This window comes from Cupriavidus sp. UME77, from assembly GCF_014170355.1.
In the GTDB taxonomy this organism is placed as follows: Bacteria; Pseudomonadota; Gammaproteobacteria; order Burkholderiales; family Burkholderiaceae; genus Cupriavidus; species Cupriavidus basilensis.
Window position 1 is genome coordinate 229993 of record NZ_LZZU01000006.1, and the last position, 56921, is coordinate 286913.

Below are 56921 nucleotides of genomic sequence, written 5' to 3' on the forward strand. Positions count from 1 at the left end.
GCTCGCGCGCCTTGAGCTGCGGATGGTTCCAGACGTCGCGCATGTCGTTCATGCGGGCATTGGCGATCTGGGCGCGCTCAAGCCGCTCGATCACCGCCTCGATGCTCAAGGCGGAGAACACCGCCGTGATGATGTCGGTGAGCGCCGCGCGGCTCTGGGTGCGCAGGGAGTTGGAGACAAAGCGTTCGTCGGTCGTCAGTTCCGGCCGCTCCAGCACGACGCGGCAAAAGGCATCCCACTCGCGCTCGTTCTGCAGGCCCAGGATGATGGTCTTGCCGTCGCCAGCGGTAAACGGGCCATACGGGAAGATGGTGGCATGCGAGGCGCCGGCCCGCGGCGGTGGCGTGGCGCCATCGAACGCGTAGTAGAGCGGATAGCCCATCCACTCGACCATGCTCTCCAGCATCGACACGTCGATATGCGCGCCCTTTGCGCTCCTGCCGCGCTGCAGCAGCGCCGCCAGGATGTTGGAGTAGGCATACATGCCAGCCGCGATATCGGCAATGGAGCAGCCAGCCTTGGCGGGGTTATCGGGGGTGCCCGTGATCGAGACAAAGCCGGATTCCGCCTGGATCAGCAGGTCATAGGCCTTCTTGTCCCGGTAGGGACCATCGCTGCCATAGCCTGAAATATCGCAGACGACCATGGCGGGATAGCGCTGCGACAACGCCGCATAGGAAAGGCCGAGCCGCTGCGCCGCGCCCGGCGCCAGGTTCTGCACCAGCACATCGGCCTGGCCGAGGAGCTTGCCCAGGATGGCCGGGGCTTCGCTGTGCTTGAGGTCCAGCGCAAGGCTTTCCTTGGAACGGTTGGTCCAGGCGAAATGCGAGGACAGGCCATCCACCCGCTCATCGTAGCCGCGTGCGAAATCGCCCACCTTGGGCCGCTCGACCTTGATGACCCGGGCGCCGAGGTCCGCCAGTTGCCGGGTACAGAACGGCGCGGCAATGGCGTGCTCGAGGGAAACGACGGTGATGCCATCCAGGGGGCGCATGGCAGCCTTGTTCAGTCTGGGCCCGCCTGCCGTGCGCAGCGCAGCGGCAAACGGGAGAAGTGGGTCCACGGCGCCCCGGCCCGGCCGGAAGTCGCCACGCATGGGCAGCACGCCTGGTGCAATGCGCATCGAAGCTAGTCTCCCAGAGTCGAGGGCATCGGACCATCTCGTTTTCTCGAACCAGCCATTCGTTTCAATGGAAACCATCGCTTTGCGGCCGGCCAGCCGCACGAATTGCGGCACCAGCGACCCCTTGGTACAGTGGCGGCGAAGGAGTATCCATGCACTTTGACTTTGCCGACCTCAGGCTCTTTGCCCGCATCGCCGAGGAAGAAAACCTCTCTCGCGGTGCGAAAAAGGCATTTCTATCCCCCGCCGCGGCCAGCGCGCGCCTCAAGTCCCTGGAGGAGCAGTTGGGCACGCGGCTGTTCTATCGGGAGAGCAGAGGGCTGGCGCTGACGCCCGCCGGAGAACGGCTGCTGCGCCATGCGCGGGTCATCGAGCGGCAGTTCGAACACGTGCGCAGCGATTTCGAAGAGTTCTCGAAGGATTCCGTCGGTCACATCCGCATTTTCGCGAACACCACAGCGGTCACGGAATTCATGCCGGAAGTGCTCTCGCGCTTCATGGCCGAGCGCCCCGCCGTGACCGTCGATCTGCAGGAGCGCCTGACGCGCGACATCATCCGGGGCGTACTCGACGGCAGCGCCGACCTCGGCATCATCTCCGGGCCCGTTAACCCGGAAGGGCTTGAAGTGGTGCACTTCAGCACCGACAAGCTCGTGCTTGCCACGCCCGTCGGCCATCCCCTCTCGCAAAAGAGCAAGGTCTCGCTCGCCGACACCCTCGAGTACGAGCACGTCAGCCTGCACGAGGGCAGCACCCTGCATGCTTTTCTCACCGATCTGCTCCACGAGCAACGGCGCAAGCTGCAGATCCGCATCCAGATTCGCAGCTTCGAAGCCATGTGCCGCATGATCGAAGCGGGCGTGGGCATTGGCGTGGTGCCGCTGTCCGCGGCGCTGCGGCACCGCCAGACCATGAAGCTCGCCATCGTCGAACTGGACGACCCGTGGGTGATCCGCGAGCGCGCGGTCATCGTGCGCGAACTGCAGGGGCTGCCCGGCTGCGCGCGCGCCCTCATCGACGAGCTGATCAGCGTGGCGCAAGCTGCCGGCGGGAGCCCGGCAAAGCTGATCGCGTCGTCATAGCGGACACGTGGCCAGGCGCATCGTCATTAGTCCGCTTCCACCTTCATCGTTCTCAACAGCGGTTGCCATTTGTCGCTTTCCGTCTTGGGCCAGCTATGCAGCCCTTCCGGCGTCCGCTTTCCGAAGGTTGCCGGATAAGCCGGCGCGAGAGAATCACGATTATCTGAACGGGCCATACGCCGTGGCCAAACGCGGGCCCGCCGCCCGCTATACTCTAGCCCCCCAAAAGGCTCAAGCCTCAAGTTACCGGAAGCCGTCATGCCCACCATCCCCGCCTGCCCCCAATGCGCCCTGGAGAACACCTACCCCGACGGCGACAACTACGTCTGCGCCGACTGCGGCCACGAGTGGGCCATGGTGGCCGCCGCGCAGGACGATGACAGCGCCCAGGCCGTGGTGAAGGATGCCAACGGCACCGTGCTGAACGATGGCGACGCCGTGGTACTGATCAAGGACCTGAAGGTCAAGGGCTCGTCCATCACGCTGAAGATGGGCACCAAGGTCAAGAGCATCCGGCTGGTGGGCGGCGACCACGAGGTCGATTGCAAGATGGACGCCGGCAGCTTCATGCTCAAGGCCTGCTACCTGCGCAAGGCCTGAGCCTCTTTGAAACGCCGCACGCTGTTGGTTGCGGCCCCGGTGCCGGTCAGCGCGTGGCCACGATGAAGAACCGCGGGAACGGCAGCAGCACCGTGCCGTCCGCCATCGGCGGATAGGCGCGCGCCACTTGCGCGGTGTAGCGCTCCAGGTAAGCCGCGCGCTCGGCTTCATCCAGCGGGTCCAGGAAGGGGCGCAGTCCGGTGCCCTTGAACCACTCGACAATCGCCGCGGGGCCGCCGGCCAGCGCGTGGTGGTAGGTGGTGTGCCAGACATCGACCGCTGCGCAATGCGCGCGCAGCAGTTCGTAGTACCAGCCAGCCCCTTGCAGCCCGGTACGCGCCTGCGAAGCGGCGGCCAGCTTGCCAGCCCACGGGCCGTCGGCGGCGACCTCGCGCATGAGGCGGTGCGCGGGCGTGTCCAGCGTGTCGGGCACCTGGATGGCGAGGCTGCCGCCGGGCGCCAGCTTGGCGGCAAGCGCGGGCAGCAGGCGGCCGTGGTCGGGCAGCCATTGCAGCACGGCATTGGCGAGGATCACGTCGTAAGGGCCCGGGTCGTACCAGGTTTCGATGCGGCTCACCTCGAACTTCAACGCTGGCAGCCGCTTGCGCGCGGCTTCGACCATGTCGGCCGAGCTGTCCAGCCCGGTCACGCTCGCGCCGGGAAAGCAGGCGGCCAGCACTTCGGTCGAATTGCCCGGGCCGCAGCCGATGTCTACCGCGACGCGCGGCTCACGCCCCGGCACTGCGGCCAGCAGGTCGCGCACCGGGCGGGTACGCTCGTTCTCGAATTTCACGTATTGCTTGGCTGACCAAGTCATTGCTGCTCCTTTGCAGGTTCGGTTCTAGTGTCTCGGATGATCGGAAGTATCTGAAGCCTTACGAGCATCTGGCGTCGCGGGCTGCCTGGCCTGCTGCAACGCGGCCCTGCCCTTGGCGGTCAGCGCGACGATGGCCTGCGCGCGCGGCACACCGGGCCGGGACGCCATGTCCACCAGGCCGGCCGTTGTTGCATCCTCCCACGCGGACAGCCGTGGGCAGGACGTCCGCCATGCCTCCATGGTGTCGGCGAAGGTGCGCGGCATGGCGTCCAGCCACGCCAGGAACGCAAGCAGGCTGCCCAGGTGCGACGAGGCGGGAAGATTGGCTTCCTTGTCGCTGTCGTTGTCCTTGCCCAGATCTTGTTCTTGCATGGCCGTGCTCCGTGGATGCCCGATGCATGCCGTCAGGATAGAGCCGAACTGCTATGATTTCCAATGCATATTGAGCACGTTTTCAATACCCTGAGAGTATGGCAATGATTGAGCTACGCCGGCTGCGCGCCTTCGTCGTGCTGGCCGAGGAAGGCCACGTCACCCGCGCCGCCGAGCGCCTGGGCATGCAACAGCCGCCGCTCACGCGCCTGTTGCGCGGGCTGGAGGAGGAACTGGGTGTTTTGCTGATGCGCCGCCTGCCGCGTGGCGTGCGCCCGACAGAGGCCGGCCTGGCATTGCTGGAAGAGGCCCGTGCCGTGCTGGCCCGGGCCGAAGGCGTGGCCGACGTGGTGCGCCGCGCCGCGGCCGGGGAGCAAGGGCGGCTGGCGGTGGGCTTTACCAGCTCCGCCGCCCTGCACCCTTTTGTGCCCGCCGTGCTGCGCCGGTTTCGCGAGAGCGTGCCGGGCGTTGCCGTGACGCTGGAGGAAGCCGGCACCAGCGAGCTGGTCGACGCGATCCTGCACGAGCGGCTGGACGCCGCGTTCGTCCGCTCGCCGGTGGGCAGCACCGCCGGGCTGGTGCTCGATGCCGTGCTGGATGAGCCGATGCTGGCAGCGTTGCCGGCCGGGCATCCGCTGGCGGCGCAGGCCGGCGCGCTGCCGCTGTCGGCGCTGGCGCGCGAGCCTTTCATCCTCTATCGCCGCCCCGCCGGGCCCGGCTTGTATGACGCGATCCTGACCGCTTGCCGCGCCGCGGGCTTCAGCCCGCTGGTGGCGCAGGAAGCGCCGCGCCTGCCGGCCACGCTGAGCCTGGTGGCAGCAGGCCTTGGCGTGTCCGTGGTGCCCGCGTCCATGCACCGCCTGGGTGGCGAAGACATCGTCTATCGCCCGCTGGGCGAGAGCCCGCCGCTGAGCGCGCCCCTGCACCTCGCGATGCGCCAGGGCGCGCTGCCGGCAGCCGTGACGCGCTTTCGCGCGATGGTGCGCGAGATGCGCGAGATGCGCGGTTGAAGATACGTGGTTTCCAGTGCGGGCCTCCCTGAGCTTCGCAGCACATGCTGAGCGAGCCGCCGCGAGGTCTTTATTGTCCTCGCAGCGGGAATCTCTGTTCGGCCAGGTAGACAAGCAGGGCCTAAAGTTTCACCCGCTGGCCTGCTCGCGGGCCACCAACCACGCGCGCGCCCGAGTTTCTCACCGTATTCGTGGTTGTAGCAGACATCCGGCGCGCCGCCGCCTTGCTTCAACTTGAAATGGAATCGCCGTAAACGAGCATTGAGATTTTTCTCAATTCATGGATTGAACAATGCTCCCCAACTTAACCATCAAGGCACGGCTCGCCATTGCGATGCTCGTGCTTTCCGTCTTGCTGCTCGTCGTCGGTGCACTGGGCTTGCTCGGCATGTCGCGCAGCAATGCGGCGAACCACGCCACGTATGCCAACCAGATGCCGAGCGCCATGGCGATCGCGGAAGCCGACATCTGGCTAGGCCGGGTCCGCACGGCGCTGTTCAGCGCTGGCATGGATCCTGAATCTCCCCACGCTGCCGAACTGCTGACCCGCACGGAGAAATTCCTGGCGCAATCTGAGTCCGCCTGGCAGCGTTACCTGTCCTTGCCGCGCGACGCGGAAGAAGAGCAACTGGCCCAGGATGTCATTGCCAAGCGCAAGGCGCTGTACGTCGCGCTCGATGCCTTCGCCGCAGCCGTCAAGTCGGCCGACCACCAGAAGATCATCGAGGCGGGGGTCGCGCAAACGCCTTACTACGCCGCGCTGCAAGCCAGCGGCGAAACGCTCAGCCAGTTCCAGTCGGCCCTGGCCAAGCGCAGCTATCAGGCCGCCGAGGCGTCCTATGCCACCTTCAGGACGATCACCATTGCCGCGTTGCTGGCGGGGCTGGCGCTGGCCATCTATAGCTGGGTAGCCCTGCGCCGCGCCATTGCGCGCCCGCTCGACGCGGCGCTCGCGCACTTCGGGCACATCACCGCGGGCGACCTGAGCCGCCCCGTTGAGATCCTCTCGCAGGATGAAATGGGCCAACTACTGTCGGGCATCGCGAAGATGCAGGACGGCCTGGCGCAAACCGTCTTGTCCGTGCGCACGGGCAGCGAAACCATCGCGGCGGCCACCAGGCAGATTGCCGCCGGCAACGTCGACCTGTCGTCGCGTACCGAACAGCAGGCCGCGTCGCTCGAAGAAACCGCGGCCAGCATGGAAGAGCTCACCACCACCGTCAAGCAGAACGCGGACAACGCGCGCCAGGCTGCGGTGCTGTCGGCCACGGCATCGGAAACCGCCAATCACGGCGGCGAAGTGATCCGCGACGTGGTCGCGACCATGAGCGAGATCAACGAGAGCTCGACCCGCATTGCCGACATCATCAGCATCATCGAAGGCATCGCCTTCCAGACCAACATCCTTGCGCTGAATGCGGCCGTGGAAGCGGCGCGCGCCGGCGAGCAAGGCCGGGGCTTCGCGGTCGTCGCGGGCGAGGTGCGCTCGCTCGCGCAGCGCTCCTCCAGCGCCGCCAAGGAGATCAAGGACCTCATCGACAAATCCTCGGCACGCGTGACGACCGGCACCGCACTGGTGGGCCAGGCGGGCTCGACCATGGCCGAGATCATCCGCGACATCCAGCGCGTCTCCGACATCATGGGCGAGATTTCCGCCGCGTCCGTCGAGCAGACCGCCGGCATCGACCAGGTCGCGCACGCGGTGAGCCAGATGGATGAAGTGACGCAGCAGAACGCGTCGCTGGTGGAGGAAGCGGCGGCGGCAGCGCAATCGCTGGAAGAGCAAGCCGCCAAGCTGAAAGACACGGTGGCCGTGTTCAGGCTGGGTAACCAGGGCGTAGCCAGCGCGGCGAGTGCGCCGGCGCCCCATGCCGTACGCGCCGCAAGCCGGCCCGCGGCACCGTCGGCGCGCCGCGCCGCGCCGGTGGCACAGGTCGCACCGCGTGCTGTTGCGGCCCCGGCTTCCGACTGGTCGTCCTTCTAAGCCGAACGCCGCGCGGCCGCGTAGAGCCGCGCCAGCTGCGCGGCGGCGGCTTCCAGCAGTGGCCCGCCCCGCGCGATCGACCAGGCCAGCGAAGCAGGGCCCTCGGCCATATGCCGGGCCACCGCCGGCGCGTCCAGGCTGCCCTTGAACGAATCGGGCGCGAGCAGCACGCGCAGCGCTCGCTGCCGGCACGTTATTCAACGCCGTCGCGCTGGTCACGGCGCGTCCAGCTCGGAGATCTCGATCAGGTTCAGGTCCGGATCGCGCACATAGACGGAGCGGATCTTCTGCGTGGCGCCGGTCCGCGCGACCGGGCCCGCAACGATGGGCCAGCCGGCGGCGCGCAGCCGCTCGATCACGGCATCGAGCGGGATCGACGCAATGAAGCACAGGTCGAGCGCGCCGGGCACCGGCAGGTGCGCCTTGGGCTCGAACTCCGCGCCGCGCACGTGCAGGTTGATCTTCTGGTTGCCGAAGCGGAACGCCACGCGGTTCTCACCGAAGGTTTCCAGCTGCATGCCGAGCACGCGCGTATAGAAATCGATGGTGGCGCCGGCATCCGTGCTGGTCAGCACCAGGTGGTCGAGGTGGTCAATCATGTCGCGCTTGCTCTCTCCGCGGTTTGGCCGGAAGCCATCATGGCAGTCGCGCAGGCACATGAACATGTCGGATTGCGCCAGCACCCTTTGCGAAAACGCAAGGCTGAAGCGGCCGCCTCAGTGCGGCGCCAGCAGGTGATCGAACAGCTTGCGCGCCTCGGGCTGCAGCGCCGCGGCCGATTTCACGCCAAGCCACAGCGTGCGCGAAGCCCACGGATCAGCAAGGCGGATGGCACGCAACCCGGCGCCAAGGATCTCGGCGCGCACCGCGCCCTCCGGCAAGACCCCGATGCCAAGGCCCGCCTCGATCATGCGGCAGATCGCATCGAAACTGCTGACCTGCACCCGCAGCTTGAGCACGCGCTCCAGCGCGGCCGCGGCGTCGGCCAGCCGTTGCAGCAGCGAGCTGCCCTGGTTGAGGCCGACGAAATCGAATTCGAGCGCGTCGGCAAAGGCCACGTCGGCGCGCGCCGCCAGCGGATGATCCGGCGGCACCAGCACCACCAGGCGGTCACGGCGGTATTCGAACTTTTCCAGCGCGCCGGCGGCGACGTTGTCGGCAAACACGCCGATATCCGCCTGCCCGCCCGCCACCGCCGCGATCACCTCGCTGCTCATGCGCTCCTCCAGGCTGACGCGGATCAGCGGCTGCGCGTGCAGGAACACGCCCAGGTCCCGCGGCATGAACTGGATGACGGCCGAGGTGTTGGCCCACACGCGCACATGCCCCCGCACGCCGATGGCGAAATCGCTCATGTCTCCCGCCAGGCGATTCACGCTATCCAGCACGGCCCGCGCATGGCCGACCAGCCCAACGCCGGCCGGGGTGAGCTCAAGCCCGCGCGGCAGCCGCACGAACAAGGCGCAATCGGTGGTCTTTTCCAGGTCGGCAACGCGGCGGCTGAGCGCCGACAGCGTCATGTGGGTGCGCTCGGCGGCCTTGGTAAAGCTGCCGCTCTGCGCCACCACCAGGAACAGGCGCAGGGACTGCAGGTCGAGATGGGCGGGATTGATCACGCGAAAGCGTCCGGTGGGCGGCGGCATCGATGGCGGCCGGATGGCCAGGGCCGTCAAGCCATGCCCCGAGGTTTGAGAATCGGGAAAGGCTAGTGGACGAGAACGGCATTGTCAATTTGGGCGCCCGGGGCCACCATGGCCGGTCCGCGCGCGCCGGCCGATGGCCAGAGGCATGGCGTACTCACCACCCGGGCTTACCGACAGGCAGACACTACAAACACCACAAACACCACAAACACCACAAACACCATGAACCCCTCCCAGACCACGCCGGAAGTCGTTTTCCTGGACCGCGGCACGCTGGCCCCCGAGACCGTGCTGCGCGCGTTGCCGTTCGCGCACCGGCTGACAGTCTTTGACGCCACCGCGCCGCATGAAGTGGCCGCGCGCATCGCCAACGCGCAGATCGTGATCACCAACAAGGTCAAGCTGCCGGCCGAGGCGCTGCGCCAGGCCGCCAGCCTGCGCCTGGTGGCGATTGCGGCCACCGGCACCGACCACGTCGACCTGCGCGCCTGCGCCGCCCGCGGCATCTGCGTATCGAACGTGCGCAACTACGCCGTGCATACGGTGCCCGAGCACACCTTCGCGCTGATCTTCGCGCTGCGCCGCAGCCTGCATGCCTATTGCGACGCGGTGCGCGCGGGCCGCTGGCAGGCCTCGGGGCAGTTCTGCTTTCACGACTACCCGATCCACGACCTGGCCGGCTCGACCATCGGCATCGTCGGCGGCGGCACCCTGGGCCGCGCGGTGGGCGAGATCGCCCGGCTGCTGGGACTCAAGGTGCTGTACGCCGGGCGCAAGGGCCAGCACAGCGCCGACACGCAACACACGCCCTTCGCGGACATGCTGCGCCTGAGCGACATCATCACGCTGCACTGCCCGCTGACCCCCGCCAACGTGGGGCTGATCGGCCGCGAGGAGTTCGCGCAGATGGCACGCCGGCCACTGCTGATCAACACCGCGCGCGGCGGCCTGGTCGACGAGGCCGCACTGGTCGACGCCCTGCGGGAAGGACAGGTCTCCGGCGCCGGTTTCGACGTAGCCACCCAGGAGCCACCCGGCCCCGGCCACCCGTTCCACGCACTGCGCGACCATCCCGCCTTCCTGCTCACGCCACACGTGGCCTGGGCGAGCCGGGAGGCCATCCAGGCGCTGGCGGACCAGTTGATCGACAATATCGCGGCGTTCGCGGCTGGCTCGCCGCGCAATGTGGTGGCGGGCTGAGCCTGCCCTGGCCGGACAACGACGATGGCGCGCGTGCGACGCCCGGATCCGTGCCGGAAGGCCGCTTCGCGTCTATATTGTTCTTGTTCGGGATCACGACGGAGGGAGCATGCGTGCGCAATGCTGCAGGCTTGTACTGGTGGTGGCGACTGCCTGCGCGCTGGGCCTGGCCCTGAATTGCGCGCCGTGTTTCGCCCAGGCCGGTGCGGGCGCGCCAGTGCCTTTCGTGCGGATCGGGCTTGCCAGGCAGGTTGCCGTTCAGGTTCCCAAGGACTGGACCATCCTGTCCGGGGCCCAGGGCCGGGCCAACGGCACCATCGCGGACGCGGCGGGGGGCGTCTCCATCGTCCCGGCGCCGGCGGGCCAGACGGTCAACCTCCTGCATGCCGTATCCAATGTGCAAAATCCGTACGCGGCCGTGATCGTCAACTCGATGGCGCAAGCGCCGGTCACGCCCGAGCAGGTCCGCCGGTTCGACAGGTCAATGCTTCTGGCTTACGCAGCGAGCTTCGAGCGCAGGATGCGCGACTCCCTGAAGACATCGGGCAGGGAGATGCTCTCCATCGACGAGCCTCGCCTCGAGACAATCGGTGGCTGGCCGGCGATTGCCATCAACTACGTGCGCACCGGCGCGCAAGGCACGATCTACGTGCAGCATTTCGACATCTATACGCCGGACCAGGAGCTGCTGCTCATCCTCTCGTGCCGCGACACGGCGCGCGGCGTATGGCTGCCGCTGCTGGACCAGGTGCGTAGCTCGATCGGGGTTGGCGAATAGCCTGGATGGCGATCGGGCCGGCTCCCATCGGGATGGCGCCCTTAGTGGCTGATCATCCAGGGCCGCGTGCCGGGAAAGGACTTGGCCGCAGCCGGCTTGCCGGCCAGGCCGACGCTGCCGCCCGAACAACCACAACCCGGTCCATGCCGGTGCCCCTGGGAACTCAATGGCGCATGAGCGCTGCGCTCGTTGCCCGCATGCGCGATGCGGCGGGCCGATGGCATCAAGGCCAGCATGGTCGCGGTGACCTGGCGCCGGGCTGCGTGGCCGCAGCCGGGGCATGGCTGCGGCGCGTCGCGCTCGTCGATGCGGCGCACCGCGGTGAAGCTGCCGCACGCCTCGCAGGCGTATTCATACATTGGCATACAGATCTCTCCGCTTGGTGGAAGGTGGCAAGCGCGGGCCCCCTTGGGGAAGGAGGAGGAAGGCGGGAGCCCGCGCCCGCCGGAACTTCACATTTCTGGCTGGCGCTCAGATCGGCATTCAGGCCACATCCTGCGACAACAGGACGTCGGCACCGCCCTTGATATGCACAGTGGGACCATTGGCCTGCGGCCGGATATCGAAGTCGAAGATCTGCGTCGGTATCCAGAGCGTGGCGCAGGAGTTGGGGATGTCCACCACGCCGCTGATATGCCCCTGCACCGGCGCCGTGCCCAGGATGGCGTAGGCCTGCGCACGCGAGTAGCCGAACTTGGTCAGGTACTCGATCGCGTTCAGGCAGGCTTGCCGGTAGGCGACATTGACATCCAGGTAGTGCTGCTTGCCTTGCTCATCGACCGAGATGCCTTCGAAGATCAGGTAGTCGTTGTACGTCGGCGTGATCGGGCTGGGCTTGAAGATGGGGTTCTTGATGCCGTACTTCGCCATGCCGTCCTTGATCACGTTCACCCGCATGTGCACCCACCCCGCCATCTCGATGGCGCCGCAGAAGGTAATCTCGCCATCGCCCTGGCTAAAGTGCAGATCGCCGACCGACAGCCCTGCCCCATCCACATACACCGGGAAGTACACCTTGGAGCCACGCGACAGGTCCTTGATGTCGCAGTTGCCGCCGTGCTCGCGCGGCGGCACCGTACGCGCGCCCTCGGCTGCCGCCCGCCTGCCGGCATCCCCAACGAGCTTGCCCATATGGGCGGTCGCGGCAAAGGGCGGGTTGGCCAGCGGCGGCACGCGATCGGGGTCGGTCTTGATCAGCCCTGTCTCGCGTTCGTTCCAGGTATGGAGCAGCTTGGGGTCGGGCAGGCAACCGATCAGCCCGGGATGGATCAGCCCGGCGAACTCCACGCCGGGCACATGGCGCGACGTGGTGTAGACACCGTGGAAATCCCAGATGGATTTCTGCGCCAGCGGGAAATGATCCGTCAGGAACCCGCCGCCGTTCTTCTTCGAGAAGAAGCCGTTGAAGCCCCACTGGCTTTCGGGCTTGGCACCTACGTCCAGCAGGTCGACCACCAGCAGGTCGCCCGGCTTGACGCCGCGCACGCCCACCGGCCCGGAAAGAAAGTGGACGATGGACAGGTCGATGTCCCGCACGTCATCCGCCGACTCGTTGTTCTTGATGAAGCCTCCGGTCCAGTCATAGGTCTCCAGGATGAACTCGTCGCCGGGATTGACCCAGCAGGCCATGGGAATGTCCGGGTGCCAGCGGTTGTGGACCTGTTCGTTCTCGTACGCCGATTGCGCGAGATCGACCTTGATCAGGGTATCTGCCATGTGCCTGTCTCCTTGGTGTGTGTCCGGTCAATCGCCGGATTGCGGCCGTGAAACGATGCAGCCGCCTTGGCTGCATGCCTGGATCAGCGTTGGTCGCGTGCGGCTGCCCGCAGCCGCGTTGTGGTCGACCTTTGCGCTCGGTCTTTACTGTCGGTCTTTGCGGTCTATCTGAATGATTCGCTCAGCAGCAGATAGCCTGGCAGCCAGCCGGTGGCGATACCTGCCAGGACGGTGGCAACGCCGGTGAACTTCAGGATCGGGCGCTGCATCGCCAGCAACAGGAAGTACAGGAACCACAGCACGCCCCAGCCGACCCAGCACCAGGCGAACCAGGTATCCCAGACGGAGTTGGCATGGCGCAGCGCATCAATGGCAACGGGAATCACCGTGACTGACACGAACAGGCTGAACCAGCCCAGGCCACGCCCATCCGCACCGTTGAAGCGGTTAAGCGCAACCCACAGATAGGTGAAGGTAAACAGCAGCGTCAGCGCACCGGCCTTGATGGATGCGCTGTCCGCCTCGCCGCCGAAGATCAGCCGCAGCGACACCAGCATCGTCACCCCGCCGGCAAAGATATTGACGACCCAGATCTCGCGGTCGCCAATCTTGCCCAGCAGCCACAAACCGTTCAGGCACAGCACGGCTCCTACGTAAAGCAACGTCAGGCCTAGCATGGCGTATCTCCTCCGTGACGGGTTCTGGTTGTTCTTTTTCTGTTGGCGCCGGCGGCCGCGTGGCGACGGGTCAACTATAAGCAGGCCCGCGAAGATGCGAATCCTTCACGGCGAGGATTCTGCGCATCACGTGGCTGGGTGAGGTGGCCTCACCCAATTGAATGAGGCAACGGATAAGGCGGCGGCGCGATGGCCAGGTGAGGGACGTTCAGGCCGGCGGGCAATGCTGCGCGTGCAGGCGCACCAATTCCATCTGGCCATGGGTGTTGGTCTTCTGGAAGATCTGCTTGAGGTGGCTGCGCACCGTGTTCTCGGACACGTGCAGTACCTGCGCCAGGCTGGCAATGGAGTGGCCGGCAAAGACCAGCGCGTTGACCCGCGCCTGGGCCTCGCTCAGCTTGAACTGGCGCGCGAACAGGCAATCGTGGTGCGCATGCTCCGCACCCTGCCGGCGCGCGCTGACCACCACCAGCGCGCGCTCCTCGCCCAACCCGTTGCGCATGGATGCACCGGCGGGCTGCAACGTGAGCGTCGTGGGCAAGGCAAAGCCGGGCGCGCAAACCGATAGCACCTGCGTGGGCACCAGCGTGGCCTGGCCCGGGTGGGGGTCGCGCGTGTCACCGGCCTTGGAGGGAAGTCCTTGGGAAGCCCCGGCGAGCGTGGCCAGCATCTCGTGCAAGGTGCGGTGATCGGTCGGCATCACCGCGGCAAGATACTCGCCATCCCGGTACAGGCCGCTGCCGTGCCCGCACAGCGCCTGCGCGCTGCGGTTGCAGTAGACGATGCGCCCATCCTGCTCCACCAGGAAGGTCGCGTTAGGATGGCCGTCGATGACGCACATCAGCGCCTGGCTCAGGTCCGCGGCGCTGTGGCGGTGCCAGCGGTTTTCCAGCGACAGCGCCATATGCGCCAGCAGGCCGCGGAACTCCGCCTTCTCCTTGCTGGCAAAGCGCCGCTGGTCTTCGCGCCGGTACAACTCAAGGTAGTAGACGACATCCGCCTCGCGCGCCACCACCCCGCACAAGCGATGCAGATAGCGATGGGGCCGCAGCAACGCCTGGTAGTAGTCCGTGCGGACCAGGTCGCCGCTGCCCAGCATGTCTTCGCCGCTGATCACCTGCAGGGGCTGGTAGGCCGTGCTGGAGAGAAACCACGGGTTGCGCGCGGAGTACTGCGCAAAGGTGCGAAAAAACGCCGGGTCGTCCGGGGCGCCGTGCAGCACCGCGCCCTGGCCGCCGGCCAGGTGCCGCCGCGCCAGCACGGCCGTGCCCGCGGCGAACTGATCGCGCACCAGCGCAACCACGCCGCGCCAGCCATCATCATCGCGCGCGGCGTGGATACGGTAGATCAGCTCCCCGGCCTGGGGATCGGCGCTATCGGCGCTATCGGCCTTATAGGCGCTATCGGCATTCTGGGCGGGCAACCGCGCATTCTCCATGGCATCGGGCACAGCGGATCCGGGCAGCGGCGAGCGCTATGCGGCGCTGCCCCCGGCCTCTTCGATATGAGGACTGCCGGCCAGTGTTTGCGCTGACACCCTAATTGTCAAGGCGCCGCGCCATGCTGCCGCGCAGCATCCGCACGGCATGCCGCAGCGCGTTCCGCACCCCTTCCCGCGCGGCGCGCATGTCATTGCGCGAGGGGCGGATTCAGACAATAATCGGAGCGCCCGCTGCCAGCCATCCGTCCCGACCCGGATCGCACCCGACGCCACAACGCCATGCGCATCAAACGAGAATACCAATCCTGGGTCGCGAACGAAACGCTGGAGGATTACGCGCTGCGCTATGCGGCGCGCTCTTACCGGCGCTGGTCGCCATTCACGCTGGCCAACACGGCCATCGGCGGCGTGTCCTTCCTGGCGCTGGAAGCCATCGGCGCCAGCGTCACGCTCAGCTTTGGCTTCCAGAACGCGTTCCCGGCCATCCTGCTGGTCTGCGCGCTGATCTTCCTGATCGGGCTGCCGGTGGCATACCACGCCAGCGTGGCCAACGTGGACATCGACCTGCTCACGCGCGGCGCGGGCTTCGGCTATGCCGGGTCCACCATCACCTCGCTGATCTACGCATCCTTCACCTTTATCTTCTTCGCGCTGGAATCGGCCATCCTGGCCCAGGCGCTCGCCATTGCCACCGGCCTGAACCTGACTGTGGGCTACCTGGTCTGCTCGCTGGTGATCGTGCCAATGGTGTTCTTCGGTGTCACGCTGATCAACAAGCTGCAGATGTGGACACAGCCGCTGTGGGCGGTGCTGCTGGTGCTGCCCTTCGCCTACATCCTGCGCCACGATCCCGGCGTGCTGGCGCAATGGGTGGCGTTCACCGGGCGCGATGCGGCCTCGCCGGCCTTCAATGTGCTCGCGTTTGGCGCCGCCACTGGCGTGCTGTTCTCGCTGATGGGCCAGATTGGCGAGCAGGTGGACTACCTGCGCTTCCTGCCCGACCGCACGCCGCAGAACCGCTGGAGCTGGTGGAGCGCACTGCTGCTGGCTGGCCCCGGCTGGATCTTGATCGGCGGCCTCAAGGTGCTGGCGGGCAGCCTGCTGGCAGTACTCGCGCTGCAAGCCGGCGTGGCCGCCAATCACGCGATGGAACCGATCCACATGTACGTGTGGGCATACGGGCAGGTATTCGATCGGCCCGAGGTGGTGCTAGCGGTGGCGATGCTGTTCGTGCTCGTGTCGCAGATCAAGATCAACGTGACCAATGCCTACGCGGGCTCACTGGCCTGGTCCAATGTGTTCGTGCGGCTGGCGCACTACCATCCGGGCCGCGTGGTCTGGCTGGTGTTCAACGTGCTGATCGCGCTGTTGCTCACCCTGCTGGGCATCTTCAGCACGCTGGAGGCCGTGCTGAGCGTGTATTCCAACCTGGTGATCGCCTGGCTCGGCGCCCTGGCGGCTGACCTTGTCGTGCTCAAGCCGCTGGGCATCAGCCCGCGGCACATCGAGTTCCGCCGGGCCTACCTGTATGCGTTCAACCCGGTGGGCTGCGGCGCCATGCTGATCGCCTCGCTCGCCGGCATCGGCGCTTACTCCGGCTTGCTTGGCGCGCTGGCGCAAGCCTATTGCGCCTTTATCGCGCTGGGCGCTTCGTTCGCCAGCGCCATCCTGATCGCCTATGCGACCCGCGGCCGGTACTACATCGCGCGGGAGGACCCGAACCCCCTGGACAAGCACGCCGACGAGCCGATCCGCTGCTGCATCTGCGAGCGCGACTACGAAGCACCGGACATGGCGCACTGCCCCTTTTATGCGGGGCCGATCTGCTCGCTGTGCTGCGGCCTGGACAACCATTGCCACGATGCCTGCAAGGCGCCCGGCACCGCCGCGCAAACGCAGGCGGCGCCGTGGCAAGGCAGCTTCCTGCGGATACTGCCGCCGCATTTCCTGCGGCGGCTGGCGCGTTTCCTCGGCCTGTTCGTGATTGCCGCGGCGGCCATGGGCGCCGTGTTCCTGCTCGCCTACCGGCTGATCGGCGAAGGCCATGCCTCCCACGCCGAGGGGATCGGCGGCCTGCTGCTGCGCGTGTACTCGGCCACCCTGCCGCTGCTGGCTTTCGGCGCGTGGTGGATCGTGCTGTCACACGAAAGCCGCGAGCTGGCGCAGGCGGAACTGATGGAGTCGCTGCGCCATCTCGAGTCCGCGCGCAAGCACCTGGTGGATGCGGAAAAGATGGCCTCTCTCGGCGGACTGGTCGCGGGCGTGGCGCACGAGATCAACACGCCGGTGGGCATCGCCGTCAGCGCCGCCTCCTACCTGCAGGACCGCACCAGCGCCACGCAGGCGCTGGTGGCGAGCAACGAGCTGGCACCAGAGGCGCTGCAACGCTACCTGTCGGACGCCGCGCAATCCGCCCGCTTGCTGCTGTCCAACGCCAACCGCGCGGCGGAGCTGGTGCAGAGCTTCAAGCAGATGGCGGTCGACCAGACCAGCGAGAAACGGCGCAGCTTCGACCTGGGCGACTATATCCGCGAGACCGTGGTCAGCCTCGACCCGCGCCTGCGCGGCACGCACGTGCAATTGCTGATCGACTGCCCGGCCGGCATCGCCATGAACGGCTACCCCGGCGCGATCGCGCAGATCCTCACCAACCTGGTCATGAACTCGCTGGTGCACGCATTCGGCAGCGGCGACACAGGCCCTGTGCGCGGCACCATCCGGATCGCCGCCCGGCTCGCCGCCGGTGACGAAGTCGTGATCCGCTACGCCGACGACGGCAGCGGCATTCCCGATGCCCTGCATGAGAAGATCTTCGAGCCCTTCTTTACCTCGCGCCGCGGCAAGGGTGGCAGCGGCCTGGGCCTGCACCTGGTCTACAACCTGGTGACACAGCGCCTGGGCGGCACCATCGCCGTGGGCCATGCGGGCAGTACCGATGGCGACGGTACCGTCTTCACCCTGCGCATGCCCCGCATCACGCCCTCGGCGAAGGCCACCATCCCGATCGTATCCGCCAGGACTCTGCCATGAACTCCTCTTTGTCGATGCCCGCGTGGCAGGTCCTGCTGGTCGATGACGACCCCGACGTGCACGAGATCACGCGCCTGGTGCTGACGGACCTGACCTTCTCCGGGCGCCAGATCCAGTTCCACAGCGTGTATTCCGGCGAAGCCTGCAGGGCCCACCTCGCCGCTCACCCCGATACCGCGCTCGTGCTGCTCGATGTCGTGATGGAGACCGACGATGCAGGCCTGGCCACGGTGCGCTACATCCGCGAGCAACTGCGCAACCCCGACCTCCAGATCGTGCTGCGCACCGGGCATCCCGGCATGGCGCCGGAGCGCGAGGTGGTGACCGGCTACGAGATCAATGGCTACTTCCTCAAGACGGAGATGACCGCGCAAAAGCTGACCTCCGTCGTGATCGGCGGCCTGCGCGCGTACCAGTACGTAAAGGCCTTGCAGCAAGCCCACGCCCTGCCCCAGCCGGCCCCGCACGCGCAAGGCGTGCCGCGCGCGCCCGAGCACCCGGCCTCCGAGGCAGGCAGCGCGCAGATCGAAGCCGCCATCGAACAAGCGCTGCACAGCGGCCAGTACCGGCTGCAGGCCGTTTCCCAGTTCGACCTGGGCTGCGCCGCCGTCGCGGCCATCGCACTGCTGCCGTCGTGGCCGGGCCCCACCGGCTGGATGCCGCATGCCGAGATCGCCAGCCATGTGCGCAGCCCGGGCCTCATTGGCGCGATCAACGCCGCGCTGCTGCGCCGCGCCTGCGAACTCGCGCTAGCCTGGCACACGGATCCGCAAGCCGCCCTATCCGGCGCGGCCCGCGTCAGCGTCCCCATCCTGCTGCCGCTCATGGCCGGCGCCGAGGAGTCCGAACTGCTGGCGTTGCCGGAGCTGCTCCGCCAATACCTGCGCGAGACCGCCCAGGCCGGCAGCGTGCTCGACCTGCAATTGCCGGGCCTGCTGCTGGGCACCGCCACGGAAGCCGCCCGCCTGGCCTGCGCCCGCATCCAGGAGCAAGGCGCGTCCGTCACGCTGGCCGACGTTGGCAACACGCCCATCTCGCTGGCCAACCTGCAACGCTTGCTGCCCGACCGGCTGCAGATTCCCCAGGACTACGTGCGTAACGTGGCAACCGATGCCAAACGCGCCGCCATCGCGCGTGCCGTGATCGCGCTGGCGCACACGCTCGGCATGCAGGTACTGGCCAATGGCCTGGCCAGCTCGGAAGAACTGCAGTTCTTCAAATGGGAGGGTTGCGACATTGGGCAGGGGGACGTGCTGGGCAGCGTTTGGGAGGCCACGGGTCACGGCTCGCCAGGCGCTTAGCGTGCCGCGGCCCCCGGCTCGGTGATGGCGCTGTAGACCAGCGTGCGCAGCTGGCGGCGCACCGGGTAGGCGGACGAGGGCAGGAGCTGGGTCAGGAACAGTCCGATCAGGTCCTCCTGCGGATCGACCCAGAAGAAGGTGCTGGCCGCGCCGCCCCAGAAGAAGTCGCCGGCGCTGCCGGGAATCAACGTGGTCGCCGGCGTCACCGTGGTGGCGAAGCCGAGCCCGAAGCCAACGCCCTCGTAGGTGGCTTCGCTGAACATGGAGCGCGACATGCGCGGCAGGTCCACCCCGCCCGGCAGATGGTTGGCGGTCATCAGCGCCAGGGTCTTCGGCCCCAGCAGGCGCACCCCATCCAGCTCGCCGCCCTGCAACAACATGCGTGCGAAGCGCATGTAGTCAGCCGCGGTGGACACCAGGCCGCCACCGCCGGAGAAAAAGCTTGGCGGCTTCAGGTAGGGGCTGGTGAGGGGATCGTCCTGCAGGACCGGCGCGCGCGCGGATACCACCTTCGAACCGAGCGAGCCGACGGCGTAGCAGGCGCAAAAGCGCGAGGCCTTGTCTTGCGGCACGTGAAAGGCAGTGTCAACCATGCCCAGCGGATCGAATATGCGTTCCTTCAGGAAGGTCTCGAAAGGGATTCCGCTGATCTTGCCGACAAGGTAGCCCAACACGTCGGTGGCGACCGAGTAGTTCCAGGCCTCGCCCGGCGAGAACTCGAGCGGCAGCTTGGCCAGCTTCTCGATCATGTCGTCCAGCGTGCCGCCGGTGGCGAGTTCGCCCAGCATCTGCTTGCGGTAAGCCGCGTCGACGTTGGTGTTCTGCTGGAAACCATAGGTCAGGCCGGACGTGTGGCGCAGCAGGTCGACCACCAGCATCGGGCGGGCAGCCGGGCGCGTCTGGAAGCTCTCCATGAAGCCCCCGGCGTAGACGCCCAGGTTTTCCCATGCCGGGATGTACTTGCTGACCGGATCGTCCAGGGCGATCTTGCACTCCTCGACCAGCATCATGACCGCCACCGAGGTGACGGGCTTGCTCATCGAATAGATGCGGAAGATCGAATCCTCGGCCAACGGGACCTGCCGCTCGCGGTCGGCCAGGCCCAACACCGAGTTCAGCACCAACTCGCCGCGCCGCCACACCTGGACGAGCGTGCCGGGCAACTTGCCGGTCGCGATATAGGCGTCGTCGATGAAACGTTCGACCCGCCCAAGCCGCTCGCGCGACATCCCCTGCGTTTGCCTGCCTTGCATATCCGTGTCTCCTCATTGATACCGTAGGTGAAATGCCGGCGCGCTGGCTGGAAATGCCGCTCGCTCGCACCCCGCCATCATGACATCGGCGCCTGCCCACGCCAAGCGGGCCGCGCGGGCAGTGGCAACACTCAATGAAACCGGAGAAGCGGTGAACGCCGCGGCGTGGGCCGGCGTCTGCCGCCCGGATCGCATCGACTCACCGCACGATGCGACGCGCTATGCGGCCCCTGCCCTTACTCCAGGGTCACATTGGCCTTCTTGACCAGGGCCGCATAGCGCGCCGCTTCGCTCTGGAAGAACCTGGCGGCTGCCTCCGGCGTGCCGGGACTGATCGTATTGCCCTGCTTCTTCATCGCTTCCAGCACGTCCGGGCTGGTGAATGCCCTGGCGAACAACATGTTGAGGCGCTTGACCTCGGCCGGCGGCAGCCCCGCCGGGCCTACCACGGCAAACCAGCCCTCGACCGCGTAGTTGGGCAAGCCTTGTTCTGCGATGGTGGGGATATCCGGCGCGGCCGGCGAGCGCGTCGCGCCGCACAGGCCGATCGCGCGCAGGGATCCGCTCTTCAGGTGCGGCGCCACGGCATTCAAGGCCACGACACCCATCTCCACCTGGCCCGCGATCAGGTCGGTCATCATCGGTCCGGTGCCTTTGTAGGGCACATGGCGAGCCTTGACATGTGCCTCATCGAGGAACATCTCGGCGGCGAGCTGGATGATGGTGCCGTTGCCCGACGACGCGTAGTTGAGCGAATCAGGCTTGGCCTTGAGCAAGGCAACGAGTTCCTGCACATTCTTCGCGGGGACCTTGGGGTTGACCACCAGGACCAGCGGCGTCGAGCCGATCACGCTGATGGGCGTGAAGTCCTTGATCGCGTCGAACGGCATCTTCTTGTACACGCTCGGGTTGATCACGTGGTTGTTGGAGAACAGGCCCAGCGTGGTGCCGTCGGGTGGCGCCTTGGCCACCGCCGCCGCGCCGGTAATGCCGCCGGCGCCAGGAAGATTCTCGATCACCACCGGCTGGCCCAGGCTCTTGCCCAGCGCAGGCCCGGCAGCGCGTGCGATCGCGTCCACGCCCGAGCCAGCGCTGATCGGCAGGATCAGGCGCACCGGCCGGCCCGAGCCCTGGGCCAGCACGGTGCCCGCCGGCAATGCAAGCGTAAATGCGATGGCCGATGCGGCCAAGCCGAGTGCTGCCCGGCGCCAAAGGGGGAATGCCATGTCTGTCTCCGTATGTTTATCGTTCTGGTCCGCGTGGCCGTCCGAAGCCACGTGGCAATGCGGAAAGATTCAGTCCGGGCTATGCGCGCCCAGGCCGGACAGGATTTCGTCGTTGTGCTCGCCAATGCCGGGCAGCGGCATGCGCACGCCGGGCCTGCGTCCGCCCATCAACAGCGGCAGCAGCACAACGTCCGTGGTGCCGCCGTCCTCGGTCTGCATCGGCACCAGGCCACCGCTTGCTCTCAGGTGCGGGTCATCGAGCAGTTGCTCCGGGCGCATGATGGGCGCGTAGGGAATGCCCGCGGCTTCAAGCTTCGGCGCAAGCGTTTCCACGCGGTGGTCCTTGAGAATCTCGCCAAACCGCTCCAGCAATGCCGGGCGCACCGCCACCCGCATCGCGTTATTGGCCAGCGTCGGGTCGGCAGCCAGGTCGGGACGTTGCAGCACGTCGCACAGGGTGTTGAACTGCTTGTCGCTGACGGCCCCGATGAAGAGCTGCTCGCCTTCGGCCAGCGTGAACACGTCATAGACGCTCCAGGCGGACACGCGCGACGGCATCGGCGGCGGCGGCTCGGCGGTCATCGAGAACTGCTGCATATGCTGGGACGACAGGAACACGCAATTCTCGAACAGCGCGCTCTGCACTTCCTGCCCCTTGCCGGTGTGGTCGCGCTCCCGCAAGGCGGCCATCACGCCGATGGCGCCGAACATGCCGCCCATGATGTCGTTCACCGAGGTGCCCGCGCGCAGCGGGCGGCCCTTGGGCCCGGTCATGTAGGACAGCCCCCCCATCATCTGCACGACTTCGTCGAGCGCCAGGCGGTTTTCATAGGGCCCGGGCAGGAAGCCCTTGTGCGAGACGTAGATCAGCTTGGGAAACCTGGCGGACAGCGTGGCGTAATCCAGCCCGCATTTCGCCATCAGCCCCGGGCGGAAGTTCTCCAGCAACACGTCGCACTGGCCAACCAGCTCCGCTGCCGTGGCCTGCCCTTGCGGGGTGGTGATGTCGATCACGACGCTCTTCTTGTTGCGGTTGAACGAACGGAAAAAGCCGATGCCAAGGCCGGGCAGGTTGCGGGTCTTGTCGCCGCCGGGCGGCTCGACCTTGATGACTTCGGCGCCCAGGTCCGCGAGAATCATGCCGCAGGTCGGGCCCATCACCATATGCGTGAACTCAACCACGCGGACGCCGGCGAGCGGCAAGGAGGCATGTTCAGCGTGCATGGTTCTCTCTCAGGCGGAAAGCCGCATCGGCAACCGACGCGGGAAATGTCTTGGGCAGGCCGGCGCGCCACAGCGTGCCGTGCAGGGTTTCAGTGCTCAGCCAGCCGGCCACGCGCTCGCGCAGCGCCAGCAGACGGCGGATATCGATGCCGGTATCGAAGCCCATGCTGCCCAGCAGGTAGGCCAGGTCTTCGGTGGCGACATTGCCGCTGGCGCCGGGCGCGTGCGGGCAGCCGCCGATGCCGGCGAGGCAGGCATCGAAGCGGGTCACCCCGGCTTCCAGGGCGGCATAGACGTTGGCCAGCCCGAGTCCGCGCGTGTCGTGGAAGTGCCCGCACCAGAAGCGGTCGCCGGCAATTGCCGTGGCGCGTTCGAACAGGCGGCGGACCATGCCGGGATCGGCGTAGCCCACCGTGTCGGCCAGGCTCACGCGATCGGCGCCCGCGTCCAGCAGGGCCTGCATCAGCCGCAGCACCTCGTCCGGATCCACATGGCCCTGGATCGTGCAGCCAAAGGCCGTGCCCACGCCACCTTCGATCAGCGTGCGGGAGCCGGCCGCGTCGCGCGCGGCGCGGATCCTGCCGACCTCGGCCACGACTTCGTCAGGGGTCTTGCGCAGGTTGGCCAGGCTATGCGCATGGCTGGCGGACAGCGGCACCAGCATCAGGTCCGCTCCACTGGCGATGGCGTTCTCCGCGCCCCGCAGGTTCGGCACCAGAACCGAGACGAACAACCCCGGCAGCGACCTGGCAAAGTCCACGAGTTCCGCGGTATCGGCAAGTTGCGGCAATCGCTTGGCCGGGACGAACGAGCCGACTTCGATCTCCCGCTGGCCCGCCGCATAGGCCGCCTGGATCCACTCGCGCTTGGCGCAAGTTGGCAGGATGGTGGCGATGCTTTGCAGCCCGTCACGCAGCCCGACCTCGCGGATCACGGCCTGGCGCGGTGCCGATTGAGTGTGCCTTGTCATTGAATCAGTGTCCCCTCGGAGGTTGGTGCTTTGGTCTGGCCTATGCACTCTATGTTGTTCCGGCACAGGCCAGAAGCGGTAATCAAGAAGCGCTATCGTTCCGGATTGGAACATCTAAAGGAATCACTCCGATGCGTCCCCAAGCCAGCGGTCCGCCGATTGCCGCCCCCCCCTGTGCCACCGCTTACGTTCAGCCCGAGGAATTTCCGGTTATGACAAGAAACGCTAAGATGGCCGCACTTAATTTCCAGATTGGAAATCCACCGTGGAAGGCTTTCGATGCGTGATCTAGACCTCACCTCCCTGCGCCTGTTTGTTGCGGTTTGCGAGACCCGCAACATGGCCCGCGCCGGCGAACAGCAACACATCGTGGCTTCGGCCATCAGCAAGCGGCTGGCGCAGCTGGAGGACACGGTGGGCGTGACGCTGTTCGAGCGGCGCCGGCGCGGCGTGATCCCGACCGCGGCGGGTGAGATCCTGCTTGAGCACGCTCGCGCCATGCTGGCCGCGGCTGATCGCGTGGAGCGCGACATGGCCGACTACGGGACCGGCATCAAGGGGCAAGTCCGCTTGCTGGCCACCGTATCGTGCATGGCCGAGTCGCTGCCCGACGATATCGCGAGCTTCCTGCAGGTGCCCGAGCACCGGGACATCCGCGTCACCGTTGAGGAAAGCCTCAGCCGCGACCTCGTCCGCGCATTGCGTGAAGGATCCGCACCGTTGGGTATCTGCTGGGATGCCGCGGATCTGGAAGGATGCCAGACCCGGCCCTATCGCAGCGATGCCCTGGCGGCCATTGTGCATGCCGAGCATCCGCTCGCTGGCCAGCCGGATTGCACGTTTGAGCAAACGCTGGCATTCGACCACATCGGGCTGCCCGGGCAGACGGCAGTGCACACCATGCTCGCGCGCGCCGCGGCCATCATCGGCAAGCCGATGGCGTACCGGGTGGTGGTTTCCTCGTTCGATGCGTCCCTGCGCTGCGTGCGCGCGAATCTGGGTCTTGCCATCATGCCCCGCGAGGTGGTCGAGCCCACTTACGCCAGCTTTGGCGTACGGGTGATCCCGCTGACCGATAGCTGGGCGCAGCGCCGCTTCGCGATCTGCATGCGCGACGAGGCAAGCCTTTCGCCGGCGGCAAGGCTGCTGGTGGACTACCTGGAACAAAAGGCGGCAGGCTGACAGCGCGCCCGCGCGCGTCGCCTTGCGCAGTCGGCGCAGACTGGTTTCACGATGACATGGCGTACAGCAAACCGAGGGCCAGCAGGCATCCGGTCAGTTTCAGGTAGTACCCGCCACCGTGATGAGGTTGGCCTGTGCGTAGTGCTGCATTGCGGCTGTGCGGCATGATGTTGCTCACCGAATTGGACAGCCCACAGGTTAAGAACTCGCCCATGCAATTGGCGTAGAAAGCTATCAGCCAGGCATAAACAGCCCGTAAATGTCCATCTGCTGCCGGATGATTCCCCACCTACAATGAATTGTCGGGCCGGGCCAGCTTGGACCTTTGCCTTGTTGCGGGCAGCCGCAGGCCACGGATGACAGTCCGGCAAAGGAGCATGATCGATGCGCTCGGCAGCGATATCCGGCCTGCGCCTGAGGCACATTGCCGCCAGGGTTGCGGTTGGCATCATCGGCTTGATCGTCATCGGCCGCCTCACCGGCATGCTGGTCGACTGGCTGTGGTTTTCCTCCATCGGCTATGTCAACGTCTTCTGGACGGTCCTTGTCACCAAGGTGCTTCTGTTCGCCGCTGTCTTCGCTGCATCGGCGGGCGCGATCTGGGTATCGGGAGCGCTGGCGCACCGCTATGCGAGCCCGCCTGGCTCCTGGAAGGCTGAGGTCTTGAGCGAGCTGGTCGGCGAAGTCGCGCCGCACCTGCCCTGGCATGCCGCCATCGCCGGTGCCGCCGTCCTGCTGGGCCTGCTGCTCGCCGCCAGCGAAATCCCGGACTGGGACCTCGTGCTTCGCTACCTCCACCAGGTGCCCTTTGGCAAGGCCGATCCGATCTTTGGCAAGGACATCGGCTTCTATCTCTTCTCGCTGCCCGCCTATCTTGCGCTGAGGAACTGGCTGCTACTGCTGCTGTGCGGCAGTGCGGCGGCGGCGGCCGCGGTGTACGGAATGCGCGGCGACATCGCCTGCATGCGCTCGCCACGCGGGCTTTCGCCCGCGGCCGCCACCCACGGCTCGGCCCTGCTGGGCTTGTTCTTCCTGCTGCAGGCCTGGTCCTACTGGCTCGACCGCTTTCTGCTGCTCTATGGGGACAACGGCGTGGTGGTGGGCGCCAGCTATACGGATATCCACGTAGGGCTGCCAGTCCTGTGGCCGCTGATCGGCCTGGCCACCGCGGCCGCAGCCGCTTCATGGGCCAATATGCGCTGGCGGGGCTATCGCATTCCTGCCGCCTCGGCGCTGGCCGTGTTCGGCAGCGCCTTGGTATTGGTGTTGATCTATCCGGCGCTATTCCAGCGTTTCTATGTGAAGCCGAACGAACTGCAACTGGAAACGCCCTATATCGCCCACAATATTGCGCTGACGCGCGACGCCTATGGCCTGGCGCAAATAGCGGTAAAGCCGTTTCCCGCCGAGCAGAACCTCGATCTCGCCGCGCTGCAGGCCAATCGCCCGACCATCGACAACATCCGCCTGTGGGATCTGCAGCCGTTGCGCGATACCTACGCGCAGTTGCAGGAGATCAGGACCTATTACAAATTCCTGGCGACGGACATCGACCGCTACCGCTTCGACGCCCGTTACCAGCAGGTGATGCTCTCGGCGCGGGAGCTGGAACCGTCGCTGCTTCCCGCCAACGCCCAGACCTGGGTCAACCTGCATCTCCTGTTCACCCACGGCAATGGCGTGGTGATGTCGCCGGTCACGGAGAAATCCGCGGAGGGCCTGCCTACCCTCTACCTGAAGGATATTCCGCCCGTCTCCAGCGGCGGCCCGCCCATCGGTGAACCGCGCCTGTACTTTGGTGAAGGCGGCCAGGGCTTTGTGATCGTCAACGGCAATGCGCCCGAATTCGATTACCCCAAAGGCGATGAGAACGTTTATACGACCTACCACGGGCGTGACGGCGTCGCGATCGGCAGCATGGCGCTGCAGGCCCTCTTCGCCTGGCAATTCGACGATCCCAACATCCTGGTGACCAGCTACATCACGCCCGCGAGCCGGATCCTGCTCCATCGCAATATCCAGGACAGGGTACGTACGATCGCCCCGTTCCTCAGCCTAGACCATGACCCCTACATCGTCGTAAGTGGCGGGCGACTCTTCTGGATCCAGGATGCCTATACCACCAGCCGCTGGTTCCCCTATTCCCAGCCGGGCACCGGTGACGGCGACAATTACATCCGCAACGCGGTCAAGGTGGTGATCGATGCGTACAACGGGACTGCCGATTTCTACATCAGCGATCCCGCCGATCCCGTGGTGCGGACGTACCAGCGCATTTTCCCGGGGCTGTTCAAGCCGCTGGGCGCGATGCCGCAAGACCTGCAGCAGCATATCCGCTACCCCGAAGACCTGTTCCTGATCCAGGCGCAGGTCTACCGCGCCTATCACATGGAAACACCGGAAGTCTTCTACAACCGCGAGGATCTCTGGCAGTTCCCGCGCAAGCAGGCCGACATCGATGCGGGCACGGGCCCCGGCACGCCCATGACGCCTTACTACATGATCGTGCGGCTGCCCGCGCAGCCGCGCGCCGAATTCGTGCTGATGCTGCCGATGGTGCCTAGCCAGCGGGAGAACATGATTGCGTGGCTGGCGGCGCGTTGCGATCCGCCTGACTACGGCAAGCTCGTCGTCTATGCCTTTCCCAAGGACAAGCTGGTCTATGGGCCATTCCAGATCGAGGCGCGCATCCAGCAAAACACCGAGATCTCGCAACAGATTTCGCTGTGGAACCAGATGGGCTCGCGCGTCATCCGCGGCCACCTCCAGGTCGTGCCCATCGACAACTCGATTCTCTACGTCTCGCCGCTGTACTTGCGCGCGGAGTCCGGTCAGTTGCCAGAGCTCAAACGCGTGATCGCCGCCTATGGCGACCATGTGGTGATGGAGGAAACCTTGGGCGCGGCGCTGGCGGCGCTCTTCAAGGAAGCGGCCCCGGTAGCGGCCGCGCCCGGAGGCCCACCAGACGGCCGCGCCCGCGAGGCACTCGCCCACTATGACCGGGCCATGGAGCGATTGAAGGCAGGCGACTGGGGCGGCTTTGGCGCGGAACTCGATGCGCTGAAGCCACTGCTCGAAGCGCTCGGCGCCGGGCGCGCCGATGCGCAGAAATGACGAATGGTCATGCAAATGACCGCGCCGGTCGCCGAGCCGGCGATAAAGCCGACGCTCGCCTGCAACGGCTAGAATGATCGCCAACGACCACCGCACATTGTTCGCTCGCTCTGGAGGAAGACCCATGAAAGCCTGGATCGCAATGGCCATTGGCGCGCTTGGCTGCGCCATGGCGTTCCTGGCGGGTCCGGCTTGCGCCGCGGACACGGCGAATTTGACCATTGCCGCCGGTGCGCAACAGCGCAACTGGACGCGGGATGCGCTGCTGAAAGACCGCCGCCTGACCGACGTGACGGTGGACGACGACAACCTGAAACGCCGCCTGACCTTCAAGGCGATTCCCTTGGCCGCCCTGCTGCGCGGCATGCCGGTGACGGCCGACGCGAGTGCGACGACCGCGGCCAGCGATGGCTATGTCTCCCACCTGCCGACACGCCTGTTGCTGGCCGATAGCGCCGACGAGCCGCGCGCCTGGCTGGCGGTGGAAAATCCTGCCGCGCCGTGGCCGACGCTCAAGGGCCAGGACATCGGGCCATTCCGCCTGATCTGGACAGTGCCGGCGGGCCGCGCCGCTTCCGTGGTCAACGAGAGCCTCTGGACGTACAGCATCGTGCGCATCGACATCACCGCGCCGCCGGCCGAGCGCTTTGCGGCCATCCGCCCCGCCCCCGGCCTGCCGGCGGACGGCGCGGTCATGCGCGGCTTTGCGACATTCCAGCGCGTTTGCTTCTCGTGCCACTCGCTCAACCGGGTAGGCGACGCGCACCTTGGCCCCGACCTGAATGTGCCGCACAGCGCCGTCGATTATCTGGGCGACGACAAGCTGGCCACGCTGATCCGCGACCCGCAGTCGTTGCGCTGGTGGCCTAACGCGCGCATGTCGGCGATCGACGAAAAAACGCTGCCCAACGCGGATCTGAAGGACTTGCTGGCGTACCTGCATCATATGGCCGGGCGCAAGGTGGCGGCGCCTGCCGCGCCCTGACGCCGCGGACGTCCGGCAGCCGCAGGGCGCAACCGGCCGATGAACCGCCGTTGGCCGGCACGGCACCCCACGATCCAGATGGCATCACGTTGCGTGCCTGCGTGGCGCGGGAAACGTATGACCGGCTCCCCAAAGGCCAACCCTGAAATGGCTCTTGGATTTCCGCACCCACCCCTCAACTCAAAATCATCGATTTTTTGAAATCACACCACTCATGTATTGATTTAAATCGCGCAGATCACTGATCCGCCATGGGTACGGCGATAGCTTTACACCATTCTCTCGCAAGGTTTTTGGAATCAAGTCTCCATTTGGACGAAGTATCACCGATGAAACAATGACACCCGGATAATCATTTAGCCGTTTTCTGAAAGCGGATGTTGTAAGATCAGGCGTAGGAGGATTGCTTTTATTCGCCAACGGTCCTGTTGCCTTGAGATCCACTCCGTGGCACATGGCACATCTCTGCAAATAGAGATTTTTCCCATTTACATTGTCCGCAAAGGATTTCGATGTTTGAATTAGCGATAAAATTCCCAGCGAAGCGACGAATAATATTTTCATTTTCATGTGGCCTTGTTTTATAAATCAGATCTGAATCGATGGAAAGACCCGGAGGCTCCACTGCAACACTCAATTCCCATCGATAACATTTGAAACGAGAGTGTTCATTGGCAATGTGCTCGCAAGAGGCCGGCTGGCTCGCCGGCATTGCCCCCACAAGCCCTCAAGCCACGGTCTTCGTTTTCGCGCCACGCCCAGCACGGTCCGGCATCCGGTTCAATTGACAATGTGATAGGTGACCGAATGCGCCTCAACCGGCGACACCACCTCCCACCTGTGGAGCATTCTTTCGATGGCCGCGTTCGTCAGCGTGGTGTCGCGCTTGCGGTTGCGCGACAGGATGGTCTGCTCCGCGGCCTCCAGATAGACGACATTGACTTCGGCGCCGTACGCGAACAGCAAGTCGAGGGTTTTCGCGCGCATCTGCCGGCTCAGGTGGGTCGCGTTCCAGACGAATGGCCTGCCCTCGCGCAGCAGCGCTTTTGCCTGGTCGACAGCAAAGTGCATCGCCGCGCCCTCGTTCTTCCCGTACTTCAGCCCGAGTGCCTCGCGTGCGTCGTCAAACCCCACAACCGGCAGACCGGCGCAGCATGTCTTGATCCAGGTGCTCTTGCCTGTGGCCGGCAGGCCGCTCAGGACCGTCACGGTGGAGCCCGCCTCGCGGTGGTAAGCATAGTCCGGATGGACGTCTTCGCCCCGGAGGTAGCGCATCCGGGTCCAGCGGTCCGCGAAGGCGCGTGGCTGGCCATAGCACCCTTCCTCGCGCGCTAGCTCGCGAAACAGCGCGATGTCGACCAGCACGTCTTCGCTGTCCGCGCATACCCGCCCACGCATGTCGGCCTCGGCCAGCGCCGCCAGTTCGCTGATGTCGAGTTCCAGCGACAGGCGCCGCACCACCATCTCCGCGGATTCGCCGGAGCGGCTTCCCCGGATGGCATAGAACGGCAGCTGATGCACATGGATCAGCCGGCAAACCGCTTCGCGCATGGCGAAAGGCACACCGCTGCGCCACAGCAGCACGCGGGCATCGACAGCGCCGCGCGCCGAGTGGCCCGGCTGGCCGATCGCCCCGGTTTGCGGGTCTACCCGCGTGGTGGCGGGCTTGGCGATGTCGTGCAGCAGCGCCGCATGGAACAGGACAAAGCGGCGCTCGGGCGTAGCCGCCGCATAGTCATCCAGCCCGACCAGGGACTGGACCACCAGCTTTGTATGCGTCCAGACGTCGCCCTCCGCGTGGTAACGCGGATCCTGCGGCGTGCGGCGCAACGGCTCCAGGCATGGGAGTGCCGCCATCAAGGCCTGCCAGTCCGGGTCAACACCCGGGGCAGGCACCAGCGCCATCAGGCTCGCGTAGGCCGGCGCGCGTAGCACGGATGCCGTGCGCAGCGATTGCAGGTTCGCCGCGGTCAGCAGTTCGGTCATTTCCATTGCGGCTCTCCTGCGTGTTCACGCATGTGGTTCTGCTCGAACGCGTGGTTGTGCATCCAGTGCGCGTCCGTCTGCACATGCCCGCTGCGCACGAACTTCGCCACGCAGCGCCTGAAGCCGGCATAGGGGAACGCGCCCGCGATCCGGACCACATAGCCCTCCATCCGCTCGCGCTCGCGTTCGCTCCAGAGGGCCTGGATCGCCGCGGCGTCGAACACGCCGTCGTAAAGCACCGGCACCGGCTCGATACCGAGCAGGGCAAACCACTCCAGCGTTTCACCCCAACCGAGGCACACGTTGCGCGCGTTCCAGATCGAGAACCCGAGGAAGAACGAAGCCAGATCGCAGTAACGGATCGAATGCGTGGCGAACAGGTTCTCGCCGCACACTCGCCAGCGCTGCGGGATGTCCATGCGCATCGCGCCCCAGAACCCCTTGAGCCAGTCACGGCTTGGATGATGGCGGCTGTCCAGGCTCCTGGCGTGCATGCCCGTGCGGTAGAGCGAGGTGTTTTCTCCGTCCATCTTGGACGTGACAATCACGCGGCAGCCCTGGAAGGCATCCAGGGACTCGATCCTCCGGTCATCGTCGCTTAGTCCTGGCGACCACGGCAAATGCGGCGTGCGCGGATATTTCACGCGATCAGCAATCGGGTCGGCAATCGGGTCGGCAATCGGGTCGGCAATCGGGTCGGCAGGGTTGGTTGCCCGAAGCACTTCGGGTTCTTGCATCGTCATTTCGAACTCCAGAAAAGATGGGAGCCGACGATGGGATGGCGCGTGGTGGCATTGGCGGAGCCGGCAGGCAACTCAGGCCTGGGACAGCGTAAGCGCTTGAGGCAAGCACAGCAGGCGAAGAGCGCGGGCGCGCCATCGGCACTCTGCGTGTGCAGGTGTCGTCGGCATCAGAGGGTGATGGCGGACGTGCGGGGCACTTTACTCTCCAGTAACAAGGGGTGAGCGATCAACAGCACAAGCGCTGCAGGTGCCGGATATTACACAGGCGGCGCGGGTGCGTAAATCGCGCGTTGCTCGTTTTCCACACGACGTGCGCCCGGACCTGCGGCCCGATTGGCGCTTTGCAGCGTGGCACGGGCGGGCCGTGCGCGCCCAATCCCGGCATAATCCGCAGGAGATACCCAGACGAGCCGGCGCAAAACATGAACGACTGTCCCCGATGCGCTCAACCAGGGCTTGCCGCTCCCCTTGGCAAGGTTACCCATGGCGTTGCGGCCCCAATACCAACCGGGAAGCCGCTGATCTTGCCAGCGATACTTCTGGCAACCGCACTGGCGCTGGCACTCGGCCACAGCCACGACGGCTGGGCGGCGCCCCAGGCCGAGCAACCGACGCTAAGCATCGAAGAGCGTCCGACAGTGCCGCCCCAATTGTTTCCCCCAACTTACGATGAAGCGGTCACGGCGCTGATCCGTGCGTTTGACGTCGGCGCCATCCTTGCGGCTGGCCTGGACCAGGCCTTTGCCAGGCTGCCGGCGAAAATCGGGCCCATCCCCAAAGAGCGCTACACGCAATGCGCCCGCGCGAAGCTCTCGCCCGAGGTGGTCGAGGCCGCAGTCCGGCCCGCGCTGGCACCGGAGATCCAGGATGCCGGGCTGGCGATGCAGCTGGCGCGCTTGCTGGGCTCCCCGGTCGGGCGCAAGACCAGGGAGGCGGCGCTGTCGGGCAAGGAGATCGCCGAGGCCGGCATTACGGGTGCCGACCGGCTCGAATTCAACCGCTTCATGGAAAACCCCGCATTGAAGGCCTTCCTTGAGCAGGGCGGGCTGCGCCGGGTCAAGGATGCCGTGACCCGTGCAATCAGGGTGGAAAGCAAATCGGCCTCGGACGCTTGCGTCCGGGAACTGATGCCCCTGTATCGCCTCACCAACGAGCGCTCGGCCTGATGCCCTCTGGCGCCCGGCGCGCCGTGAAATATCGTTACAGTTGAAATCCCCGGCAGCGCGACGGCGTGGCTAGAGTCAGCTTATTGCGACTGCAAGATGAGGATCGACATGCAGCAAGGTAACTTCTACGCGCTGGGGCTTGGCGCCTTTGTCCTGGCACTCGCCCAGCCCGCACTGGCACGCGTCGATGTGGACCTGAACATCGGCGTGCCTGCGCCGGTGGTGGTGGCGCCGGCCTACCCCGCGCCCGTGTATCAGGCGCCGCCCGCCTATCCCGCGCCCCCGCCGCCAGCGGCCTATCCCGCGCCGGCTCCGGTCTATGGGCCACCTCCCGGGTATGTCGGGTATGGGCCGCCGGTAGTGGTGGCCCCGGCGGTGGTGATCGGGTGGCACGGCGAGCGCTACTGGGATGGACGGCGCTGGTGGGGCCGCCGCGACTGGTATGCCTACCATCACGCTTACCCGTACCGGCGCTAACGATCGGATCTCCGGGATGCATGCGGCACATATGACGCATGTGATCCAGGCGTTACCCAGGAGTAGCGCGGATGCAACGGCCCGGACCGCATTTTATTAACGTTGATTACAAAGAAAAACCGCCCCGGCAAAGGGGCGGTTTTTCGTTCTGGCCTACAGCCATCGTAATGCCGTGGTAGGGCCGTGGTAGTGCCGTGCCTCAGTGGCCCTTCGGACCGAAGGTGTACTCCCCGTCCTGGTAATCCACCGGCACCACATCCTTGGCGGCGAACTTGCCTTCGAGGATGAGACGCGCCACCGGGTTCTCGATCTGCTGCTGGATCGCGCGCTTGAGCGGACGCGCCCCGAACACCGGATCGTAGCCAGCGCTGGCGATCTTGGCCAGCGCAGCCTCGCTCACCTCCAGCGTCATGTCCATGCGCGCCAGCCGTGCCGTCAGCCGCTCCAGCTGGATGCGGGCGATCGACTCGATATGCTGCTGGTCGAGCGAATGGAACACCACCACCTCGTCGATACGGTTCAGGAACTCGGGCCGGAAATGCGTCTTCACTTCCTGCCATACCGCGCCCTTGACCGCTTCGTGCGGCTCGCCGGTCATTGCCTGGATGATGTGCGATCCCAGGTTCGAGGTCATCACGATCACCGTGTTCTTGAAGTCCACCGTGCGGCCCTGGCCATCGGTCAGGCGGCCATCGTCCAGCACTTGCAGCAGCACGTTGAAGACGTCCGGGTGGGCCTTCTCGACTTCGTCGAGCAGGATCACGCTGTACGGCTTGCGGCGCACGGCCTCGGTCAGGTAACCGCCCTCTTCATAGCCCACGTATCCCGGCGGCGCGCCGATCAGCCGGCTAACGCTGTGCTTCTCCATGAACTCGCTCATGTCGATGCGGATCAGGTGGTCCTGCGAATCGAACAGGAACTCGGCCAGTGCCTTGCACAGTTCGGTCTTGCCCACCCCGGTGGGGCCGAGGAACAGGAACGAGCCGTAGGGCTTGTTCTCGTCCGACAAGCCGGCACGCGAGCGGCGGATGGCGTCCGACACCAGGCGCACGGCCTCGTCCTGGCCCACCACGCGGCGGTGCAGGTAGTCCTCCATCTGGATCAGCTTCTCGCGCTCGCCCTGCATCATCCGCGACACCGGGATGCCGGTCGCGCGGCTTACCACTTCGGCGATCTCCTCGGCACCCACCTGCGTGCGCAGCAGCTTGTTGGGCTGCTTCTGCTCGCTGGCTTCGGCGGCCGTGGCGGCCTTGAGCTTGCCTTCCAGTTCAGGCAGCTTGCCATACTGCAGCTCCGCCACCTTGTCGAGCTTGCCTTCGCGCTGCAGGCGCGTGATCTCCAGGCGGATCTTGTCGATCTCTTCCTTGAGCGCGGCGGCGCCCTGGGCGGCACCCTTCTCGGCCTTCCAGATCTCTTCGAGGTCGGCGTATTCCTTTTCCAGGCGGCCGATTTCCAGCTCGATCAGTTCGAGCCGCTTCTTCGACGCCTCGTCGGTTTCCCGCTTGACGGCCTCACGCTCGATCTTGAGCTGGATGGTGCGGCGCTCGAGCTTGTCCATCACCTCCGGCTTGGAGTCGATTTCCATCTTGATGCGCGCGCCGGCTTCGTCGATCAGGTCGATGGCCTTGTCGGGCAGGAAGCGGTCGGTGATATAGCGATGCGACAGCTCCGCCGCCGCGACGATGGCCGGGTCGGTGATCTCCACGCCGTGGTGCAGCTCGTACTTCTCCTGCAAGCCGCGCAGGATGGCGATGGTGGCCTCCACGCTGGGTTCGTCGACCAGCACCTTCTGGAAGCGGCGCTCCAGCGCGGCGTCCTTCTCGATGTACTTGCGGTACTCGTCCAGCGTGGTGGCGCCGATGCAGTGCAGCTCACCGCGCGCGAGAGCCGGCTTGAGCATGTTGCCGGCGTCGATCGCGCCCTCGGCCTTGCCAGCGCCGACCATGGTGTGCAGCTCATCGATAAAGACGATGGTCTGCCCTTCGTCCTTGGCGATGTCCGACAGCACGGCCTTGAGGCGTTCCTCGAACTCGCCGCGGTACTTGGCGCCGGCCAGCAGCCCTGCCATGTCGAGCACCAGCACGCGCTTGCTCTTGAGGCTTTCCGGCACTTCGCCATTGACGATGCGCTGGGCCAGGCCTTCCACGATGGCGGTCTTGCCCACGCCCGGCTCGCCAATCAGCACGGGATTGTTCTTGGTGCGGCGCTGCAGGATCTGGATGGTGCGGCGGATTTCGTCGTCACGGCCGATCACGGGGTCGAGCTTGCCGATGCGGGCGCGCTCAGTGAGGTCCACCGTGTACTTTTTCAGCGCTTCGCGCTGGGTTTCGGCGTCGGCGCTGTTGACCGAGTCGCCGCCGCGCACGGCTTCGATGGCGGTTTCGAGCGATTTGCGCGAGAGGCCGTTTTCACGCGCGATGCGGCCGGCTTCGCCCTTGTCATCGGCCACCGCGAGCAGGAACAGCTCGCTGGCGATGAACTGGTCGCCGCGCTTGATGGCCTCTTTCTCGGTGGCGTTGAACAGCGCGCTGAGTTCGCGCCCGACCTGGACCTCGCTGGTCCCCTGCACCTGCGGCAAGCGCTTGATGGCGGCATCCAGCGCGGTGGTCAAGCCGCCGACGTTGACGCCGGCACGCGCCAGCAGCGCGCGGGCGGCACCGTCGTTCTGCGCCAGCAAGGCGCGCAGCACGTGCAGCGGGTCGATGTATTGGTTGTCGTTGCCGATCGCCAGGCTCTGGGCATCGGCCAGCGCTTCCTGGAATCGGGTAGTCAGTTTGTCAAGTCGCATATAGGAGCCCTCTTTTTCGGATGAGTGTCCCGATGCGGAAGGCGGGGCGCTTGCGCCCCGGCCTGCCGATCCCGCCACGCGGGCCGGACACTGGTGTCTGATCGAAAGATAAGGCTTTGCGCGTGCATTTCAAGGCCTGACTGCACGACCCTTGATGTGGCGCAGGAAATACGTTGCGCCTTGGCCTCCCACGCGGCTTCAGGCGGCCGCCAGCGACCGCTTGTCCTCCAGGTTGCGCACCAGCACTAGCGCCTCCCCGGCCAGCACCACGCGGCCATCGTCGCCGGTGACCACCGTGGCCAGGTTGACCAGGTCCTTGTCGCCGCGCAGGCGCACGATGCGCACCGATGCGCTCAGCAGCTCGCCCAGCCGCGCCGGCGAGCGCAACCGCAGCGACTGCTTCATCCAGCCGGTGCCGCGGCCGGGCAAGCGGGTGCCCAGCAGATCCGAGAACATGCCGGCCAGCAACGGCAGCGGCACGATGGTGCCCTCGAAGCCACGGCTGTGGGCGAACACCGGGTCGGTATAGAAGGCATTGCCATCGTCGGTCAACGCCACATATTCATCGATATCGCCCGCGCTGAAGCTGCGTACCGCCGAAGCCTCCTGGCCCACGCTCAGGTGATAGAGCGTACGGTCGCCGGCCGGCTGCCCCACAAGGTGCCCGGGGGGTTGCGCAACTTCGTCGGCATCCAGGCGCTGGGCCTCGGCCAGCGATTCCGCGCTGGCGTCGACCAGCAGCACCGCGTCGCCATGTGCCGTAATCTGCTCGTCGCTGACGGGCGTGCGGTTGCGGCCACGCTGCACGCAGCGCACCGACGTGTCCAGCGCGATCCGGTCCCGCCCGGGCGTTTCGTTCAACACCAGCACGGCGGCCACACCGTCGCCGACAAAGGTGGGACGCGGGAACATCAGCGTTTGCGCGATGGGCAGCACCGGCCGGGGGTTGCTGCGCTGCATCTGCGCGCACAGCAGCGAGAACAGGAACATGCCATGCGCGACCGTGGCGCCGAAATGCGTCGTGCGGGCGAACGCGGGATCGCAGTGGATGGGGTTGTCATCGCGCGAGAGCGAGGCGAATCGGTCGAAATCTTCTTGCGTCAGAACGCGTGGGCGGGATGCCTTCATCAGTTGGGTACCTCTACGGTGCTGCCGTTGACCGTGATCCGGTCCGCATCGGCGGGCGTTGCGGCAAACGGCGGCAGATTGGTGGGCAAGATGGTGGGTGCCGGCGACGCGGTGCCGCCGCGCGCGACCGTGCGCACCACCTGCGAGGGTGGCAGCGCGCGGCCGTTGGCGAGGTTGTCGTAGACCGCGTCGAGCGCCCGGTTCAGGTAGACGTGGAGCGGGATGAAGCGGTTGTCGTAGCCCGCTACCGCGCCGATGAAACTGTCGAAATGCTGGCCATTGGTAACTTCCATATAGGACAGCTTGCTGGCGCTGCCCTCCTGGAGCCGGTTGTAGCCGAGATACGGCCGCGACGTATGGTTGACCGGCAGCAGCGCATCGCTGCGGCCATGCACGATGATGGCCGGCTTGCCGTGCAGGTTGCCCGAGCGCAGCGTCTGAGCCAGGCCCGCTTGCAGCGCCTGGGCCTGCGCGCCGGTGCCGGTGAGCAGCCCGCGCAGGCAGCGCGCGCCGTCGAGGTTGGCGTCGGCCACATTGTTGCTCGGCGACTGGGAATAGATGTCGCGCAGCGGGCCGCCGGGATTGTTATCGTTGATCAGCTGCACGCCGGCCGCCGGCGGCACGCCATTGCCAGTCGCGTACAGCACATTGAGCGTAGCCGGGGCAATTGCCGCCGGCGTCAGGACTGCCGTGCCGGTCGCGGCAAAGCTGAAGCCGCACAAGCGATCCGCCACGCCAGCCCGCGCGAGCGCGTTGGCAAAGGTCACCGACACCGCATTGGCCACCTCGAACAGGGCCAGCGACGGATGGAGCGCATCGGACTCGGATTCCCAGCCAAAGGCGTGCAGCGCCTGCAGCGCGCTGGCGGCCTGGCTGGCGGCATCCGGCCCGGTCACCAGGCCCGCGTTGGCCAGCGACTGGCAGCGGTTGAGCGCCGGCTGCGCCAGTCCGACGGTGGGCAGCGCGTACAGCGCCACGCCCGGCGCATTCACCAGCGCGGTCGCCTGCGAGGTGCAGAGCTGCAGCAGGTTGGCCGTGGTGGTGTAGTCATACAGCGGGCGCCCGGACAGGCTGACCGGCACGCCGCCACGGGTGACGGTGACGCCCGTGTTGCTGGGCAGGTTGAGGTTCGGCTCGCCCACCGCCACGCCGTCGATCAGGCCCTGGGTGTCCTGCTCCGCAGCGGCAATCGCCGCGCCGCCACCGTTGGACACGCTGGACGCGATCACCACGATCTTGTCCGGGCCCAGGCTGCGCTGGCGCGTGCCATCCGTGGCCACGTTGCCAAAGCGGTCGTTGATGGCCCAGATGGCGAAACTGGCGGCCTGCAGCGTGAATGTGCCCCAGTCCTTCTCGGGGTTGCGCTGCGAGTGCGCGTGCTTGAACGCCAGCCGGTGCGGCGCCAGCGCATTGAACGCGGCCAGGCTGGTGTTGGGGAACGGGGCGGCAAACTGCGCGTTGGCGCCGGCCACGGCGCGGCTGGCGCGGGTGCCGTCGATCAGCGCAACAGTGTCGGTGTCCAGGTCATGCGGCGCGGCGCCGGTGCCTTTGTCCGTGTAGGCGACGGCGCAGCCGCGCTTGAGTGCCCACTCGCCGGTGGAGATCGCGCCATAGACGCCGCGCGAGCCGGACGACGTGGCGGTGATCAGGCACGGCTTGGCCACATTGAAGCTGTCGGGAATCTGCACCAGCATGGTTACGTTCTGCTGGCCGCTGCCATCGTCGGAGAAAGCCAGGTACTCGCGCCCGGCGACCTTGCCCTGCCCCGCCGTGATGTTGCCTTGCGCGTCCACATTAGGGCCATACAGCGAGCCATAGCCACCGCCCGCCGTGGTGTCCACCAGCGCGCGGTAATTGGTGTAGATGGCGTAGCGGCGCAGCTCGGCCGCGGTGGGCGCGGCCGGATTCAGCGGCAACGGCGCGGTGGCCGAGCCCAGGCCGTCCTTGCCGAGGCCCGCGGTGAGCAGGTCGTCCGTGTTGCCGTCGTAGGTCTTGATCGTGACCGTGCCGATATTGGCCGGCTTGGTATTGGGATTGGTATTGCCACTGCTGGCGTTGTTATCGCCCGAGCCGCACGCCGCCAGCAACAAGCCCGCCGCCCCTGCCAGCGCCAGGCGCGCGCCGTATCTGGTCAAATCGCCATGCCCTGCAAGTCCGCGCAACATGTTGTGCCCCCTTATTGCATGCCGGCCCGGCATGCTGGATCGATCGGAACGCAATACAGAAACGACAGAAACAAGATTTTCACGAGACAGCCACTGCATGACTTCACACTGCGCGCCGCCCTCACTGCGGCTGGAAGCGCGCGCGCAGCTTGTGCTTTTCCACCTTGCCCGACGGCGTGCGCGGCAGCGCCTCGATCATCCGCACGTGGCGCGGCACCTTGTAGCTTGCCAGCGCGGCGCGGCAATGGGCGAGCACGGCTTCGGCATCGAGCGCCATGCCGGGCTTTGCCACCACCAGCGCCATGCCGACCTCGCCCCAGCGCGCATCGGGCACGCCGATGACGGCGGCCTCGGATACGGCAGCAAGCTGAAACAGCACATTCTCCACTTCGGCCGGGTAGACGTTCTCACCGCCGGAGATAAACATGTCCTTGGCACGGTCGACGATGTAGTAGTCGCCCTCCTCGTCCATGTAGGCGATATCGCCGGAATACAGCCAGCCGCCACGGATGGCGGCGTCGGTGGCCTGCGGCAGGTTCCAGTAGCCGGGCGTGACGCCCGGCCCCTTGATCAGCAGCTCGCCACGCTCGCCGGGCGCCACGTCGCGGCCCTGCGGATCCACCACCCGCGTCAGCATGGAGCCGACCGGCTTGCCGATGGTGCCGATCTTGCGACGAGCCGTGGCTTCGTCGCACACGAACACGGTTGGCCCGGTCTCGGTCATGCCAAAGCCGAAGCAGATCGTCACGCCCTTGGCCAGGTAGGCCTCCAGCAGCGGCCGCGGCACCGCGGAGCCGCCCGCGGACATATTGCGCACACAGGAAAAATCCGCCGCCGCGAAGCCGGCATGCTGGCTCAGGAACAGGTAGACCGCGGGCACCGCGAAAAACATGGTGATGCCCTCCCCGGCGCTGGCGTCGAGCTTGCGCAGCGTCACCTCGGCGTCGAACTGCCGCATGATGTGCACGGTGCCGCCGGCATGCAGCACGGGATTGGCGTACAGGTTCAGCCCGCCGGTATGGAAGAACGGCAGCACATTCAGGAACACGTCGTCACGCGTGATCTTGTTGGCCAGCATGGCGTTGACGGCGTTGAAGAACACCATGCCATAGGTCTGGATCACGCCCTTGGGCCGCCCCGTGGTGCCCGAGGTGTAAAGCAGGTGCCAGACCTCGTGCTCGTCGCGGCACGGCATCTCGATGACGCGCCCGGAACTACCTGCCAGCATCGCTTCGTACTCGGTCCAGCCGCCCGGCACGTCCGCGCTCTCGTCGTCGGCCAGGTGCAAAACCGCGCGCAGCGGCAAGGTGTCGGCAAGCGCGGCGGCGGTGGCAAGAAAGCCATCACCGGCCACCAGCACGTCGGGCGAGCAGTCGCGCAGGATCGGCAGCAGCTCCGCAGCCGGCAGCCGCCAGTTCAGGCAGACCATCACCATGCCGGCCTTGGCGCAGCCATAGAGCATCTCGAAATAGTCCGAGCTGTTGTGGGCCAGCACGGCCACGCGGGCCCCGGGCGCCAGCCCCAAGCGCTCGCCCAGGTATTCGGCGAAGCGGCTGGCGCGCTCGTCGAACTGCCGGTAGGTCACCGTGCGGCCGCTCTCCACGTCAACCAGGGCGACTTTGTCCGGCGTATGCAGGGCGTTCTTGTGCAGCCAGTCGACTACGTACATGGTCCGGGACCTCCGCTTGTGGATGTTCTTGTTATCTTGCTAGCCTTTTATTGCATGCGGGTCTACGACGCCACCTCATGCTCGGCGCGATCGCCGCGCAGCCGCCCGACGATGCCTTGCGGGAAGTAATACACGCTGAGGATAAACAACAAGCCGAGCCACAGCAGCCAGCGGTCCGGATGCAGCAGCCCCGACAGCAGCGGGATCGCCGCGGTGGCATCGCTCGCCAGCTTCATCACGTCCTGCAGGTAGGTCTGCGCCACCAGGAACAGCGTGGTGCCGATCAGCGCGCCGTACAGCGTGCCCATGCCACCGATCACCACGATCAACAGGATGTCGACCATGATCTCGAAGGACAACGAGGTGTCCGGGCCGTTATAGCGCAGCCAGAGCGCCATCAGCACCCCGGCCAGCGTGGCAAACCCGGCCGACAGCACGGTGGACACGGTACGGTACACCACGGTACGGTAGCCGATGGCCTCGGCCCGGAAATCGTTCTCGCGGATCGCCTGCAGCACCCGGCCGAACGGCGAGTTGACCACGCGCAGCAGCAACAGGAACAACACCAGCGCGCTCGCAAACACGAAGTAATAGGAAAACAGCTTGCCGTTGAGCGGCACGCCAAGCCACTCGGCGTCGCCCAGCGAAAAGCCCGGCGTGAACACCTCCGGCACCTTGAAGCTGATGCCATCCTCGCCACCGGTCCACTCGGAGAGCTGCGACACCAGCGTGGCAAAGGCGGTGGCCACCGCCAGTGTGATCATGGCAAAGAAGATCGCCCTGACCCGCAGCGAGAACAGCCCGATCAGGAAGGCCAGCAGCATCGACACCAGCAGCGCGCCCAACGTGCCGAGCGCCAGCGCACCCCACCCCGGCTCCAGCCGCGACATGGCGATCGCCACGCCATAGCCGCCAATGCCGAAAAACATGGTGTGGGCAAAGGAGACGATGCCGGTATAGCCGAGCAACAGGTCGTAGCTGGCCACCAGCACCACGAAGATGCAGATCTTGGCCGCCATATTGAGCGCGCGCGCACCGGGAAACAGGAAAGGCGCGCACGCCAGCGCCAGCAGCATGGCCACCAGGATCACGGTCAGCACGCGGCTTCGTGGCAGGTCGCCGGAAAGCAGTCGGGTCATGGTTTTTTCCTAGGCGCTCAGCGCTTGGCTACCGGGTAAAGGCCCTGCGGACGCCACAGCAGGATCATCACCATCAGCAGGATGTTCGAGAACAGCGCCACCTTGGGAAACAGGAAGCCGGTGTAGTTGGCCATCAGGCCCACCAGCAAGGCGCCCACAAAGCAGCCGGTGGTGGAGCCGAGCCCGCCGATGATGATCACGATAAAGATCAGCACATTGACCTGGGCACCGATGGACGCCGTAATGTTCTGCTGGTACAGCCCCCACAGCACGCCGCCCATGCCGGCCAGCCCCGCCCCCACCACGAACACGCCGATGAACAAGAGCCGGATGCGGTAGCCGAGCGACTCCACCATCTCGCGGTTCTCCACGCCGGCGCGGATCAGCAGGCCGATGCGCGTGCGGTTGAGCACCAGCACCATGGAGATAAAAATCACCAGCCCGAGCACCACGGCGATGAGCCGGTACTTCTCGATGGCCGCGTCGCCCAGCAGCACCGCGCCGCGGAAGGTGGTGGGCACCTGCAGCGCGATGGTCTCGGCACCCCAGATGGCCTTGATCAGCTGCTCGGCCACGATCATGCCGCCCATGGTGATCAGGATCTGCTTGAGGTGCTGGCCGTAGACCGGGCGCACCACGATGCGCTCGAACAGGAAGCCAATGACGCCCGCCGCAGCCATCGCCGCCAGGATGGCCAGGCCAAACACCGCCAGGTTGAGCCACAGGCTGTCTGCCTCGACCCAGGCGCCCAGCGGCAGCAGCACGGATGCCGCCACATAGGCTCCCAATGCGATAAACGCGCCGTGCCCGAAGTTGAGCACGTCCATCAGCCCAAACACCAGCGTCAGGCCCGACGACACCACGAACACGATCATGCCCATGGCAAGGCCGGCGATGGTCAGCGTCAGCCAGGTCGAACCGCTGCCGATCAAGGGATAGGCCAGCAGCATCAGCAGCGGCGCCAGCGCAAGCGGGGTCCAGTCGAGCCGGACCTTGGGCAGATCGGCCGGTGTCGCCGGGGTGGTGGGTAAGGAGCTTGTACTCGCCATTGTCTCGGTCCTGACGATATCTTGTTATGTGTCTTGTTGTGTGTCTTGTCCTGCTGGCCGCTGTCGATGCGCGCTGATGTGCGCTGATGTGCGCTACTGGTGCGCCGCCAGCGACAATCCGAGCAGCCGCTGCTGCAGGCTTTCATCTCCCGCCAGCGCTGCCATCGTTCCCGTATGCACCACGCGCCCGTCATCCATCACGGCAACGGTGTCCCCCACCGACTTGGCCATGTGGAAGTTCTGCTCCACCAGCAGGATCGATACGTCCGTCTGCTTGAGCTCGCGGAACACCGTGATCATGTTCTGGATGATGGCCGGCGCCAGGCCCTTGGTCGGCTCGTCCACGATCAGCAGCTTGCGCGGCTCGATGATGGCGCGCGCCACCGACAGCATCTGCTTCTGCCCGCCGGACAGCACGCCGGCGCGCTGGTGCCAGAAGATTTTCAGCGCGGGGAACATGCGGAACACCCAGTCAAGCCGCTGCCCGTCGATCGCGCCGCTGCGCGCGGCCAGCCGCATGTTCTCGGCCACCGTCAGCTCGGAAAACACACTCATGTTCTCCGGCACATAGGCGATGCCGGCCTGCGCGATGGCGGGCGTGCCGCGGCGCGTGATGTCGGCCCCGTCGAACACGATCCGCCCTTCGCTCGCCTGCCACAGGTTCATGATGGTGCGCAGCGTGGTGGTCTTGCCCGCGCCATTGCGCCCCAGCAGCATGGTCACGCCGCCGCGCGGCACGGCAAAGCTCACGCCGTGCAGGATGTGATACGGCCCGATATGCGTCTGCACGCCATCCAGGCTCAGGATGGGTGCGGCGGATGCCGCGGATAGTGCGGGTGCTGCCGGTGCCTCAGCCATGACTGCCCTCCTGCTGCGGGCTCTCGTCACCGGCAGCGATACCCAGGTACGCCTGCTGCACGATCGGCGAGGCGATCACCTCGGCCGGATCGCCATCGGCCATCAGGTTGCCGTTATGCAGCACGATGATGCGGTCGGCCAGCGAGCGCACCACATCCATCTTGTGCTCCACCAGCAGCACCGTCTTGCTCTTGTCGCGCTTGATCTCCTGGATCAGGCCGAGGATCACCGGCACCTCGTCCACGCTCATGCCGGCGGTCGGCTCGTCGAACATGAAGATGCGCGGCTGCAGCGCCAGCAGGATGCCCACCTCCAGCTTGCGCTGGTCGCCGTGCGGCAAAGAGGCCACCGGGAGGTGGCGCTTGTCGGCCAGGGCCACCCGTTCGAGACAGTCCTCGGCCTGCTCGCGGACCGCGCGGTTTGCGCTCCACACGCTCCACAGATCCAGCCCGATGCGCCGGCGCGACTGCACCGCCAGGCGCACGTTCTCGAACACCGACAGATTGGGAAACAGGCTGGTCAGCTGGAAGGCGCGGCCAATGCCGCGCAGCGCCTTGTGCGGCACCGGCAGGCGCGTCACGTCCTCGCCGTCGAGCAGGATCTGCCCGGCGCTGGGCGGCAACTGGCCCGAGATGAGGTTGAAGTACGTGGTCTTGCCGGCCCCGTTGGGGCCGACGATGCAGGTCAGCTCGCCGGGATGAAACGCGCAGGACACCGCGTTGACCGCTACGTGGCCGCCAAAGCGGATGGTGAGGTCTCGCGTCTCGAGCGCGGGCGGCCCCGCCACCGCCCGCGAGAGCGCTGCCGTTGTATCGATGGAAGAGGCGCCCACTGTCATCACCGCTTGTTGCGGATCGGCACGTTCATTTCTTCCGGCTTGATCTCGCGGACCAGCTCGGGCACCCCCCAGGCGAACGCGGGATCGACCTTGATCTTGAAGTGGTACATCGACTGCAGCGCCTGGTGGTCTTCCTTGCGGAAGGTCATCTTGCCCTTGGGCGTCTCGAACGACATGCCCTCCATCGCGCCGATCAGTTTCTCGGTGTTGGTGTCGCCGTTGGTCTTCTTGAGCGCCTCGACCAGGGCGATGCCAGCCGTCATGCCCCCGGCGGTGAAGAAATCAGGCGGTGACTTGAACTTGGTGTAGTGGTTGGATACCAGCCACTCGTTGGCCTTGTTCTTGGGAATGCCGAAGTAGTAATACGTCGCGCCTTCCATGCCGGGGAAGTTCTTGTAGTTGTTCATGGCGGGCAGGATATTGCCGCCGGTGGCGATCTCGATGCCGTAGCGCTTGGGATCGAGATCGGCAATCTTGAACGGGTTGCCGGCGCCCGCCCAGATGATGAAGATGATCTTGCGGCCCGGCTTGTCCTTGAGCGAATCGAACAGGCGCTGCGCCCCGGCGGTAAAGTCCGTCGTGTTGGTCGGCAGGTATTCCTCGTGCACGATCTTGGCGTTCTTGAGCGCGCCCTTGAAGGCCTTCACGCCGTCACGGCCAAAGGCGTAGTCCTGCGCCAGGGTGGCGATCTGCACGCCGGGCTTGTCCAGCGCCACGGCGTTGGAGATGGCGTCCTGCGACGAATTGCGGCCCGTGCGGAAGATGTAGCGGTTCCACTTCTCGCCGGTGATGGAATCCGCCACGGCGGGCTCGACCAGCAGGATCTTCTTGTACTCCTCGGCCACCGGAAGCATCGCCAGCGCCGTGCCGGAGGACGTCGGCCCCACGGCGATATCCGCGCGATCATCGCTATACGCCGCGGCAAGCTGGGCCTTGGCCACGTCGGGCTTGCCCTGGGTGTCCTTCTCTATCACCACCAGCTTGTTGCCGTTGACCATCATGGTGCCGTTGGTGGCGTAATCCAGCCCCATCATCAGCCCGGTCTGGGTCTGCTTGGCGTAGGCCTCGAGCGCCCCGGTCTTGTCGTAGACGTGGGCGATGCGGATGTCCTTGGCAAGGACGCCGCCGGCGGCCAGCAGGCTGGCCAGTGCGATGGCGCCAACGGCTCGGTGCTTGAATTGCATTCTTGTCTCCTCTGAGGGTGTCGCTTGTCGTTGCAAGTGCAGATCCTGCCTGCTTGTTGCTGCTTCGCTTTCCTGTGCTCGTTGCTGTGCTCGCTTTTTGTGCTCGATTTTGTGCTCGTTCCTGCCGTCCTGCCTTTCCGTTTGCTGCCTTAGCCTGTGCCCCCGTCGCCAAGGAAGCGGCGCATGCCTGCCGCCGCCTCGGCGCTCGTCACCTGCGCCACGAACGCCACGCGCTCGCGCTCCAACCCAGCGGCCAGCACATCGGCATCCCAGCGCAGCAGCGCGCGCGTATGCGCCACGCTGCCAGGTACCTTGTCCTTCAGGCCAGCCGCCAGGGACAACGCCATCGCCTCGGCCTCGCGGGCCGGCGCGAGATGCGTCGCCAGTCCCAGTGCCACGGCCTGGCTGGCCGTCAGCGTAGTGTTCTCAAGCTGGATCGCCCGCGAGCGCGCGGCGCCGATCAGTTGCGGCAGCATCGCCGTCCAGCCACCGTCCGGGCTGAATCCCACCACGGTGTAGTAAGGCGCAATGCGCGCGCCCTCGCCCAGCACCGTCATGTCGCAGGCCAGCACCAAACCCAGTGAGCCTCCCGTCAGCCAGCCCTCCACCGCCGCGATCACCGGGCAGCGCAGCGCCGCCAGGCGCAGGATGGCAGCGTTGAGCAGACCGAGCAGGCGCTGCGCATACTGCGCCAATTCCGCGCATTGCGGCTCGAAGGCGGCAAAAGCACCGACATCGCCACCCGTGGAAAACGAGCGCCCCGCATGGCTCAGCACCACGGCGCGCACATCCGGGTCCGCCTCCATGCGCTCCAGCGCGGCCAGCAGCGCTTCGAGCAGTTCCGGCACCAGGCTGTTGTGCCGCTCGGCGCGATTGAGCCGAAGCACGGCCGTGCTGCCAACACGTTCGACCAGCACCAACGCGCTCATCGCGCCGCCAGCCCGTGCGAGATCATGTCGAAGGCCGTATCGACCACCTTGTCCATCGACGCCGGCCGCTTCCACAGTGCATAGCGCATGCCTAGGAAATTGCTGATGCCGATCAGGCACCACGCCCGCACTTCGGCGTCGCCTGGCGAGATCTCGCCCTGGTCCTCGGCCTTGCCCAGGCGCCGGCTATAGACGTCGGCGAACACCTGGAAGTAACTGCTGTAGATGGTTTCGTCAACCGAGTAGGAATCGAGCACGATGCGGTACAGATTCTTGTGGCGCGACACAAAGGACAGGAAAGCCTTGAGCCCGAGCCGCTCGGCTTCGATCTGCGTCTGCGCCGGCCCCACGTGCTTGCGCAGGTGGGCCCGCACCAGTTCCAGCATGTGCTGCACCAGCGCGCGGAAGATGTCTTCCTTGTCCTTGAAATAGAGATAAAAGGTGCCCATGGCCACCTCTGCCTCCTGCGTGATCTCGGAGATCGAAGCCACGTAGTAGCCCTTCTCGCCGAACACTTTCTCGGCGGCGCGCAGCAGCGCTTCGCGGGTCTTCTGGCCGCGCGCGGTCTTGGGCTGGCTTACGCCGGATTCGGTAAGGGACATCGGGGCTCCGCAGTGGCTGGTCAGGCCGGAAACAGCAGTCAGGCAGCGGCATTGCACCGCGGAAACTGCGTCCTCCGGCGACCCTCAAAACATGATAACTGATTCATGTTTCATGATATAAAGTTAGCGATCCGTATGTCAATACATGGCTTACCCGGAGCGTTGGCCGCGCACGTGGCCAGGCCAGATGCCCAGACTGCAAGTTCGCCATTGGATGCTTCGCACGCGATGACTAACGCCGAGCCCGCCCCCGCCTTCGACAGCCACCCTGCTTCCGGTTCGCGGCCCGGCTGGCGGGAGGCCGGCGAAGGCCGGGCACTGCTGTTGCTGCACGGCTGGTCGCTATCCGGCGAGGCGTTCGACGGCCAGCGCGCGCTGGCGCGTGATGGCTATCGTGTGATCGCCCCGGACCATGCAGGGCATGGCTTGTCTGCTGCACTGCCGCACGCCGGACAAGCCAGCCTGGCGCAGCTTGCCGCCGATGCTGCCGGGTTGATCGGGCACCTGGGGTTGCGGGACGTGGTGGTGATCGGGTGGTCGATGGGCGCCATGGTGGCCTGGGAATTGATGCGCGGGGACCCCGTCCTGCCCCTGGCGGCAATCGGCGCCATTGACATGACACCGCGGCTGGCCAGCGCGGCGGACTGGCCGCACGGCCTGCATCCGAATTACGACGCCGCGCAGGCCGCCCACATGGCCGCGCACGTGCGCCGGGACTGGCCACGCCTGATCGATTCGGTGCGCGCCGGCTTATGGGCCGCCGGCAGCAAGCCCGATGCGCACGAGACGGACCGGATCGCCGGCATCATGCGCCAGTGCGCGCCGGATGCGCTTGCCGCGTTGTGGGAAGACATGGCCCGCCAGGACTACCGCCCGGCGTTGCGCCAGGCTCGCCTGCCTTTATTCCATCTGGTCGGGGAGCGCAGCCGACTCTACTCGCCAGCAGTGGGACAGGCCACGCTGGCACTGCAGCCGGCTGCCCGGCTTGTCACCATCGACGGCACCGGCCATGCCCCGCACATGGAACGGCCAGCCGCCTTCAACGCCGCGCTGGCGGAGATGCTTGGGTGGCTGGACTCATTGGATTCATTGGATTCACTGGGGTCGTCAGGCTCGTTGGCTTCAACGGGCGCTCAGGCCAGCAGCCGGTAGGTCCACAGGCCTAGCACGGTCAGCAGCAGCGAGCCGCCAAGGTGCGCCAGCAGGTGCACCGCCGCCCAGCCATAATCGCCCGCCATCAGGTTGCCCACGACCTCGCTGGAGAACGTGGAAAACGTGGTCAGGCCACCCAGGAAGCCGGTCACCGCCAGCAAGCGCCATTCGGGTGACAACTCCACATGCGCCCCGAAGAATCCCACCGCCAGCCCGATGAGGTAGCCGCCGATCAGGTTGGCCGCCAGCGTCCCATAGGGCAATGCCGGGTTGGCGGCATTCCACAGCACCGAGAACGCCCAGCGCAGCCAAGCACCCACCGCGGCCCCGACCCCGACCGCTACAAAACCGAGCGCGCCCATCAGCGCTTGAGACCCAAGGGTTCCGGCGGCTGCGCCTCGCCGCTGGCATTGAGCGAGCGAATGCCCCAGCGCGCCAGCGCGGACGCATCGGTCACGCGCGCGTCAACCCAGCGCGCGCCCTGCGGCGTCTGCTCCTTCTTCCAGAACGGCGCCTCGGACTTGAGGTAATCCATGATGAATTCGCAGGCGGCAAAGGCATTGCCGCGATGAGCGGAGGCTACCGCCACCAGCACGATCTGGTCCAGCGGCAGCAAGGGGCCCACGCGATGCACAATGGTGACGCCAAGCAGCGCCCAGCGCTCCCGCGCCACCGCTTCGATCCGGGCCAGCGCCTTTTCGGTCATGCCGGGATAGTGCTCCAGCTCCATCGCGCTGACCGCGCTGCCGTCGTTCATGTCGCGCACCGTGCCAACAAAGCTGGCCACCGCGCCCACGCCTGGCTGGTCACGGCGCAGCGCCGCCACCTCGGCACCCAGGTCGAAATCCTCGCGCTGTACTCTGACGCTCATTTCAGCCTCCGGTCACGGGCGGAAAAAACGCCACTTCGCAGCCCTCGGCCAACACGCTGTCCGCACTGGCCACCTCGTGGTCCACGGCCATGCGCAAGGCACGGCCCTCGGCCAGCACCTCGGCCCAGGCGCCGCCGCGGGCTCCGAGCCAATGGCGCAGGTCCGCCACGGTAGCCACCTCGGCCGGCACCGCGACGCGCTCCTGCCCCAGGCCCAGCTGCTCGCGCACGCTGGCAAAAAAACGGAGTTCGATGTTCATGGCGGTCTCGCTCCTTATGCCAGCAGGCCATCGAAGCTGATGAACTGCACGGTATCGCCCCGCGCGATCGGCTGGTTGGGCGGGTTGTCGACCAGGCCTTCGCCCCACACCGTGGAAGTGAGCACACCCGAGCTCTGGTTGGGGAACAGGTCGAGGCCGCCGGCCTGGTTGAGGCGCACGCGCAGGAACTCGTTGCGGCGGTCGCCCTTGGGCAGGTCGAAATCGGCACGCAGCGGCAGCCGGCGCGGCATCACATCCTGCACGCCTTGCAGCCGCAGGATGAAAGGCCGCACAAACAGCAGGAAGGTGACGAAGCTCGATACGGGATTACCCGGCAGCCCCAGGAAAAAAGCCGGCGCCTGCCCAGCGCGCGCCACCTCGCCGAACGCCAGCGGCTTGCCCGGCTTGATAGCGATCTGCCACAGGTTGAGCCGGCCTTCGGCCTCGACCGCCGGCTTGATATGGTCTTCCTCGCCCACCGAGACGCCGCCCGAGGTGATGATCAGGTCATGCCCCTCGGCGGCCCGGCGCAGGGTGTCGCGCGTCGCGGCCAGGGTGTCGGGCACGATGCCGAAATCGCTGACCTCGCAGCCGAGGTTTTCCAGCAGCCCGCGCAGCGTGAACCGGTTGGAGTTGTAGATGGCGCCCGGCTTGAGCGGCTCGCCCGGCATGGCGAGCTCGTCGCCCGTAAAGAACACAGCCACCTTGACGCGCCGCACCACGTCCAGCGACGCCTGCCCCACCGAGGCCGCCAGGCCGAGCGCCTGCGGCGTCAGGCGCGTGCCGGCAGGCAGGATCACGCTGCCGGCGCGGATGTCCTCGCCGGCCCGGCGGATCCACTCGCCCGGCTGCGGCGTGTGATTGACGATCACATCCTCATCCTGCGCCACGCACTGCTCCTGCATGACCACCGCGTCGGCCCCCGGCGGAATCAGCCCGCCGGTAAAGATGCGCGCCGCCGTGCCGGCCGCCAGCGCCGTGCCGACATGGCCGGCGGGGATGCGCTGGGCCACCCGCAGGCGCGTGCCGGGCGCCGCCAGGTCGGCGCTGCGCACCGCGTAGCCATCCATCGAGGTGTTGTCAGCCGGCGGCACGTCCAGCGTGCTCGACACCGGCGCGGCCAGGACGCGGCCATTGGCGTCGAGCGTGGCGATGCGCTCTGCCTCGGCGAGCGGGCGGGCGCCGGCCAGCAAGGCTTCGAGGGCCTGGGCCATGGTCAACATGGGGGGACGGGCGGGCGCGGCGGCTTGGGTCATGAGGAAAACGGGTAAGTGAGACAGCGTAGTCAGCGTAAGCGTAAGCAATGTCAGGCCGCAAACCCATGACCATGCAGCGCCCATGGGAAACGGCCCGCGTACCGCCCCCGATACATCCGGAGCAATGCGAGGGCCGTGCGATTTCTGCTCGGCAAGTCTGATTGTAGCGAGTTGGCGCGCTGCCGGCAGGAACACCGCCGGCAGCGGCCGGAGCTTACAGGCCGGTGTGGCCGGCGATGTAAGCCTTGATCCGGTCGGCATCCGCCGGCATCACCTCGAAGCGCTGCGGCAGGTTTTCGATGCCTTCGAAGGCTGCCGGACGCGCCGGCTCATGGCCAAGCGCCTCGCGGATGGTGTCGGCGAACTTGGCCGGCAGCGCGGTCTCCAGCACCAGCATCGGCACGCCGGGCGTGAGATGCTCGCGCGCGACCTTGACGCCGTCGGCGGTGTGGGTGTCGATGGTGATGCCGTAGCGCTCGGACAGGTCGCGGATGGTGGCGAGGCGATCTTCGTGCGTGCTGCGGCCCGAGACGAAGCCGAAGGCGCGGATGCGCTCGAATTCCGGTGTGCCGGACAGGTCGAAGCCACCCTTGGTGTCGACGTCTTCGCGGAACATCTTGGCCAGCTTGTCGCCATCGCGGCCCAGCAGGTCGAAGACAAAGCGCTCGAAGTTCGACGCCTTCGAGATGTCCATGCTCGGGCTGGAGGTGTGATACGTCTCGGCCGACTTGCGCACGCGGTAGGTACCGGTGCGGAAGAACTCGTCGAGCACGTCGTTCTCGTTGGTGGCAACCACCAGCTTGTCGATCGGCAGGCCCATCATGCGCGCGATATGACCGGCGCAGACGTTGCCGAAGTTGCCCGACGGCACGCAGAACGAAACCTTCTGGCCCGGGCCGTCGGTAGCCAGCAGCCAGCCCTTGAAGTAATACACCACCTGGGCCACCACGCGCGCCCAGTTGATCGAGTTGACCGTGCCGATCTTCTGGCGAGCCTTGTAGTCGAGATCGTTGGAGACTGCCTTGACAATGTCCTGGCAGTCGTCGAACACCCCTTCCACCGCCAGGTTGAAGATGTTCGGGTCCTGCAGGCTGAACATCTGCGCGGTCTGGAACGCGCTCATCTTGCGGTGCGGGCTGAGCATGAACACGCGGATGCCACGCTTGCCGCGCATGGCGTATTCCGCCGCGCTGCCGGTATCGCCGGAGGTAGCGCCCAGGATGTTCAGCTCCTGTCCGGCACGCGCGAGCGCGTACTCGAACAGGTTGCCGAGCAGTTGCATGGCCATGTCCTTGAAGGCCAGCGTGGGGCCGTTGGACAGGCCCAGCAGCTGCAGCTGCGTGCCGCCCTCTTCGCCCAGCGTGCGCAGCGGGGTGATGTCGGCGGTGTTGTCGCCGGGGCGGGCGTTGCAGTACACCTCGGCGGTGTAGGTCTTGCGCGTCAGGGCGCGCAGGTCCTCGGCCGGGATGTCGTCGCAGAAGCGGGACAGGACTTCAAAGGCGAGATCGGCGTACGACAGCTTGCGCCAGGCTTCCAGCTCGTCGGCCGTGACCTGCGGGTACTCCCGGGGCAGGTACAGGCCGCCGTCCGGGGCCAGGCCGCCCAGCAGGATCTCGGAGAAGGTTTGCGGCATCTCATGGCCGCGCGTCGACTGGTATTTCATCGGTGCGTTCAGTTCAGTTCTTCCATGCGCAGGCGCGTGACGGCGGACAGCACGGTCGGCAGCGCCTCGATCTTGGCGATGGCGGCGTTGACCTGCTTCTCGAGCGTGAGGTGCGAGAGCATGATGATGTCGGTCTGCGGCTCGCCTTCACGCGACTCCTTCTGCAGCATGGCATCGATGGAGATGCCGGCGTCAGCCAGGATGCGGGTGATGTCGGCCAGCACGCCGGTCTCGTCCGCCACGCGCATGCGCAGGTAGTACGAGCTGGTGACTTCCTCGATCGGCAGCACCGGCACGCTGGACAGTTCGTCCGGCTGGAACGCCAGGTGCGGCACGCGGTGCTCGGGGTCGGCAGTGTGCAGGCGGGTCACGTCGACCAGGTCGGCGATCACGGCCGAAGCGGTCGGCTCGGCGCCGGCGCCCTTGCCGTAGTACAGCGTGGCGCCCACGGCGTCGCCTTGGACCAGCACGGCGTTCATGGCGCCTTCCACGTTGGCGATCAGGCGCTTGGCCGGCACCAGCGTCGGGTGCACGCGCAGCTCGATGCCGTTTTCGCGGCGGCGCGTGAGGCCCAGCAGCTTGATGCGGTAGCCCAGCTCTTCCGCGTAGCGGATATCCACGGCCGACAGCTTGGTGATGCCTTCCACGTAGGCCTTGTCGAACTGCACCGGCATGCCAAAGGCGATCGAGCTCATCAACGTGATCTTGTGCGCGGCGTCGATGCCTTCGATGTCGAAGGTGGGATCGGCCTCGGCATAGCCCAGCGCTTGCGCTTGCTTGAGCACGGTGTCGAAGTCCAGGCCCTTGTCGCGCATCTCCGACAAGATGAAGTTGGTGGTGCCGTTGATGATGCCGGCGATCCACTCGATGCGGTTGGCGGTCAGGCCTTCGCGCAGCGCCTTGATGATGGGGATGCCACCAGCCACCGCGGCTTCGAAGGCGACGATCACACCCTTCTTGCGCGCGGCTTCGAAGATCTCGTTGCCATGCACGGCCAGCAGCGCCTTGTTGGCGGTGACCACGTGCTTGCCGTTCTCGATGGCCTTGAGCACCAGCTCGCGGGCAATGCCGTAGCCGCCGATCAGCTCGATCACGATGTCGATCTCGGGGCGGGTGACGACCTCGTTGGCGTCGGCCACCACCTCGACCTGCCCACCGGTCAGCTCGCGGGCGCGTTCGGTGTTGAGGTCGGCCACCATGGCAATCTCGATGCCGCGCCCGGCGCGGCGGCGGATTTCTTCCTGGTTACGTTGCAGCACATTGAACGTGCCGCTACCGACGGTACCGATGCCAAGCAGGCCTACTTTGATGGGATTCATGGACGATCTGACTCTGAGTTGCTGAAAAATGGATTGCGCCGCAAGCGTGCCGGTTCAGGCCGCGCGGCCGTGGCGTTTGCGGTAGGTCTCGAGGAAGCGCCCGACGCGGCTGATGGCCTCGCGCAGGTCTTCCTCGTGGGGCAGGAACACGATACGGAAATGGTCGGGCTTGCCCCAGTTGAAGCCAGTGCCCTGCACCAGCAGCACCTTGGACTCCTGCAGCAGCTCATAAATGAACTCCTGGTCGTCCTGGATCGGGTACATCGACAGGTCGAGCTTGGGGAACAGGTACAGCGCGGCCTTGGGCTTGACGCAGGTGACACCCGGGATCTGCGTGATCAGCTCATGGGCAAGATCGCGCTGGCGGCGCAGGCGCCCGCCTTCGCCCACCAGGTCGTTGATGCTCTGGTAGCCGCCCAGCGCGGTCTGGATGGCCCACTGGGCCGGCACGTTGGCGCACAGGCGCATCGAGGACAGCATGTTCAGCCCCTCGATATAGTCCAGCGCGGGCCGCTTGTCGCCCGACACCACCATCCAGCCGGCGCGGTAGCCGCACGAGCGGTAGTTCTTGGACAGGCCGTTGAAGGTCACGGTCAGCACATCGGTCGACAACGCGGCGATGGACGTGTGGCTATGGCCGTCGTACAGCACCTTGTCGTAGATCTCGTCGGCAAAGATGATCAGGCCGTGTTCGCGCGCGATCGTCACGATGGACTTGAGCAACTCGTCCGAATACAGCGCGCCGGTGGGGTTGTTCGGGTTGATGACGACGATGGCCTTGGTATTCGGCGTGATCTTGGCGCGGATATCGTCCAGATCGGGCATCCACTCATTGGCCTCGTCGCACACATAGTGCACCGGGGTGCCGCCCGACAGGCTCACCGCCGCGGTCCACAACGGATAGTCCGGCGCCGGGACCAGCACTTCGTCACCGCTGTTGAGCAGCGCATTCATGGACATCACGATCAGCTCGGAGGCACCGTTGCCGACGTAGATGTCGTCCAGGCCCACGCCCTCGATATTCTTCTGCTGCGTGTAGTGCATGATCGCCTTGCGCGCGGCGAAGATGCCCTTGGAGTCCGAGTAGCCAGCCGAATTGGGCAGGTTGCGCATCATGTCCTGCTGGATCTCTTCCGGCGCATCGAAGCCGAAGACAGCCAGGTTGCCGATGTTCAGCTTGATGATCTTGTGGCCTTCCTCTTCCATCTGCTTGGCCTTCTCCAGCACCGGGCCGCGGATGTCATAGCAAACATTGTTGAGCTTGTTGGATTTCTGGATCGGTTTCACGGCGATGTTGGCAGGAGGCAAGCGCCGCCGGGTAGCGGCGGCTATCTAGGGAATCTGGGTGGAAATGGAGCGGCCCGGGTAGCCTGTGCGCTGCGTTGCAACGCAAAACGTGGCAGGCAGGGAGGCAAAAGCTATAATTTATCGGATTATGACAGACTTCGGCAGGGATTCTTGCATTGCAGCGTACGCCGCCGGTACCACGGGGCCGCAGCAAAGCCGCCCGGCCCGCCTGCCCCAAAAAGCTCTCAACCCGCCCTGCGCTGCCCCGGCCGAGTCGCCGCGCGCGCCGCGAAGGGCAGCGCCAGATAAGGTTCGCCCTTGAAACTCCACGCTGACCAGCCCAATGCCCTCAACACGGTAACGTCGTACGGCCCGGGCTATATCGAAATCAATATGGTGCGCCACACCCAATCCGTGCTGGTCATGCCCGAAGGCGAGATCCGGCCCTGGCCGGTGCAACGCTTCGAAGACCTGGAACCCGCGCACTTCGAGGGCCTGCTGGCGCACTCGCCCGAGGTGGTGCTGCTGGGCACCGGCAGCCGCCTGCGCTTTCCGCATCCGCGGCTGACCGCCTCACTGGCGCGCCTGCATGTTGGGGTGGACGCCATGGATCTGCAGGCCGCCTGCCGCACATATAACATCCTGATGGCTGAAGGCCGCAAAGTGGCGGCCATCCTGCTGCTGGAGGAGCCTGCCTGAGCCCGCCCGGCGGCCCGGGGGCCGGTTCTCGCAAGTTAGGCACACGCCACGCTTGAAGTTAGCCGCCCCGCCCCCATCTGCCGCCACCATGGTGGCCGCACTCACGCAGCCACCTCCTTCCTGTCCCTCCCAGGAGCCATAAGAATGACAACAGCCAGTCTCAGCCAGCCCGTACCCGATTTCAGCGCGCCCGCCACCGGCGGCACCTTCAGCCTCGCCGCCCAGCGCGGCAAGACCGTCGTCCTGTATTTCTATCCCAAGGACAACACCCCGGGCTGCACCACCGAAGCCATGAACTTCCGCGACCAGCATGACGACTTCGTCAAGGCGGGCACGGTGGTCTTCGGCATCTCGCGCGACAGCCTGAAGTCACACGAGAACTTCAAGGCCAAGCTGGAACTGCCCTTCGAGTTGATCTCCGATGGCGATGAAGCCGTTTGCCATCTGTTCGATGTCATCAAGATGAAGAAAATGTATGGCAAGGAAGTGCGCGGCATCGAGCGCAGCACCTTCATCATCGACGGCAAGGGCATCCTGCGCCATGCGCTGCGCGGCATCAAGGTGCCCAACCACGTCGACGAGGTGCTGGAAATCGTGCGCGGACTCTGATCCGGGGCTCGATCCACGGCGATTCGGCCCGGCGCTTTAATGCGGCGCAGCAACACCTTCAAAAGTCCTCTCGGCAAGCGATTGCAAAAGAGAAAACCTTCGGATACATTGACCTTTAATGAGTTCAAGATCCGGATGCCACGCTGCTTCATCGTCCCGGCCCAGGCGCACCCTGCCACAGGCCGGTAGCGGACCTGCCGTGTCTCCGGTCCGAAAAAAAGCCGCCAAACCTGCTACCCAGGTTGGCGGCTTTTTTGTTTGTGTGTTTTGTGCGCACAGGACACGATCCCCAAGTACGCGGCGCCATGCGGCCGCGCCAGTGTCCTGCGCCGTTTTCCAGCCGTCTTCTCCCCCTGA

General features: G+C 66.1%; 51 protein-coding genes (1 of these 51 running past the window's edge). 16 read left to right on the plus strand and 35 right to left on the minus strand.

What is annotated here, in order from left to right; all coding sequences use genetic code 11:
* On the minus strand, positions 1-994 hold the 5' portion of the coding sequence (locus A9975_RS02810; protein WP_183031354.1) for a CaiB/BaiF CoA-transferase family protein. It extends 185 nt beyond the left edge of the window; only the first 994 of its 1179 coding nucleotides appear in the window; the start codon lies at positions 992-994; its stop codon lies off the left edge, out of view.
* A gap of 281 nt (positions 995-1275) precedes the next feature.
* Between A9975_RS02810 and A9975_RS02815 the strand changes: the two genes are divergently transcribed.
* Both A9975_RS02815 and A9975_RS02820 read left to right on the plus strand, forming a co-directional pair.
* Complete coding sequence (locus A9975_RS02815; RefSeq protein ID WP_183031292.1) at positions 1276-2205, plus strand: LysR family transcriptional regulator; 930 nt, start codon at positions 1276-1278, stop codon at positions 2203-2205.
* 258 nt (positions 2206-2463) lie between these two features.
* Positions 2464-2805: a zinc ribbon domain-containing protein YjdM gene (locus A9975_RS02820; protein WP_183031293.1), complete on the plus strand. Its 342-nt coding sequence runs from the start codon at positions 2464-2466 to the stop codon at positions 2803-2805.
* 46 nt (positions 2806-2851) lie between these two features.
* Here A9975_RS02820 and tam read toward each other — a convergent pair whose 3' ends face one another.
* On the minus strand, positions 2852-3622 hold the full coding sequence (tam, locus tag A9975_RS02825) for a trans-aconitate 2-methyltransferase (protein WP_183031294.1): 771 nt from the start codon (positions 3620-3622) through the stop codon (positions 2852-2854).
* A 24-nt stretch (positions 3623-3646) separates the two neighbouring features.
* Complete coding sequence (locus A9975_RS02830; RefSeq protein ID WP_220810598.1) at positions 3647-3994, minus strand: hypothetical protein; 348 nt, start codon at positions 3992-3994, stop codon at positions 3647-3649.
* Positions 3995-4092: 98 nt separating this feature from the next.
* Here A9975_RS02830 and A9975_RS02835 point away from each other — a divergent pair, with 98 nt between their 5' ends.
* Together A9975_RS02835 and A9975_RS02840 are read left to right on the plus strand one after the other, a co-directional pair.
* On the plus strand, positions 4093-5004 hold the full coding sequence (locus A9975_RS02835; protein WP_370563754.1) for a LysR substrate-binding domain-containing protein: 912 nt from the start codon (positions 4093-4095) through the stop codon (positions 5002-5004).
* A 292-nt stretch (positions 5005-5296) separates the two neighbouring features.
* Positions 5297-6988, plus strand: coding sequence for a methyl-accepting chemotaxis protein (locus A9975_RS02840; RefSeq protein ID WP_183031296.1), 1692 nt, complete (start codon positions 5297-5299; stop codon positions 6986-6988).
* Here A9975_RS02840 and A9975_RS02845 read toward each other — a convergent pair.
* From A9975_RS02845 to A9975_RS02855, 3 genes are all read right to left on the minus strand, one after another.
* Positions 6985-7158, minus strand: coding sequence for a hypothetical protein (locus tag A9975_RS02845; protein ID WP_183031297.1), 174 nt, complete (start codon positions 7156-7158; stop codon positions 6985-6987). The two genes, A9975_RS02840 and A9975_RS02845, sit on opposite strands and share 4 nt — an antisense overlap.
* 45 nt (positions 7159-7203) lie before the next feature.
* Entirely contained in the window at positions 7204-7587 is a 384-nt protein-coding gene (locus A9975_RS02850) for a VOC family protein (protein ID WP_183031298.1), read from the minus strand.
* A gap of 117 nt (positions 7588-7704) precedes the next feature.
* Positions 7705-8604, minus strand: coding sequence for a LysR family transcriptional regulator (locus tag A9975_RS02855; protein ID WP_183031356.1), 900 nt, complete (start codon positions 8602-8604; stop codon positions 7705-7707).
* 249 nt (positions 8605-8853) lie between these two features.
* On the opposite strand from A9975_RS02855, the gene A9975_RS02860 reads away from it, so the two are divergent.
* Together A9975_RS02860 and A9975_RS02865 are read left to right on the plus strand one after the other, a co-directional pair.
* The gene (locus tag A9975_RS02860; RefSeq protein WP_183031299.1) at positions 8854-9831 is read left to right on the plus strand and encodes a D-2-hydroxyacid dehydrogenase; all 978 of its coding nucleotides are present in this window, start codon (positions 8854-8856) and stop codon (positions 9829-9831) included.
* 109 nt (positions 9832-9940) lie between these two features.
* Entirely contained in the window at positions 9941-10609 is a 669-nt protein-coding gene (locus tag A9975_RS02865; protein ID WP_183031300.1) for a hypothetical protein, read from the plus strand.
* A gap of 41 nt (positions 10610-10650) precedes the next feature.
* Here the strand turns inward: A9975_RS02865 and A9975_RS02870 are convergent, their stop codons facing one another.
* The 4 genes from A9975_RS02870 to A9975_RS02885 all read right to left on the minus strand — a co-directional run bounded on the left by A9975_RS02870 (position 10651) and on the right by A9975_RS02885 (position 14425).
* Positions 10651-10974 carry an FmdB family zinc ribbon protein gene (locus A9975_RS02870; RefSeq protein WP_183031301.1) on the minus strand — a complete coding sequence of 108 codons (324 nt, stop codon included), beginning with the start codon at positions 10972-10974 and terminating at the stop codon, positions 10651-10653.
* Positions 10975-11092: 118 nt separating this feature from the next.
* Positions 11093-12325 (minus strand): formamidase, encoded by a 1233-nt coding sequence (gene fmdA, locus A9975_RS02875; protein ID WP_183031302.1) that lies wholly within the window; start codon positions 12323-12325, stop codon positions 11093-11095.
* Positions 12326-12489: 164 nt separating this feature from the next.
* Positions 12490-13002, minus strand: a complete 513-nt coding sequence (locus A9975_RS02880; protein ID WP_174427428.1) for an AmiS/UreI family transporter — start codon at positions 13000-13002, stop codon at positions 12490-12492.
* 208 nt (positions 13003-13210) lie between these two features.
* Positions 13211-14425, minus strand: coding sequence for a helix-turn-helix transcriptional regulator (locus A9975_RS02885; protein ID WP_183031303.1), 1215 nt, complete (start codon positions 14423-14425; stop codon positions 13211-13213).
* Positions 14426-14722: 297 nt separating this feature from the next.
* Here A9975_RS02885 and A9975_RS02890 point away from each other — a divergent pair, with 297 nt between their 5' ends.
* Together A9975_RS02890 and A9975_RS02895 are read left to right on the plus strand one after the other, a co-directional pair.
* Positions 14723-17473 (plus strand): ATP-binding protein, encoded by a 2751-nt coding sequence (locus A9975_RS02890; protein WP_183031304.1) that lies wholly within the window; start codon positions 14723-14725, stop codon positions 17471-17473.
* Entirely contained in the window at positions 17470-18774 is a 1305-nt protein-coding gene (locus A9975_RS02895) for an EAL domain-containing protein (RefSeq protein ID WP_183031305.1), read from the plus strand. Before A9975_RS02890 ends, A9975_RS02895 begins: the two co-directional genes overlap by 4 nt.
* On the opposite strand, the gene A9975_RS02900 is transcribed toward A9975_RS02895, so the two are convergent.
* The 4 genes from A9975_RS02900 to A9975_RS02915 all read right to left on the minus strand — a co-directional run bounded on the left by A9975_RS02900 (position 18771) and on the right by A9975_RS02915 (position 23447).
* Positions 18771-20027, minus strand: a complete 1257-nt coding sequence (locus A9975_RS02900; RefSeq protein WP_183031306.1) for a serine hydrolase — start codon at positions 20025-20027, stop codon at positions 18771-18773. The genes A9975_RS02895 and A9975_RS02900 overlap by 4 nt on opposite strands.
* Positions 20028-20263: 236 nt before the next feature.
* Positions 20264-21253, minus strand: coding sequence for a tripartite tricarboxylate transporter substrate binding protein (locus A9975_RS02905; protein WP_183031307.1), 990 nt, complete (start codon positions 21251-21253; stop codon positions 20264-20266).
* 69 nt (positions 21254-21322) lie between these two features.
* Positions 21323-22477 carry a CaiB/BaiF CoA-transferase family protein gene (locus tag A9975_RS02910; protein WP_183031308.1) on the minus strand — a complete coding sequence of 385 codons (1155 nt, stop codon included), beginning with the start codon at positions 22475-22477 and terminating at the stop codon, positions 21323-21325.
* Positions 22467-23447, minus strand: coding sequence for a hydroxymethylglutaryl-CoA lyase (locus A9975_RS02915; RefSeq protein WP_183031309.1), 981 nt, complete (start codon positions 23445-23447; stop codon positions 22467-22469). The genes A9975_RS02910 and A9975_RS02915 overlap by 11 nt, the downstream gene beginning before the upstream one ends.
* Positions 23448-23726: 279 nt before the next feature.
* On the opposite strand from A9975_RS02915, the gene A9975_RS02920 reads away from it, so the two are divergent.
* The 3 genes from A9975_RS02920 to A9975_RS02930 all read left to right on the plus strand — a co-directional run bounded on the left by A9975_RS02920 (position 23727) and on the right by A9975_RS02930 (position 28728).
* Complete coding sequence (locus A9975_RS02920; RefSeq protein WP_183031310.1) at positions 23727-24629, plus strand: LysR family transcriptional regulator; 903 nt, start codon at positions 23727-23729, stop codon at positions 24627-24629.
* Between the two features lie 384 nt (positions 24630-25013).
* On the plus strand, positions 25014-27743 hold the full coding sequence (locus tag A9975_RS02925) for a UPF0182 family protein (RefSeq protein WP_183031311.1): 2730 nt from the start codon (positions 25014-25016) through the stop codon (positions 27741-27743).
* Positions 27744-27867: 124 nt separating this feature from the next.
* Positions 27868-28728: a cytochrome c gene (locus A9975_RS02930; protein ID WP_183031312.1), complete on the plus strand. Its 861-nt coding sequence runs from the start codon at positions 27868-27870 to the stop codon at positions 28726-28728.
* Positions 28729-28914: 186 nt separating this feature from the next.
* Here the strand turns inward: A9975_RS02930 and A9975_RS02935 are convergent, their stop codons facing one another.
* The 3 genes from A9975_RS02935 to A9975_RS02945 all read right to left on the minus strand — a co-directional run bounded on the left by A9975_RS02935 (position 28915) and on the right by A9975_RS02945 (position 31457).
* Positions 28915-29292: a cytochrome c gene (locus tag A9975_RS02935; RefSeq protein WP_220810599.1), complete on the minus strand. Its 378-nt coding sequence runs from the start codon at positions 29290-29292 to the stop codon at positions 28915-28917.
* A gap of 216 nt (positions 29293-29508) precedes the next feature.
* A complete protein-coding gene (locus A9975_RS02940) occupies positions 29509-30633 on the minus strand; it encodes an AAA family ATPase (RefSeq protein ID WP_255503037.1) in 1125 nt (374 codons plus the stop codon).
* A gap of 77 nt (positions 30634-30710) precedes the next feature.
* Positions 30711-31457, minus strand: a complete 747-nt coding sequence (locus A9975_RS02945) for an RNA ligase family protein (RefSeq protein ID WP_255503024.1) — start codon at positions 31455-31457, stop codon at positions 30711-30713.
* A 524-nt stretch (positions 31458-31981) separates the two neighbouring features.
* On the opposite strand from A9975_RS02945, the gene A9975_RS02950 reads away from it, so the two are divergent.
* Positions 31982-32623 carry a hypothetical protein gene (locus A9975_RS02950; RefSeq protein ID WP_183031315.1) on the plus strand — a complete coding sequence of 214 codons (642 nt, stop codon included), beginning with the start codon at positions 31982-31984 and terminating at the stop codon, positions 32621-32623.
* A gap of 108 nt (positions 32624-32731) precedes the next feature.
* On the plus strand, positions 32732-33100 hold the full coding sequence (locus A9975_RS02955; protein ID WP_174427415.1) for a hypothetical protein: 369 nt from the start codon (positions 32732-32734) through the stop codon (positions 33098-33100).
* Positions 33101-33299: 199 nt separating this feature from the next.
* On the opposite strand, the gene clpB is transcribed toward A9975_RS02955, so the two are convergent.
* The 11 genes from clpB to A9975_RS03010 all read right to left on the minus strand — a co-directional run bounded on the left by clpB (position 33300) and on the right by A9975_RS03010 (position 47449).
* The gene (clpB, locus tag A9975_RS02960) at positions 33300-35888 is read right to left on the minus strand and encodes an ATP-dependent chaperone ClpB (protein WP_183031316.1); all 2589 of its coding nucleotides are present in this window, start codon (positions 35886-35888) and stop codon (positions 33300-33302) included.
* Between the two features lie 198 nt (positions 35889-36086).
* Entirely contained in the window at positions 36087-37016 is a 930-nt protein-coding gene (locus tag A9975_RS02965) for a MaoC/PaaZ C-terminal domain-containing protein (RefSeq protein ID WP_183031317.1), read from the minus strand.
* The gene (locus A9975_RS02970; RefSeq protein ID WP_183031318.1) at positions 37016-39181 is read right to left on the minus strand and encodes a D-(-)-3-hydroxybutyrate oligomer hydrolase; all 2166 of its coding nucleotides are present in this window, start codon (positions 39179-39181) and stop codon (positions 37016-37018) included. Before A9975_RS02970 ends, A9975_RS02965 begins: the two co-directional genes overlap by 1 nt.
* A 121-nt stretch (positions 39182-39302) precedes the next feature.
* Positions 39303-40850, minus strand: coding sequence for a long-chain fatty acid--CoA ligase (locus A9975_RS02975; RefSeq protein WP_183031319.1), 1548 nt, complete (start codon positions 40848-40850; stop codon positions 39303-39305).
* Between the two features lie 62 nt (positions 40851-40912).
* A complete protein-coding gene (locus tag A9975_RS02980) occupies positions 40913-41989 on the minus strand; it encodes a branched-chain amino acid ABC transporter permease (RefSeq protein WP_043347191.1) in 1077 nt (358 codons plus the stop codon).
* 17 nt (positions 41990-42006) lie between these two features.
* Positions 42007-43038 carry a branched-chain amino acid ABC transporter permease gene (locus A9975_RS02985; protein ID WP_150983638.1) on the minus strand — a complete coding sequence of 344 codons (1032 nt, stop codon included), beginning with the start codon at positions 43036-43038 and terminating at the stop codon, positions 42007-42009.
* A gap of 93 nt (positions 43039-43131) precedes the next feature.
* The gene (locus A9975_RS02990) at positions 43132-43896 is read right to left on the minus strand and encodes an ABC transporter ATP-binding protein (RefSeq protein WP_183031320.1); all 765 of its coding nucleotides are present in this window, start codon (positions 43894-43896) and stop codon (positions 43132-43134) included.
* A complete protein-coding gene (locus tag A9975_RS02995) occupies positions 43889-44713 on the minus strand; it encodes an ABC transporter ATP-binding protein (RefSeq protein WP_370563781.1) in 825 nt (274 codons plus the stop codon). The genes A9975_RS02990 and A9975_RS02995 overlap by 8 nt, the downstream gene beginning before the upstream one ends.
* 20 nt (positions 44714-44733) lie before the next feature.
* On the minus strand, positions 44734-45918 hold the full coding sequence (locus tag A9975_RS03000; RefSeq protein ID WP_183031321.1) for a substrate-binding domain-containing protein: 1185 nt from the start codon (positions 45916-45918) through the stop codon (positions 44734-44736).
* Positions 45919-46067: 149 nt separating this feature from the next.
* The gene (locus tag A9975_RS03005) at positions 46068-46847 is read right to left on the minus strand and encodes an enoyl-CoA hydratase/isomerase family protein (protein ID WP_183031322.1); all 780 of its coding nucleotides are present in this window, start codon (positions 46845-46847) and stop codon (positions 46068-46070) included.
* On the minus strand, positions 46844-47449 hold the full coding sequence (locus tag A9975_RS03010) for a TetR/AcrR family transcriptional regulator (protein ID WP_150983643.1): 606 nt from the start codon (positions 47447-47449) through the stop codon (positions 46844-46846). Before A9975_RS03010 ends, A9975_RS03005 begins: the two co-directional genes overlap by 4 nt.
* Before the next feature lie 228 nt (positions 47450-47677).
* Between A9975_RS03010 and A9975_RS03015 the strand changes: the two genes are divergently transcribed.
* Complete coding sequence (locus tag A9975_RS03015) at positions 47678-48601, plus strand: alpha/beta fold hydrolase (protein ID WP_183031323.1); 924 nt, start codon at positions 47678-47680, stop codon at positions 48599-48601.
* Here the strand turns inward: A9975_RS03015 and crcB are convergent.
* The 7 genes from crcB to A9975_RS03050 all read right to left on the minus strand — a co-directional run bounded on the left by crcB (position 48583) and on the right by A9975_RS03050 (position 55256).
* Positions 48583-48963: a fluoride efflux transporter CrcB gene (gene crcB, locus A9975_RS03020; protein ID WP_183031324.1), complete on the minus strand. Its 381-nt coding sequence runs from the start codon at positions 48961-48963 to the stop codon at positions 48583-48585. The two genes, A9975_RS03015 and crcB, sit on opposite strands and share 19 nt — an antisense overlap.
* The gene (gene moaE, locus A9975_RS03025) at positions 48963-49472 is read right to left on the minus strand and encodes a molybdopterin synthase catalytic subunit MoaE (RefSeq protein WP_183031325.1); all 510 of its coding nucleotides are present in this window, start codon (positions 49470-49472) and stop codon (positions 48963-48965) included. Before moaE ends, crcB begins: the two co-directional genes overlap by 1 nt.
* Before the next feature lies 1 nt (position 49473).
* Positions 49474-49731, minus strand: a complete 258-nt coding sequence (gene moaD, locus A9975_RS03030) for a molybdopterin converting factor subunit 1 (RefSeq protein ID WP_043347211.1) — start codon at positions 49729-49731, stop codon at positions 49474-49476.
* Between the two features lie 14 nt (positions 49732-49745).
* On the minus strand, positions 49746-50987 hold the full coding sequence (gene glp / locus A9975_RS03035) for a gephyrin-like molybdotransferase Glp (RefSeq protein WP_183031326.1): 1242 nt from the start codon (positions 50985-50987) through the stop codon (positions 49746-49748).
* A 214-nt stretch (positions 50988-51201) separates the two neighbouring features.
* Positions 51202-52650 carry a threonine synthase gene (gene thrC / locus A9975_RS03040; protein WP_183031327.1) on the minus strand — a complete coding sequence of 483 codons (1449 nt, stop codon included), beginning with the start codon at positions 52648-52650 and terminating at the stop codon, positions 51202-51204.
* Between the two features lie 8 nt (positions 52651-52658).
* The gene (locus A9975_RS03045; protein ID WP_006161584.1) at positions 52659-53969 is read right to left on the minus strand and encodes a homoserine dehydrogenase; all 1311 of its coding nucleotides are present in this window, start codon (positions 53967-53969) and stop codon (positions 52659-52661) included.
* Between the two features lie 54 nt (positions 53970-54023).
* Positions 54024-55256 (minus strand): pyridoxal phosphate-dependent aminotransferase, encoded by a 1233-nt coding sequence (locus tag A9975_RS03050; protein ID WP_183031328.1) that lies wholly within the window; start codon positions 55254-55256, stop codon positions 54024-54026.
* 318 nt (positions 55257-55574) lie between these two features.
* Here A9975_RS03050 and A9975_RS03055 point away from each other — a divergent pair, with 318 nt between their 5' ends.
* Both A9975_RS03055 and A9975_RS03060 read left to right on the plus strand, forming a co-directional pair.
* Positions 55575-55955, plus strand: coding sequence for an Mth938-like domain-containing protein (locus tag A9975_RS03055; protein ID WP_150983650.1), 381 nt, complete (start codon positions 55575-55577; stop codon positions 55953-55955).
* Positions 55956-56099: 144 nt separating this feature from the next.
* Positions 56100-56564: a peroxiredoxin gene (locus tag A9975_RS03060; RefSeq protein ID WP_150983651.1), complete on the plus strand. Its 465-nt coding sequence runs from the start codon at positions 56100-56102 to the stop codon at positions 56562-56564.
* Positions 56565-56921: the final 357 nt, after the last annotated feature.

Excerpts from the sequence above, each read along its gene's own strand:
- A9975_RS02815 (WP_183031292.1), top strand. The coding sequence starts at position 1,276 with ATGCACTTTGACTTTGCCGACCTCAGGCTCTTTGCCCGCATCGCCGAG.
- A9975_RS02820 (WP_183031293.1), top strand. The coding sequence starts at position 2,464 with ATGCCCACCATCCCCGCCTGCCCCCAATGCGCCCTGGAGAACACCTAC.
- tam (WP_183031294.1), bottom strand. The coding sequence starts at position 3,622 with ATGACTTGGTCAGCCAAGCAATACGTGAAATTCGAGAACGAGCGTACC.
- A9975_RS02830 (WP_220810598.1), bottom strand. The coding sequence starts at position 3,994 with ATGCAAGAACAAGATCTGGGCAAGGACAACGACAGCGACAAGGAAGCC.
- A9975_RS02835 (WP_370563754.1), top strand. The coding sequence starts at position 4,093 with ATGGCAATGATTGAGCTACGCCGGCTGCGCGCCTTCGTCGTGCTGGCC.
- A9975_RS02840 (WP_183031296.1), top strand. The coding sequence starts at position 5,297 with ATGCTCCCCAACTTAACCATCAAGGCACGGCTCGCCATTGCGATGCTC.
- A9975_RS02850 (WP_183031298.1), bottom strand. The coding sequence starts at position 7,587 with ATGATTGACCACCTCGACCACCTGGTGCTGACCAGCACGGATGCCGGC.
- A9975_RS02860 (WP_183031299.1), top strand. The coding sequence starts at position 8,854 with ATGAACCCCTCCCAGACCACGCCGGAAGTCGTTTTCCTGGACCGCGGC.
- A9975_RS02865 (WP_183031300.1), top strand. The coding sequence starts at position 9,941 with ATGCGTGCGCAATGCTGCAGGCTTGTACTGGTGGTGGCGACTGCCTGC.
- A9975_RS02870 (WP_183031301.1), bottom strand. The coding sequence starts at position 10,974 with ATGCCAATGTATGAATACGCCTGCGAGGCGTGCGGCAGCTTCACCGCG.
- fmdA (WP_183031302.1), bottom strand. The coding sequence starts at position 12,325 with ATGGCAGATACCCTGATCAAGGTCGATCTCGCGCAATCGGCGTACGAG.
- A9975_RS02880 (WP_174427428.1), bottom strand. The coding sequence starts at position 13,002 with ATGCTAGGCCTGACGTTGCTTTACGTAGGAGCCGTGCTGTGCCTGAAC.
- A9975_RS02890 (WP_183031304.1), top strand. The coding sequence starts at position 14,723 with ATGCGCATCAAACGAGAATACCAATCCTGGGTCGCGAACGAAACGCTG.
- A9975_RS02895 (WP_183031305.1), top strand. The coding sequence starts at position 17,470 with ATGAACTCCTCTTTGTCGATGCCCGCGTGGCAGGTCCTGCTGGTCGAT.
- A9975_RS02900 (WP_183031306.1), bottom strand. The coding sequence starts at position 20,027 with ATGCAAGGCAGGCAAACGCAGGGGATGTCGCGCGAGCGGCTTGGGCGG.
- A9975_RS02905 (WP_183031307.1), bottom strand. The coding sequence starts at position 21,253 with ATGGCATTCCCCCTTTGGCGCCGGGCAGCACTCGGCTTGGCCGCATCG.
- A9975_RS02910 (WP_183031308.1), bottom strand. The coding sequence starts at position 22,477 with ATGCACGCTGAACATGCCTCCTTGCCGCTCGCCGGCGTCCGCGTGGTT.
- A9975_RS02915 (WP_183031309.1), bottom strand. The coding sequence starts at position 23,447 with ATGACAAGGCACACTCAATCGGCACCGCGCCAGGCCGTGATCCGCGAG.
- A9975_RS02920 (WP_183031310.1), top strand. The coding sequence starts at position 23,727 with ATGCGTGATCTAGACCTCACCTCCCTGCGCCTGTTTGTTGCGGTTTGC.
- A9975_RS02925 (WP_183031311.1), top strand. The coding sequence starts at position 25,014 with ATGCGCTCGGCAGCGATATCCGGCCTGCGCCTGAGGCACATTGCCGCC.
- A9975_RS02930 (WP_183031312.1), top strand. The coding sequence starts at position 27,868 with ATGAAAGCCTGGATCGCAATGGCCATTGGCGCGCTTGGCTGCGCCATG.
- A9975_RS02935 (WP_220810599.1), bottom strand. The coding sequence starts at position 29,292 with ATGAAAATATTATTCGTCGCTTCGCTGGGAATTTTATCGCTAATTCAA.
- A9975_RS02940 (WP_255503037.1), bottom strand. The coding sequence starts at position 30,633 with ATGGCGCTGGTGCCTGCCCCGGGTGTTGACCCGGACTGGCAGGCCTTG.
- A9975_RS02945 (WP_255503024.1), bottom strand. The coding sequence starts at position 31,457 with ATGACGATGCAAGAACCCGAAGTGCTTCGGGCAACCAACCCTGCCGAC.
- A9975_RS02955 (WP_174427415.1), top strand. The coding sequence starts at position 32,732 with ATGCAGCAAGGTAACTTCTACGCGCTGGGGCTTGGCGCCTTTGTCCTG.
- clpB (WP_183031316.1), bottom strand. The coding sequence starts at position 35,888 with ATGCGACTTGACAAACTGACTACCCGATTCCAGGAAGCGCTGGCCGAT.
- A9975_RS02965 (WP_183031317.1), bottom strand. The coding sequence starts at position 37,016 with ATGAAGGCATCCCGCCCACGCGTTCTGACGCAAGAAGATTTCGACCGA.
- A9975_RS02970 (WP_183031318.1), bottom strand. The coding sequence starts at position 39,181 with ATGTTGCGCGGACTTGCAGGGCATGGCGATTTGACCAGATACGGCGCG.
- A9975_RS02975 (WP_183031319.1), bottom strand. The coding sequence starts at position 40,850 with ATGTACGTAGTCGACTGGCTGCACAAGAACGCCCTGCATACGCCGGAC.
- A9975_RS02980 (WP_043347191.1), bottom strand. The coding sequence starts at position 41,989 with ATGACCCGACTGCTTTCCGGCGACCTGCCACGAAGCCGCGTGCTGACC.
- A9975_RS02985 (WP_150983638.1), bottom strand. The coding sequence starts at position 43,038 with ATGGCGAGTACAAGCTCCTTACCCACCACCCCGGCGACACCGGCCGAT.
- A9975_RS02990 (WP_183031320.1), bottom strand. The coding sequence starts at position 43,896 with ATGGCTGAGGCACCGGCAGCACCCGCACTATCCGCGGCATCCGCCGCA.
- A9975_RS03000 (WP_183031321.1), bottom strand. The coding sequence starts at position 45,918 with ATGCAATTCAAGCACCGAGCCGTTGGCGCCATCGCACTGGCCAGCCTG.
- A9975_RS03005 (WP_183031322.1), bottom strand. The coding sequence starts at position 46,847 with ATGAGCGCGTTGGTGCTGGTCGAACGTGTTGGCAGCACGGCCGTGCTT.
- A9975_RS03010 (WP_150983643.1), bottom strand. The coding sequence starts at position 47,449 with ATGTCCCTTACCGAATCCGGCGTAAGCCAGCCCAAGACCGCGCGCGGC.
- A9975_RS03015 (WP_183031323.1), top strand. The coding sequence starts at position 47,678 with ATGACTAACGCCGAGCCCGCCCCCGCCTTCGACAGCCACCCTGCTTCC.
- crcB (WP_183031324.1), bottom strand. The coding sequence starts at position 48,963 with ATGGGCGCGCTCGGTTTTGTAGCGGTCGGGGTCGGGGCCGCGGTGGGT.
- moaE (WP_183031325.1), bottom strand. The coding sequence starts at position 49,472 with ATGAGCGTCAGAGTACAGCGCGAGGATTTCGACCTGGGTGCCGAGGTG.
- moaD (WP_043347211.1), bottom strand. The coding sequence starts at position 49,731 with ATGAACATCGAACTCCGTTTTTTTGCCAGCGTGCGCGAGCAGCTGGGC.
- glp (WP_183031326.1), bottom strand. The coding sequence starts at position 50,987 with ATGACCCAAGCCGCCGCGCCCGCCCGTCCCCCCATGTTGACCATGGCC.
- thrC (WP_183031327.1), bottom strand. The coding sequence starts at position 52,650 with ATGAAATACCAGTCGACGCGCGGCCATGAGATGCCGCAAACCTTCTCC.
- A9975_RS03045 (WP_006161584.1), bottom strand. The coding sequence starts at position 53,969 with ATGAATCCCATCAAAGTAGGCCTGCTTGGCATCGGTACCGTCGGTAGC.
- A9975_RS03060 (WP_150983651.1), top strand. The coding sequence starts at position 56,100 with ATGACAACAGCCAGTCTCAGCCAGCCCGTACCCGATTTCAGCGCGCCC.